43 protein-coding genes and 3 pseudogenes are annotated in these 44,971 nt (G+C 68.0%); 24 read left to right on the forward strand and 22 right to left on the reverse strand.

All coding sequences use genetic code 11. The features are described 5' to 3' along the window. From ACFVH5_RS27520 to ACFVH5_RS27535, 4 genes and pseudogenes are all read left to right on the forward strand, one after another. Window positions 1-246 (forward strand): annotated as a pseudogene (locus tag ACFVH5_RS27520) (AI-2E family transporter); the annotation flags it as partial. Window positions 247-485: 239 nt separating this feature from the next. After that, window positions 486-1,826 carry a hemolysin family protein gene (locus tag ACFVH5_RS27525; protein WP_385836418.1) on the forward strand — a complete coding sequence of 447 codons (1,341 nt, stop codon included), beginning with the start codon at window positions 486-488 and terminating at the stop codon, window positions 1,824-1,826. Beyond that, window positions 1,823-2,842 (forward strand): hemolysin family protein, encoded by a 1,020-nt coding sequence (locus ACFVH5_RS27530; protein ID WP_385836419.1) that lies wholly within the window; start codon window positions 1,823-1,825, stop codon window positions 2,840-2,842. Before ACFVH5_RS27525 ends, ACFVH5_RS27530 begins: the two co-directional genes overlap by 4 nt. 279 nt (window positions 2,843-3,121) lie before the next feature. Continuing rightward, window positions 3,122-4,585, forward strand: a complete 1,464-nt coding sequence (locus ACFVH5_RS27535; RefSeq protein ID WP_385836420.1) for a hypothetical protein — start codon at window positions 3,122-3,124, stop codon at window positions 4,583-4,585. A gap of 48 nt (window positions 4,586-4,633) precedes the next feature. Here ACFVH5_RS27535 and ACFVH5_RS27540 read toward each other — a convergent pair whose 3' ends face one another. From ACFVH5_RS27540 to ACFVH5_RS27560, 5 genes and pseudogenes are all read right to left on the reverse strand, one after another. Next, window positions 4,634-6,004 (reverse strand): sensor histidine kinase, encoded by a 1,371-nt coding sequence (locus tag ACFVH5_RS27540; RefSeq protein ID WP_385836421.1) that lies wholly within the window; start codon window positions 6,002-6,004, stop codon window positions 4,634-4,636. Beyond that, entirely contained in the window at window positions 6,001-6,669 is a 669-nt protein-coding gene (locus ACFVH5_RS27545; RefSeq protein WP_385836422.1) for a response regulator transcription factor, read from the reverse strand. Before ACFVH5_RS27545 ends, ACFVH5_RS27540 begins: the two co-directional genes overlap by 4 nt. A gap of 228 nt (window positions 6,670-6,897) precedes the next feature. Beyond that, a pseudogene (locus ACFVH5_RS27550) lies at window positions 6,898-7,519 on the reverse strand (phosphatase PAP2 family protein); the annotation flags it as partial. Window positions 7,520-7,542: 23 nt separating this feature from the next. Next, complete coding sequence (locus ACFVH5_RS27555; RefSeq protein WP_385836423.1) at window positions 7,543-8,148, reverse strand: phosphatase PAP2 family protein; 606 nt, start codon at window positions 8,146-8,148, stop codon at window positions 7,543-7,545. Continuing rightward, window positions 8,145-8,816 (reverse strand): DedA family protein, encoded by a 672-nt coding sequence (locus tag ACFVH5_RS27560; RefSeq protein WP_384811804.1) that lies wholly within the window; start codon window positions 8,814-8,816, stop codon window positions 8,145-8,147. Before ACFVH5_RS27560 ends, ACFVH5_RS27555 begins: the two co-directional genes overlap by 4 nt. Window positions 8,817-8,937: 121 nt before the next feature. Between ACFVH5_RS27560 and ACFVH5_RS27565 the strand changes: the two genes are divergently transcribed. Both ACFVH5_RS27565 and ACFVH5_RS27570 read left to right on the forward strand, forming a co-directional pair. Continuing rightward, on the forward strand, window positions 8,938-9,309 hold the full coding sequence (locus ACFVH5_RS27565) for a BlaI/MecI/CopY family transcriptional regulator (RefSeq protein ID WP_385836424.1): 372 nt from the start codon (window positions 8,938-8,940) through the stop codon (window positions 9,307-9,309). Then, the gene (locus ACFVH5_RS27570) at window positions 9,306-10,235 is read left to right on the forward strand and encodes a M56 family metallopeptidase (RefSeq protein WP_384811800.1); all 930 of its coding nucleotides are present in this window, start codon (window positions 9,306-9,308) and stop codon (window positions 10,233-10,235) included. Before ACFVH5_RS27565 ends, ACFVH5_RS27570 begins: the two co-directional genes overlap by 4 nt. Window positions 10,236-10,334: 99 nt before the next feature. On the opposite strand, the gene ACFVH5_RS27575 is transcribed toward ACFVH5_RS27570, so the two are convergent. After that, a complete protein-coding gene (locus tag ACFVH5_RS27575; protein ID WP_385836425.1) occupies window positions 10,335-11,372 on the reverse strand; it encodes a sodium-dependent transporter in 1,038 nt (345 codons plus the stop codon). Between the two features lie 91 nt (window positions 11,373-11,463). On the opposite strand from ACFVH5_RS27575, the gene ACFVH5_RS27580 reads away from it, so the two are divergent. Further along, window positions 11,464-12,303: a hypothetical protein gene (locus ACFVH5_RS27580; protein WP_385836426.1), complete on the forward strand. Its 840-nt coding sequence runs from the start codon at window positions 11,464-11,466 to the stop codon at window positions 12,301-12,303. 29 nt (window positions 12,304-12,332) lie between these two features. On the opposite strand, the gene ACFVH5_RS27585 is transcribed toward ACFVH5_RS27580, so the two are convergent. Beyond that, window positions 12,333-13,580 (reverse strand): pyridoxal phosphate-dependent aminotransferase, encoded by a 1,248-nt coding sequence (locus tag ACFVH5_RS27585; protein ID WP_385836427.1) that lies wholly within the window; start codon window positions 13,578-13,580, stop codon window positions 12,333-12,335. 123 nt (window positions 13,581-13,703) lie between these two features. On the opposite strand from ACFVH5_RS27585, the gene ACFVH5_RS27590 reads away from it, so the two are divergent. Together ACFVH5_RS27590 and ACFVH5_RS27595 are read left to right on the forward strand one after the other, a co-directional pair. Continuing rightward, the gene (locus tag ACFVH5_RS27590) at window positions 13,704-14,612 is read left to right on the forward strand and encodes a LysR family transcriptional regulator (protein ID WP_385836428.1); all 909 of its coding nucleotides are present in this window, start codon (window positions 13,704-13,706) and stop codon (window positions 14,610-14,612) included. Window positions 14,613-15,281: 669 nt separating this feature from the next. Beyond that, window positions 15,282-15,587, forward strand: coding sequence for a VOC family protein (locus tag ACFVH5_RS27595; RefSeq protein ID WP_385836429.1), 306 nt, complete (start codon window positions 15,282-15,284; stop codon window positions 15,585-15,587). Here the strand turns inward: ACFVH5_RS27595 and ACFVH5_RS27600 are convergent. Next, complete coding sequence (locus tag ACFVH5_RS27600; protein ID WP_385836430.1) at window positions 15,509-16,045, reverse strand: winged helix-turn-helix transcriptional regulator; 537 nt, start codon at window positions 16,043-16,045, stop codon at window positions 15,509-15,511. The genes ACFVH5_RS27595 and ACFVH5_RS27600 overlap by 79 nt on opposite strands. A 114-nt stretch (window positions 16,046-16,159) precedes the next feature. Between ACFVH5_RS27600 and ACFVH5_RS27605 the strand changes: the two genes are divergently transcribed. Together ACFVH5_RS27605 and ACFVH5_RS27610 are read left to right on the forward strand one after the other, a co-directional pair. Further along, the gene (locus tag ACFVH5_RS27605) at window positions 16,160-16,465 is read left to right on the forward strand and encodes a putative quinol monooxygenase (protein WP_385836431.1); all 306 of its coding nucleotides are present in this window, start codon (window positions 16,160-16,162) and stop codon (window positions 16,463-16,465) included. A gap of 103 nt (window positions 16,466-16,568) precedes the next feature. Continuing rightward, window positions 16,569-17,336, forward strand: a complete 768-nt coding sequence (locus ACFVH5_RS27610) for an SDR family oxidoreductase (protein WP_385836432.1) — start codon at window positions 16,569-16,571, stop codon at window positions 17,334-17,336. Window positions 17,337-17,470: 134 nt separating this feature from the next. On the opposite strand, the gene ACFVH5_RS27615 is transcribed toward ACFVH5_RS27610, so the two are convergent. Next, window positions 17,471-18,715 carry an MFS transporter gene (locus ACFVH5_RS27615; protein WP_385836433.1) on the reverse strand — a complete coding sequence of 415 codons (1,245 nt, stop codon included), beginning with the start codon at window positions 18,713-18,715 and terminating at the stop codon, window positions 17,471-17,473. 94 nt (window positions 18,716-18,809) lie between these two features. Between ACFVH5_RS27615 and ACFVH5_RS27620 the strand changes: the two genes are divergently transcribed. Then, a complete protein-coding gene (locus ACFVH5_RS27620; RefSeq protein ID WP_385836434.1) occupies window positions 18,810-19,262 on the forward strand; it encodes a winged helix-turn-helix transcriptional regulator in 453 nt (150 codons plus the stop codon). A 195-nt stretch (window positions 19,263-19,457) separates the two neighbouring features. Here ACFVH5_RS27620 and ACFVH5_RS27625 read toward each other — a convergent pair whose 3' ends face one another. Beyond that, a complete protein-coding gene (locus tag ACFVH5_RS27625) occupies window positions 19,458-19,685 on the reverse strand; it encodes a hypothetical protein (RefSeq protein ID WP_385836435.1) in 228 nt (75 codons plus the stop codon). A gap of 965 nt (window positions 19,686-20,650) precedes the next feature. After that, window positions 20,651-20,854 (reverse strand): DUF2630 family protein, encoded by a 204-nt coding sequence (locus tag ACFVH5_RS27630; protein WP_385836436.1) that lies wholly within the window; start codon window positions 20,852-20,854, stop codon window positions 20,651-20,653. Window positions 20,855-21,006: 152 nt separating this feature from the next. On the opposite strand from ACFVH5_RS27630, the gene ACFVH5_RS27635 reads away from it, so the two are divergent. The 3 genes from ACFVH5_RS27635 (at window position 21,007) to ACFVH5_RS27645 (ending at window position 23,166) form a co-directional block, all read left to right on the forward strand. Further along, complete coding sequence (locus tag ACFVH5_RS27635; RefSeq protein WP_385836437.1) at window positions 21,007-21,855, forward strand: alpha/beta fold hydrolase; 849 nt, start codon at window positions 21,007-21,009, stop codon at window positions 21,853-21,855. 256 nt (window positions 21,856-22,111) lie between these two features. Continuing rightward, window positions 22,112-22,309, forward strand: a complete 198-nt coding sequence (locus tag ACFVH5_RS27640; RefSeq protein WP_385836438.1) for a hypothetical protein — start codon at window positions 22,112-22,114, stop codon at window positions 22,307-22,309. Window positions 22,310-22,566: 257 nt separating this feature from the next. Further along, a complete protein-coding gene (locus ACFVH5_RS27645; RefSeq protein WP_385836439.1) occupies window positions 22,567-23,166 on the forward strand; it encodes a TetR/AcrR family transcriptional regulator in 600 nt (199 codons plus the stop codon). A gap of 20 nt (window positions 23,167-23,186) precedes the next feature. Here ACFVH5_RS27645 and ACFVH5_RS27650 read toward each other — a convergent pair whose 3' ends face one another. From ACFVH5_RS27650 to ACFVH5_RS27665, 4 genes are all read right to left on the reverse strand, one after another. Next, window positions 23,187-23,894 carry an alpha/beta fold hydrolase gene (locus ACFVH5_RS27650; protein ID WP_385836440.1) on the reverse strand — a complete coding sequence of 236 codons (708 nt, stop codon included), beginning with the start codon at window positions 23,892-23,894 and terminating at the stop codon, window positions 23,187-23,189. 14 nt (window positions 23,895-23,908) lie between these two features. Then, window positions 23,909-24,610: a hypothetical protein gene (locus ACFVH5_RS27655; RefSeq protein ID WP_385836441.1), complete on the reverse strand. Its 702-nt coding sequence runs from the start codon at window positions 24,608-24,610 to the stop codon at window positions 23,909-23,911. A gap of 51 nt (window positions 24,611-24,661) precedes the next feature. Next, entirely contained in the window at window positions 24,662-25,462 is an 801-nt protein-coding gene (locus tag ACFVH5_RS27660; protein ID WP_385836442.1) for an alpha/beta hydrolase, read from the reverse strand. A gap of 102 nt (window positions 25,463-25,564) precedes the next feature. Next, on the reverse strand, window positions 25,565-27,229 hold the full coding sequence (locus ACFVH5_RS27665; RefSeq protein ID WP_385836443.1) for an FAD-dependent oxidoreductase: 1,665 nt from the start codon (window positions 27,227-27,229) through the stop codon (window positions 25,565-25,567). A 1,325-nt stretch (window positions 27,230-28,554) separates the two neighbouring features. On the opposite strand from ACFVH5_RS27665, the gene ACFVH5_RS27670 reads away from it, so the two are divergent. Continuing rightward, entirely contained in the window at window positions 28,555-29,049 is a 495-nt protein-coding gene (locus tag ACFVH5_RS27670; RefSeq protein ID WP_385836444.1) for a winged helix-turn-helix transcriptional regulator, read from the forward strand. An 81-nt stretch (window positions 29,050-29,130) separates the two neighbouring features. Here the strand turns inward: ACFVH5_RS27670 and ACFVH5_RS27675 are convergent, their stop codons facing one another. Together ACFVH5_RS27675 and ACFVH5_RS27680 are read right to left on the reverse strand one after the other, a co-directional pair. Beyond that, a complete protein-coding gene (locus ACFVH5_RS27675; protein WP_385836445.1) occupies window positions 29,131-29,424 on the reverse strand; it encodes an ATP-binding protein in 294 nt (97 codons plus the stop codon). Window positions 29,425-29,436: 12 nt separating this feature from the next. Further along, window positions 29,437-30,306 (reverse strand): annotated as a pseudogene (locus ACFVH5_RS27680) (PP2C family protein-serine/threonine phosphatase). Between the two features lie 304 nt (window positions 30,307-30,610). On the opposite strand from ACFVH5_RS27680, the gene ACFVH5_RS27685 reads away from it, so the two are divergent. From ACFVH5_RS27685 to ACFVH5_RS27695, 3 genes are all read left to right on the forward strand, one after another. Further along, window positions 30,611-31,033 (forward strand): OsmC family peroxiredoxin, encoded by a 423-nt coding sequence (locus ACFVH5_RS27685; protein ID WP_385836447.1) that lies wholly within the window; start codon window positions 30,611-30,613, stop codon window positions 31,031-31,033. A 40-nt stretch (window positions 31,034-31,073) separates the two neighbouring features. Continuing rightward, window positions 31,074-31,934 carry an enoyl-CoA hydratase/isomerase family protein gene (locus tag ACFVH5_RS27690; RefSeq protein WP_385836448.1) on the forward strand — a complete coding sequence of 287 codons (861 nt, stop codon included), beginning with the start codon at window positions 31,074-31,076 and terminating at the stop codon, window positions 31,932-31,934. Between the two features lie 140 nt (window positions 31,935-32,074). Next, window positions 32,075-32,422 (forward strand): UBP-type zinc finger domain-containing protein, encoded by a 348-nt coding sequence (locus tag ACFVH5_RS27695; protein ID WP_385836449.1) that lies wholly within the window; start codon window positions 32,075-32,077, stop codon window positions 32,420-32,422. A gap of 447 nt (window positions 32,423-32,869) precedes the next feature. Here ACFVH5_RS27695 and ACFVH5_RS27700 read toward each other — a convergent pair whose 3' ends face one another. The 5 genes from ACFVH5_RS27700 to ACFVH5_RS27720 all read right to left on the reverse strand — a co-directional run bounded on the left by ACFVH5_RS27700 (window position 32,870) and on the right by ACFVH5_RS27720 (window position 35,756). Next, window positions 32,870-33,463: an MBL fold metallo-hydrolase gene (locus ACFVH5_RS27700; RefSeq protein WP_385836459.1), complete on the reverse strand. Its 594-nt coding sequence runs from the start codon at window positions 33,461-33,463 to the stop codon at window positions 32,870-32,872. Further along, window positions 33,451-33,651 carry a hypothetical protein gene (locus ACFVH5_RS27705; protein ID WP_385836450.1) on the reverse strand — a complete coding sequence of 67 codons (201 nt, stop codon included), beginning with the start codon at window positions 33,649-33,651 and terminating at the stop codon, window positions 33,451-33,453. The genes ACFVH5_RS27700 and ACFVH5_RS27705 overlap by 13 nt, the downstream gene beginning before the upstream one ends. A gap of 47 nt (window positions 33,652-33,698) precedes the next feature. Further along, window positions 33,699-34,541, reverse strand: a complete 843-nt coding sequence (locus ACFVH5_RS27710; RefSeq protein ID WP_385836451.1) for an aldo/keto reductase — start codon at window positions 34,539-34,541, stop codon at window positions 33,699-33,701. A gap of 140 nt (window positions 34,542-34,681) precedes the next feature. After that, window positions 34,682-34,954 (reverse strand): type B 50S ribosomal protein L31, encoded by a 273-nt coding sequence (locus tag ACFVH5_RS27715; RefSeq protein WP_385836452.1) that lies wholly within the window; start codon window positions 34,952-34,954, stop codon window positions 34,682-34,684. Between the two features lie 106 nt (window positions 34,955-35,060). Next, complete coding sequence (locus ACFVH5_RS27720; RefSeq protein WP_385836453.1) at window positions 35,061-35,756, reverse strand: SDR family oxidoreductase; 696 nt, start codon at window positions 35,754-35,756, stop codon at window positions 35,061-35,063. Between the two features lie 542 nt (window positions 35,757-36,298). On the opposite strand from ACFVH5_RS27720, the gene ACFVH5_RS27725 reads away from it, so the two are divergent. The 5 genes from ACFVH5_RS27725 (at window position 36,299) to ACFVH5_RS27745 (ending at window position 44,811) form a co-directional block, all read left to right on the forward strand. Then, on the forward strand, window positions 36,299-37,045 hold the full coding sequence (locus tag ACFVH5_RS27725) for an SDR family NAD(P)-dependent oxidoreductase (RefSeq protein WP_385836454.1): 747 nt from the start codon (window positions 36,299-36,301) through the stop codon (window positions 37,043-37,045). Between the two features lie 674 nt (window positions 37,046-37,719). Beyond that, window positions 37,720-38,079 (forward strand): winged helix-turn-helix transcriptional regulator, encoded by a 360-nt coding sequence (locus ACFVH5_RS27730; RefSeq protein WP_385836460.1) that lies wholly within the window; start codon window positions 37,720-37,722, stop codon window positions 38,077-38,079. Window positions 38,080-38,438: 359 nt separating this feature from the next. Further along, entirely contained in the window at window positions 38,439-41,600 is a 3,162-nt protein-coding gene (locus tag ACFVH5_RS27735) for a discoidin domain-containing protein (RefSeq protein ID WP_385836455.1), read from the forward strand. 421 nt (window positions 41,601-42,021) lie between these two features. Continuing rightward, window positions 42,022-43,977, forward strand: coding sequence for a DUF6461 domain-containing protein (locus ACFVH5_RS27740; protein ID WP_385836456.1), 1,956 nt, complete (start codon window positions 42,022-42,024; stop codon window positions 43,975-43,977). Between the two features lie 390 nt (window positions 43,978-44,367). After that, window positions 44,368-44,811: a spore-associated protein A gene (locus ACFVH5_RS27745; RefSeq protein ID WP_385836458.1), complete on the forward strand. Its 444-nt coding sequence runs from the start codon at window positions 44,368-44,370 to the stop codon at window positions 44,809-44,811. Window positions 44,812-44,971 lie beyond the last annotated feature (160 nt).

The raw sequence follows: 44,971 nt of genomic DNA on the forward strand, positions 1-44,971 counted from the left end.
GTCGCCTTCGGATCCGTCATCGCGGGCACCGCCCTGCTCGGAGCCGTCGGCGCACTGATCGCCATCCCCGCCGTCGCCACCCTGCAGGCCTTCCTCGGGGCGTACGTGAAGCGGTACGACGTCACGGACGACCCGCGCGTCCAGGGCCACCCGAACAGGCGCTCCGCCATGGGTCTCGTCCCACGCGTCCGGAGGGTGGCGGAGGAGCGCATCGGGGCGTGGGGGCAGCGGCGGCGAGGCAGGTAGAGCCCCCTCGAACGTGGCCTCCGCAGTCGGTGCACGGAACCGCGGACCGAGTCCGGGCCCAAGAGGCGCGGGGAACCGAAGTGTGGCCAGAATCGTTTCCCGGGTTCCACCGCGATCAGAGGAGTGCCGACCTTGTCCGCCAGATCGACGGACCTCGCCGGGTGCAGTTCCCGGCTGCCGCGCCACGACGAGCGTACGAGCGGCGCACGGCGGGGCGCCTTCTCCTCTTCGATGCTTCGATGAGTACCGCGAGCGCCGTACTGGGCCTGCTCGCCGTGTTCGTGCTGACTGCCGGGACCGGCTACTTCGTCGCCCAGGAGTTCGCCTACGTCACCGCCGACCGGCTCGCCCTCTCCCGCGAGGCCGAGGCCGGGAACAAGCAGGCCGCGCGCGCCCTGCGGGTGCTTGAGCAGTTGTCCTTCATGCTGTCCGGCGCGCAGCTGGGCATCACCGTGACCGGACTGGTCGTCGGCTTCATCGCCGAGCCCTCCGTCTCGGCGCTGCTCGAACCGGCCCTGACCGGCATCGGGATTCCCGAGGGCGCCGTCGGTGGCATCTCCGTCGTGCTCGCCTTCGTGGGTGCCACGGTGGTCCAGATGGTGCTGGGCGAGCTGGCCCCGAAGAACCTCGCGATCGCCGTGCCGGAGCGGCTGGCGAAGGCCCTGGCCCCGTCCACGCTCGCGTACCTCAAGGTCGTCGGTCCTCTCGTGCACGTCTTCGACGGGGCGGCCAACCGCCTGCTGCGCAGGGTCGGCATCGAACCGGTCGAGGAGCTCCACCACGGCGCCACCCTGGAGGAGCTCGGTCATCTGATCGGCGAGTCCCACGGGCAGGGCGAGCTGCCCAAGGGCACCGCCGTGCTGCTGGACCACGCCCTGCAGTTCTCCGAGCGCACCCTGGACGAGGTGATGGTGCCGCGCGCCGATGCCGTCTTCGTCCGTACGGATGCCAGTACCAGCGAAGTCGTCGAACTGATCGGCAGGTACGGCCACTCCAACTATCCCGTCCTCGGCGACCGCCCCGATGACGTCACCGGCGTCCTGGGCGTACGCGAGCTGATGCGGTTGCCCACCGAGAGGTTCGGCTCCACCGCCGGCGCTCTCGCCCGGCGTCCGCTGCTCCTCCCGGACACTCTGCCCCTGCCGAAGGCTGTCGAGGCGATGCGGCAGCGGGACGACGAGTTCGCCGTCGTCCTGGACGAGCACGGCGGCGTGGCAGGTGTGGTCACCTACGAGGACATCGCCGAGGAACTGGTCGGGGACATCGCCGACGAGTCCGACGCCGTCACCGAACTCGCCGTCACCGACGCCGGCGGCTGGCGGGTGGACGCCGGACGGCGTCTGGACGAGGTCGCCGAGGCCACCGGCATCGCACTGCCCGCGGAGGACGGCTACGACACCGTGGCCGGCCTGATCGTGAACCGCCTGGGCCGCTTCCCCACCGTCGGCGACCGTCTCACCGTCGAGCTGCCCGGCGGGGGCGGCGTGACGATCGACGTTCTCACCCTGGACCGGCACGTGCCCGAACAGATCCGCATGGAACAGCTGCCCGCGGAGTCCCGTGAGGAGGGGCAGGCATGAGTTTCCCGATGGCGCTCTTCGTCACCGTGCTGCTGCTGATCGGCAGCGGCTTCTTCGTCGCGGCCGAATTCGCCCTGGTCGCGGCCAAACGCCACCGCGTGGAGAAGGCAGTGGCTCAGGGGCAGCGCGGAGCGAAGGCCGCGCTCGCCGGTATGCGTGAACTGTCGCTGATGCTGGCCGGTGCCCAGCTCGGCATCACCATCTGCACGCTGGGCCTCGGCTCGGTGTCCAAGCCGGCGATCTCGCACGAACTCGACCCGCTGCTGCACGACCTGGGGCTGCCCAGCGCACTCAGTTACGGCGTCGCGTTCGCCGTGGCGATGATCGTGGTGGTGTTCCTGCACATGGTGGTCGGCGAGATGGCCCCGAAGTCGTGGGCGATCGCCCACCCCGAGCGCTCGGCGATGCTGCTCTCCCCTCCCTTCCGGGGCGTGGTGAAGGTGGTACGGCCGCTGATCGGGGTGCTGAACCGGATCAGCAACGCTCTGGTACGACTGTGCCGGGTCACCCCACGCGACGAGCTGACCTCGGTGCACAACCGGGATCAGCTCACCCACCTGGTCGCGGAGTCGGAACGGCTGGGCCTGATCAGCGGGGCCGACTCGCAGTTGCTCACCCGTTCACTGACCGAGCCGCAGACCCCGGTGGGCGATCTCCAGGTACCGACCGCGGCGATCACTTCGGTCGACGGCGCGGCGGACATCGAGGAGATCCTGCGCGTCGCGTCCGACAGCGACCGCACCCGTCTGCTGGTCCGAGACGGCGACACCGTCCTCGGCTCCGTCCACGCCCGCGACGCCTTGGTGGCCCGCGCCCAGGGCCGCGCCGCCGCCGCCCGCGATCTGGCACGGCCGATTCCCGAACTGGGTGCGGATGCCACGATCGCAGACGCGATCGATCTCCTGCGGCGGCGCCGTGCCTCTTTGACGGTCGTCGTCGACGAGGACGGCCGTATGACGGGCATGGTGAGTCTGGACGACCTGCTGGCCCGTTTCTTGCAGCCGCACGCGACCTGACCGGCCGTCGCCGACTGAGCCGTGGGTGACGGGTGACGGGCAACGGGCAGCGTGCTCATTCGGCAGTACGGCCTGCTGAGGCTCTGACGACTTCAACGGCGCTGCCCGTCAACGCAGTTGGCGAATGTGAAGGAAATCCTCACTTTCCCCTCACCCGGTACTGAATCGTCCCTTACTCCGATACGCCATCATCTTCGCCAGCAGTGCCGGACCGTCGGCACTGCTGAGGGAGAGGACCCGGACAACGGAAGCGCGTGACCTCACCAGCAGGGAGGATTCATGACAGCAGGCTTTGCTGTGGAGCGGCACGTCGCTGTGCACACAGGTGACAGCCGTCGTCGGCGGCGGACACCCTGGCTCGCCCTCGTGGCCTGCGCCTACGCCGTCGTCCAGCTCGTGCTGGTCGTACCACGTACCGGCCACGCGCTCGGCTGGGACGAATCCGTCTACGTCTCCCAGTTCGATCCGCGCACCCCGGCCGCCTACTTCAGTGCCCCACGCTCGCGGGGCCTCAGCTACCTGACCGCACCGGTCGTGGCTCTCACCGATTCGGTCCTCGCCCTTCGCCTGACCCTGGTCGTGTTGTCCACCGCGGCCCTCTACTGCGCCTACCGCACCTGGCGGCCCCTGCTGGGAGACGCCACCGCCGCCCTGGCCGCGCTGCTCTTCGCCGGACTGTGGAGTGCCCAACTCGCAGGCTCCCAGGCCATGCCCAACCTGTGGGTCGCCCTCGGGGCCGTAGCGGTCGTCGGCTGGTTCCTGCGCTCCCCCGGCGAACCCCGCGCCCGCTGGTGGCTCGCGGCGATCCTTCTCGGCGTCACCCTGGTCCGTCTGCCCGACGCCGGCTGGCTGGCTCTGCCTCTGCTGGTCACCGCCGTGTGCTTCCGGCCGCGTCGGCATACCGTGCCGTACCTGCTCGGTGGCCTGGTACTCGGTGCCACCCCATGGGTCGCCGAGGCCTATCTGCGCTTCGGAGGTGTCACCGAGCGACTGCACCGGTCAAGTGCCACCGAGGGCGGCATGTCCTGGCACATCAACACCGCCAACGCATGGCACAGTCTCAACGGCCCCCAGCTGTGCCGCCCCTGCCACATCCCGCTGTCCCACCCCGAACTCACCGTGTGGTGGCTCGCGTCACCCCTCCTCGCAGCCGTCGCGCTCCTGGTCGCCGCGCACGACCGGAGGACCCGCCCCCTCACGCTCACCACCCTGCCCCTGCTCTGCGCCGTCGCGCTCTCCTTCCCGTACCTCTTCCTGCTCACCTACTCGGCCCCGCGGTTCCTGCTGCCCGTCTATGCCCTGTTGAGCCTGCCTCTTGCCGCGCTCGCCGCCCGCGTCCTCGCCACCGGTCGCCGTACGAGGCCCGTCATGGCCGTGGTCGTCCTGGTCGTCGGTCTGCAACTCGCCGGGCAGGCAGTGCTGTTGCCCGGAATCAGTGCGCGGGTGGCCTTGGTCTCCGAGCGCTATCGGACGGCTGCACACACCCTGAACTCCCTCGGACTGCGGCCGCCGTGCCTGATCACCGGCCCGAGCGCACTTCCCGTGGCCTACGCCGCGGGCTGTGCATCCGCCGAACTGCACGGGAACAACCGCTCGCTCACGCGTGCGGCACTGCTCGACCGCGCCGACCAAATGCCCTTCGCCGTACTCGTGCCCCGAGAACACCACCGGCCCCGGTACGCACACCACTGGATCCGGCACCGACTGCCGGGCACGCACTGGACCGCGTACACCCCGCGGTGAAGGGTCTTCGGGCCGCACCGCCGTGAGTCACGGGCGAGCGTGCCGCCCTCACCCCGGAGGCAGGCTGATGTCGAACCGCGCGCCGGTTCTGTGCCCGGGGTCGTGGGTCACGTCGCCGCCGGCGGAGCGGGCGAGGCGTCGGGCCAGAGCCAGCCCCAGGCCCGCCCCGTCGTGTCCGTCGCCGGGGTCGGCACGACGGCCGGGTTCGAAGAGCCACCCGGCGAACAGTGGGGGTACGCCGGGTCCGTCGTCGGTGACCTGGACCCGTACCCCGTCGGGTGTGCGGTGGGCGCGGACCTCGACCTGTGACTTCGCGTAACGGCAGGCGTTGGTGAGGAGCGGGCTGACGATGCGTTCGAGGAGGGCCGGTGGGATTCCGGCCACCAGAGGCGGTCCGTCGGCGGTGACCGTCAGGTGGAGCGGCGCGACCAAGCTTTCGGTGAGGCGTTTCAGTGTGGGTACGACCTCGGCTGTGCCCGGAGCGGTGAGCGTGCCACCGCGGGCGTCGTCCAGGAGGGTGTCGCAGATGGCACGCATGGAGTCGGCGGCATCGGCGATGATCCGGTGGGTGGTCCGAGTCTGGTCTGCGGTACGGGGGCGGGTGTGCCACCAGTCGAGTTCGGCGATGATCCGGCTCAGGGGCGTACGCAGCTCGTGCGAGAGTTCCCCGGTGAGCCGGCGCTCGTGGCGCAGGAGTGTGCGGATGCGGTCGAGCATGGCGTCCAGGGACGTACCGAGGGCGGTGAGTTCGGCCGGGTGGTGGCGGCTGCCGAAGCGTTCTTCGGAGGCGACGGCGCTCCACTGGGTGGCCTGGTCGGTCATCGTGCGGACGGGGCGCAGCGCACGGCCCACCGCCAGCCGTGTCAGGGCGTACGTGCAGACGAGCATCACGGCGTCCAGGGCGAGGGATCCCAGGAGCAGGGTGTCGGCCGAACTGCGGTAGGGGGCAAGACTGAGCGCGGTGACGACCGTCGCTCTGCTGCTGTTCTTGGACGTGGACGTGGACTTGGGCGTGGGTACGGGCTGGGAACACAGTCGCAGGGGGCCGTGGAACTCTGTCGTGACGCACCGCCGGCCGCCGCGATCGACGAGTGCGCCGGCGATACGGGTCAACCGTCCGGCGGCCGGTGGCTTTTCCAGCAGGTGCCGGTCGGCGTAGATCCACACGTTCGTGTCGAGGACGTCGTCGTGAGGGGTCTCCAGGACGCGTACCGTCGCCCCGCCGGTGTCGACGGTCGTCGCGACGGCGGCGGCGCGGGTGCGCAGTTCGTCGTCCGCCTGCTGCTGGAGGTGGTGCCGGGCCACGGCGTTGAAGGCGACGGTGAGGACCAGCATCAGCAGGGCGGCCGTGGTGAGGGCCACGAGCGCGAGCCGGCCGCGCAGCGTGCGGGGTGTCAGCCGGTGGCGGATGCCGCTCATGACAGGCGGTGGCCGACACCGCGGGCCGTACGGATCGTGTGGGCACTGCCCGCTTCTCGCAGCTTGCGGCGCAGTCGGGTCAGGTACTGGTCGAGGGTGTTGTCGTGGACCTGGGCGCCCTCGGGCCAGCCGGCCCGGACCAGCTCACGGCGGCGTACGATTCCGCCGGTGGCCGCCATGAGAGCGGCCAGGAGTCGGAACTCGGTCGGTGTCAGATCGACCGGCGTGTCCCGGATGCTGACGACGTGTCGGACGGCGTCCAGTACCAGGTCTCCGGCACTGACTGGGGACAGCGGCGCGGTCCGTTTGAGGGCGGCCCGCAGCCGGGCGGCGAGTTCGGCCAGATGGAACGGCTTGGGCAGGTAGTCGTCGCCTCCGGCCGAGAACCCGGACAGCCGGTCGGTGAGCCGGTGATGGGCGGTCAGAAAGATGACCGGGGCGGAGAAGCCGTTCGCGCGCATGGCCTGGCACACATCGCGCCCGTCGGCGTCGGGCAGCCCGATGTCGAGCACGGCGGCGGACAGGCCCGTGCCTGTGACGGCCAGCCGCAGGGCGGTGGCGCCGTCCGGCGCGGGCACGGGGTCGAAGTCCTCGTCGCGCAGCCCGCGCATCAGCACGTCACGCAGACCGTGATCGTCCTCCACGACCAGGATCGTCCGGCGCACGGTGCTCCTTCCGCTCGTGTTCTGGGCCCTTCCGCTCGTGTTCTGGGCCCGTCCGTTCTCGTGCCGTGTGCGTCTCTTCTCGTGCCGTGTGCGTCCGTTCTCGTGCCGTGTGCGTCCGTTCTCGTGCCGTGTGTGGACGGGTTGGCGCCGGACCTGTCTCCGCTGTCGTCCCACGCTGCGGGTTCAGGCATGGCGTGCCGGGAGCAGGCTGGCGGAGTCGCACGCGAGATGCGACGCACAGGCACACCCCCAGCCAGCCGAGGGCGAACAGCCATCCCCCGACGACATCGGTGAACCAGTGCACGCCGAGGTAGACACGGGTCAGCCCGACCAACGCGCCCCATACACCGACGACCAGGACGAGCGGTGTGCCACCGCGTGGGCCGCGCATCCGGACAGCGATGATCAGCAGTCCCGCGGTGAGGGCCGCGGTGGTGGTGTGCCCGGACGGGAACGACCATCCCGAGGCATGCGTCTGCCAGTCGGTCAGGGGCGGTCGTGGCCGGGCGACGAGTGACATCACCATGTACCGCAGCGACTGGCCGACCCCCAGACAGGCCAGACAGAGCGCGACGGCGAGGGTGCGCTGCCGGAGTGTGCGTCCCGCGATGATGCCGGCCAGTACGGCCAGTGCGTACGCGATGACACCCGTCCCGGTGGCGGTCAGCCCGCGGGCGAACGCCACCGCCATGTCCGGCCGGTGGCCCACGGACCAGGCGAGAAGGCCCCTGTCCGGGGACAGCGGCACGCCGTCGTGGCCCACCACGACCATGGACAGCACGCCGAACGCCGTCCACGCCCCGAGGGCACAACTGCCGGCGACTCCGGCAGCGGTCGGTCCGGCGCCGATCGGTCCGGCGACCGCGCCGGGCTTCACGGCGCCACCAGCAGCGGACGCAGACGCGTAGCCGTGAGCCGCAGGGCCAGGGCCCCCAGATGCCCGCGCAGTACGGACATGACGACCAGCCCGGTCAGGGCGCCCACCACGACCCCGGCCGCCACGTCGTGCGGATAGTGCGCGCCGACCCAGACCCGTGAGACCGCCATCGCAGCGGCGGCCACAGCGGCGACCGCGCCGAGCCGACGGGAGACGAACATCAGGGCGACGGCCGCCGCGGCGGCGACGGCCGCGTGATTGCTGGGGAAGGACCAGTCGCCGGGCGCCGGACACGCCTCCAGCGTGGTCACCCGCAGGCTCCGGCAGGGCCGGTCCTCGCGCACCACCAGCTTCAGCACCGTATCGACTCCGAAGGCGACGGCCACGACGACCGGCACGGCGAGTGCCGTCACCGACGCGGCGGCGTCCGCCCGCCGGGCGAGCCACCAGCCGATGGTCATGAGCACCACGAACAGGGCGAGCCCGTACGTCGACCACGCCGATACCGTGTCGTTCAGCCATGCGGGAGCGTGCCGGGCGAGACCCACCACGTCGAGGTAGGCCCGGCCGTCGACCGGCGACCCGTCGAAGGCGAGGATCATCCGCGGGCCTCCTTCGTCTTCGAGGCCCGCCGTGAGCGGTACACCTCGGAGGCCAGCGGGATCAGCGACAGAGCCACGAGCAGCGCGACCATGGGCAGCAGATACCGGTCCACGTTCGGTACGGAGGAGCCCAGGGCGTATCCCGCCAGCGTGAGACCCAGGCTCCACACCAGGCCGCCGGCCACCTGCCAGACGGTGAAGGTCCGCACCGGCACACGCAGGGCGCCCGCCATCGGGTTCAGGACCGTGCGCACCACGGGCACGAAGCGGGCCAGGACGATCGCCTTCGCGTACCCGTAGCGCTCCAGCAGTTCCTCCGCTCGCTCCGCGCCCTGGCGCAGGCGGGCCGAGCGGCTGCGGGCGAGCAGGGCGCCACCCGCTCTGCGGCCCAGGAGATAGCCGCACTGCGAGCCCGCCAGCGCCCCCACCGCCGCGGCGACCAGGAGCGGGGCGAGGGACAGCTTCAGACCGCGGTCGGCGCCGCCGGTGCACAGCAGACCTGCCGTGAACAGCAGTGAGTCGCCCGGAAGGAAGAAGCCGATCAGCAGTCCGGTCTCGGCGAACAGCACCACACCCACCCCGAGCACGCCGAACGCGGAGAGCAGGGAACGGGCATCCAGCACATTGACGGCAAGCTGCGACGATGGATACATGGCTGTGGTCAGCATCGAGAGCGCCCTTCCTTTTCCCGGCCGGCGGACATGGCGGGGCAGCGACAACCGGCGATCGACTACAATCCAGTAGACGGTCTATTGCACTGTAGACGATCGCGAAGTGAGGAACGTTCCCATGACCGACGCGAGGGACGAGAGGCGACCTGCCGGCGAGCTCGAAGCCGCCGTCATGGGCGTGCTGTGGGCTGCGGGGATCCCGCTCACACCCGGCGGCGTACAGAGCGGACTCGGTTCCGAACTGGCCCGTACGACGGTGACGACGACGTTGACGCGGTTGCACGAGAAGGGTGTCGTCAGCCGTGCACGACAGGGCCGCGGCTATGCCTACAGCCCCGTACAGGACGCACCCGGCCTGACCGCGCGGCGCATGCACTCCGAACTCGACCGGGACACCGACCGGGAGACGGTCCTCGCCCGCTTCGTCGCCCAGCTCGCTCCCGGCGACGAGGAGCACCTGCGCCGGCTACTGGAGGGCGACGCGCGATGACCGCCCTGCTGCTCGTGCCGCTGGTCCTTCCCTTCCTCGCACCGATGGCGGCCCGCAGAACCCTCGACCGTCTCGTACCCGCCACCGCGCTGTGGGTGCTCACCGCCTCGGCCCTCGCGCTGGCCGGAGTCTGCGTCGCCGCTCTCGGTTCCCTGGTCCTGATCGGCCTGCTCAAGTTCCCTGTCTTCGCGGCCCTCGGGGAACTCGTCCATCCCCTGCGAAGCCCCTCGGACCTCCTCGTCCTGCCCGCTGCCGCGGCGGCCACCGGAGTGCTGGCCCTCAGTGCCTGGACCGTCGTGTGCTCCGCCCTGCGGCAGACCCGTGACTTCCGTACCGCCCGGCGGCAGGCGGACAGCCGCCCCGCCGCCGGTGACCTGTGCGTCGTCGACTCGCCCCACCCGGACGCGTACGCCCTTCCCGGACGGCCCCACCGCATCGTCGTCACGACCGCGATGCTGCGCAGCCTGGGACCTGCCGAGCGTGAAGCCCTGTTCGCCCACGAGCGGGCTCACAACCGGGCCGGCCACCACTACCATCTGGCCGTCGCCGAACTCGCCGCCCACTGTCATCCGGCCCTGCGCGCGGTCCGCGACGCCATCCGGCTTGCCGCCGAGCGGGCCGCCGACGAGAGCGCCGCCGGCGTCGTCGGTGACCGTCATCTGATGGCGACGGCCATCGCGCGCGCCGCCCTCGCGGGCCACGACTCGCAGTCCGCCCGCCCGGATTTCGCGCCCGCGGCGACGACCGGGCCGGTTCCGCGACGCGTCACCGCCCTGCTCCAACCCGTCGCCGTGCGCTCACGGGCCGCGCGCTGGACCGCGTTCCTTCTGGTCGCCTGTACGGTCCTGTCCGTCGCCGCCGGGGCGGTCGGTGTCGTCGACTTTCACCACGAGGTCGAGGTCGCGCAGGGCGAGGAAAGCCCGTAACCGGCTCGGGTGACCCCGGCAGCCCTGGTCCGGGCGCGGCACCGGCGTCGGCGTCGGCGTCTGTAGGAAGCGGCCGACCCACGGGACGGCCGATGGGGGTCAGGGTCGCACTGTGGGCGCGGAGTCGTGCTTGCCGCGGGTGACGATGCGGTTCGCGGCGGTTTTCTGCAGCAGCCCGTACGCGAGGACCGGTAGCAGCAGGTGTGGTTTGTCGGGCAGGGACGTGGTGATCAGGACGGCGCTCGCGCTGCTGTTGTTCATGCCGCAGGCGAGCGTCAGTGACGAGGCGGCACTCGCTTCGAGCCGCAGGACACGTGCTGCGGTACGGCCGAGGGCGAAGGAGAGCAGACAGACCAGCGCCGCCACCGCCGCAGCGGCGACGAACAGCAGAGGGCGCGGCCGGGCCAGCGCGGAGCCGAGAGCCCCGCTGGCGTTCACGTAGGTCAGCAGCAGCGAGCCGGTCATGGCCACGGGCGCCACCGTCGACTGGAGGCGGGAAAGCCACCGCGCGGGCAGGGCCAGCGCCCCCAGAAGACCTCCCGAGCAGGGCAGGACCACGGAGGTCAGACCGAAGCCGCCCTCGATCAGGCGGCCGGTGCCGGCGAGGGTGTGTGCGTAGCCGCCGCTGAGCAGAGGTGCCAGGGCCTGCAGGAGGAAGGGGGTGGTGAGCGGGCTGAGGAGGGTGGAGGCCAGCACGAGGCCGACCATCGTCGGCTGGTCGCCGTCGCCCTTGTCCGTCCACACGGTGGCCCCCGCGGCGACGGGCATCGCCACGATGAGGATCATCGCCGTGAGCAGTCCGCTGCCGCCGTCGGTATCGGGCGTTCGCCTCAGCAGGAAAGCGACGAACGGCACGACCGCCAGCGGGATCGCGAGGTGCAGCACGAGCCCGGCGAGCAGGGCTGTCGGACGCCGCAGCAGACGGCCGAGCGCGCGGACGGGGACCTGCAGCCCGGCCGAGAACAACACCAGGGACAGCAGGAACGGCGGGACGATCAGTGTCAGGTGCGTCGGCGGTAAGGCGCGGGGGCCACGCAGCCATAGGCCAGGACCGGGCAGGAACAGAGCGAGGGCGTAGGCGAGGACGACGGCGCGTCCGAGCCGGTGGCGCAGCCAGGACGCCGCTTGGGTGTGCATGCGTCCATCGTCATCAGGCCGGATCCGGCAGGTCGCGGAAGCCGCGCGGCAGTCAGGATGTGTTCAGGTAACCGCTGGCAGCGTCTCGCCCATGACGTACGAACTGTCCAACACACCCGAAGCCGAACCGGGCGGGAGTCCTCTCTCCAGCCCCTCCCATCGACTGCGCTGGAACAAGGTCCCCGAGGTCACCGCCTACTTCTGGATCATCAAAGTCCTGTGCACCACCGTCGGCGAGACCGCGGCCGACCTCCTCAACGAGAAGGCCGGTCTGGGCCTGACCGGTGTGTCCCTGCTCATGAGCGCGCTGCTCGCGGCCGTCCTGGTCATCCAGTTCCGCACGACCGGGTACCGAGCGGGCGTGTACTGGCTCGCCGTCGCCTTGATCAGCGTGGTCGGCACCCTGATCAGCGACAACCTCACCGACAACATGGGCGTACCGCTGGAGACGAGCACCGCGGTGTTCGCGATCCTCCTCGCGGTCGTCTTCGCCGTCTGGTACCGGCGCGAGCGGACCCTGTCGATCCACAGCATCGACACCCCGAGCCGTGAGTCGTTCTACTGGCTGGCGGTCCTGTTCACCTTCGCCCTGGGCACGGCGGCCGGCGACCTCGTCTCCGAGCGGATGAACCTCGGCTACTGGCTCGCGGCTGTCCTGTTCGCCCTGGCCATCGGCGCCGTGGCGGTCGCGCACTTCACGCTGGGACTGAACGCGGTGTGGAGCTTCTGGATCGCCTACATCCTCACCCGCCCCCTCGGGGCCTCGATCGGCGACTACCTCTCCCAGCCGACCGGAGACGGCGGAGTCGGCCTGGGCACGGTCGTCACCAGCGCGCTGTTCCTCACGGTCATCCTCGGCCTGGTGGTCTACCTGGCGGTGACACGCAAGGACGTCACGGAACGGCCGGGGGCCGCGCGGCGGGCGATCTGAGCGGCGCTCCGCTGTACAGCTACTCGCTTCTACGGGCGCGTGAGTGTGGTGAGTGCCTCGCTCAGCCGGTCGAGCGCGGCACTCACCCATGGCAGGTCCTCGGGCGAGTCGGCCTCCAAGGTCGCCAGACGCTCGCCGGGCGTGGTCCCGTACAGGAGGCTGGTGGCCAGTCGGAGGGTCAAGGCGGTTTCGGAGTCGCCGAACGCGCTGCCGGGCAAGGTGGCGATGCCATGGTGGTCGAGGAGTGCGGTGGCGAGGCCGGTGCTGGTGGTGATGCCTTGCCGGCCGAGTTCGGCGCGAGCGGGCGCGAAGTCGGGGTAGAGGTAGAAGCCGGCCTGGGGCGGGCGGCAACCGGCGCCGACGGCCGTGACGCGCTGATACACCGCAGCCGCGACGCGGGCATGCACATGTCGTGAGGCGGCGATATGGGCGGTGACCTCCGGAAGGTCGGCCAGGGCGTGGGCGGCCACCCTCTGCATCGGGGTGGCCAGGCTGGACCAGACCTCGCTGGCGATGCCGGTCAGTTCGCCGTGCAGCCTGCGCCCCCAAGGGCTGTCGGGGGTACGCGCGAAGCCGATCCGCCACCCGCCCAGGGCGAGGGACTTGCTCAGGCCGGTGGTCACGACGGTGCGGTCGGGCAGGCGCCGGACAGGGCTGGGCGCGGTGCCCTGATGGCAGAGCTCGGCGTAGATCTCGTCGCTGACGACGGCCAGGCCGTGGCGTTCGGCAATGGCGCAGACCTCGTCCACCTGCTCCGCCGACGCCACGGTGCCCGTGGGGTTGTCCGGCACGGTGAGCACCAGCACACCTGGCTCGGCACCGTCGGCGACGGCCTGCTTGAGGGCTTCTTCGAGCAGTGCAGGGTCTGGGATGCCACCGGCTTCCGCGGGGACGGCCACGGGGATGACCCGACGGCCGAGGAGCGCGGCCTGGGCGGCGTAGGAGACCCAGGACGGGCAGGGCAGCACCACGTCTCCGCCGATGGCGGCAAGCAAGGCGAAGATCAGGGGCTTGCTGCCGGGGGCGAAGAGAATCTGCTCCGGCCGCGTGGGCAGGCTGCGGCGTTCGAACCAGCCTGCCGCGGCCTCGCGGGCCTCGGCCGTCCCGGCGACCGGGCTGTAGTGGTTGTGGTGTGCCGAGCCGGCGAGCACCTCGGCCAGGCCGGGGGGAATCGGCAGCCCGGCTTCGCCGAAGCCCAGGTGCAGGACCTCGTGCCCGGCTTGTCGGCGGGCATGGACGGCCTCATCGATGGCGAGTGTGGCGGAGTGGGTGGTCACAGTGATGCTCCTGGAGGGGGCGGGGCCCGAGACGTCGACGGGATGCCGGGATCACTTCCACACTGCCGCAGCGATAGCGTTGGATAAAGCGCGAGTATGTGGCCCTCACTTTAAGGAGTCCTGATGCTGGATCTGCGTCGGCTGGAGATCCTTCACCGCTTCGCCGCGCGGGGCACCATCACCGCGACGGCCGCCGAACTGGGTTACTCGCCTTCCGCCATCTCCCAGCAACTGGCCGCACTGGAACGCGAAGCGGGGGTGGCACTGCTGGAACGCACCGCACAGCGCGCCAACCTGACCGACGCGGGACGCGAACTCGCCGAGCACGCCGGACGGATCCTCGCCGCCACGGAAGCCGCCGCGAGCCGAATGCGGGTCCGGGCCGGGACCGTGGCGGGCCGGGTGGCGCTCAGTTGCATTCCCGGGCTGGCCCCCGTCCTGGCTCCCCACCTCGCCACGCTGCAACGCGACCATCCCGAGTTGAGCATCGTGGCCCACGAGACGGGCGCTCCCACGGCGGCCGCCGCGGTTCTGGATCGTAGCTACGACCTCGCCGTGATCGACCACTGGGCAGCCGAACCCCCGGCCCAGGTCTCCGGTCTGGTGGCGCACCACCTGCACAGGGAGGAGATCGTGGTGGCCGTCCCCGTCGGCCACGACCTCGCGGAACGGCCCGGCCCTGTCACCGCCGCCCGTCTGCGCGATGCCGTACGTGAAGAGACGTGGCTGTGCGCACCACCCGGTCGTCTGTCCCGGCTGGCAGGGGACGAACGGCTGGCCGCGGCCGACGCCTCGCCCCTGCGCCGTTGGGAGTTCGAGGGCCTCCACGTGCAGGCCGCCGTGGTGGCCACCGGTACCGGCCTCGCCCTCCTGCCCGCCGAACTGGCCGCCGAGCACGCCACCATCACGGCCCTGCCGCTTTCCCCACGCATGCACCGCACCATCCAGGCCCTCACCCGCCGCACCGCGAGCGAGGACCCCGCCATCAACGCCTGCCTGCGTGCTGCCCGGGTTGCCCTTGACGGCCGCTGACTGGGCAGGCGGAGGCATCAGGCGCCGCAGCAGCGCCCTGCACGACCCGGTGCTCGCTGCTCGACATCTGTTCGCCCAGAGGTCTCGGCCCGACAGCCGTTCACGGCGGGGGCTGGTCAGTTCACCGTACGCAGCACCAGCCGCACAACCGCCATGATCCCTCGCCAGACCCAACCGAGCAGTCCTCCCGCCACAGCGAGATCGACTGCGTCCGCAGCAGCGTCCATCCGGTCCGACCTGGATCGGCACTGCGAGCAGTCACGGGGCCAACTGCGCTTTCGGGCACCGCACTTCTTGCACGTCGCCATAACCTCGTTCTCTCCTACCGCCGCATCCGATCCGCGTCGCTAGCCTCCCTGACCGGGGCGGGAACCCACATCACCCCGGAGAAGGACCTGCTCATGCACCCAGGGGTATATCTGGAGCGTGCTGGATCACCGGGTGCGCGTGCCACGAGAACGAGCGCGTCCGGCTGCATCCTTCAAGCTGAGTACACATATCGGCGGCGTAGGACTCAGATTGAGGAGCCAACCGCCGGCGCCGCGACAGCCAAGGCGGCCGACACACGCGGTTCGACGCGACGATCTACCGTCGCGTCGACGAAGTCGAGCAGACCATCGACCGGCTGACCGGGGCCCGTTCCGTCGATCACGGACCATACTGGCCGACGTGCCCTTATCCCTGCACCACATAGTCATCGACGCCCATGACCTGCCCGCCCTGGCCCGGTTCTGGTCTGCGGTACTGGGCTGGCGGATCCTGTCCGAACGGGAGCGGGAGGTCGTGATCGGGCCGGACGAGAACGCGCCGGTGGGTATCTGCTTCATGCCGGTGACTGACCGCAAGGTCGCCAAGAACCGGCTGCACCTTGATCTGACATCTGCCGCAGAAACCCCTCAGCGCGATGCGCGCGGCGCCGAAATCGGTTCGAGCAGGCGGCGCGGGGTGTTGATCGCGGTGGACACCGGATCCTGAACGGAGTCCGACGGCTGGAATCCGGGGCCGGTCTCCAGCCGGATCTCCGGAACCGGCACGACCGAACCGCACTCCTGGCAGCGCCCCTCGGGATCGATGAGGCCCCCGTCCTGGTCGTGGCGGAGGACACGCTTCGGTCCGTCGGGGGAGTAAAAGGCCTCGCCCCAGTTCATCAGAGAGTGCACCACCGGCCACAGGGCGATGCCCTTGGCGGTCAGCCGGTACTCGACGCCGCCCGCGCTGCCGTCGTCACGTGTCAGTACGCCCTCCTGCACCAGGGACTTGAGTCGCGAGGTCAGGACGGCGCGCGGGATCCCGAGCTGCGTGGCGAAGTCCCCGAACCGGCGCACCCCGTAGAACGCGTCTCGGACGATCAACAGTGTCCAGCGCTCTCCGACGACCTCCAGTGTTCGCGCCAGCGGGCAGTTCCGGTCCGCGTAGGTGTTGGGGAGCGTCATGCGCCGATTCTAACAGAGCTAGTTCACTCACTGAACCGGTGCGTGCTACGGTGACGAGGAGAGCAGTTCAGTCAGTGAACTGCCTACATCGTCCAGCTTGAGGAGAGCGGCCCCATGTACCAATTCCTGGTTTCCTTCACCGTCCAGCCGGAGCACCGCGACGACTTCGTCGAAGCGGCGGCGCGGACCGCGCGCGACTCCCTCGCGAACGAGCCCGGCTCACACCGGTTCGAAGTCATCGCCGACGAGGAGAACCCCGACGTCTTCTATCTGAACGAGGTCTACGCGGACGTAGATGCTTTCAACGCCCACGCCGGTGGTCCCTACTTCGCGGCGTTCTTCACGGAGGCCAGTACGTACGCCGAAGGCCCGACGTGGCTCATGAAGGGCAACCTCGTCGGCGACAAGGCTGCCGCCTGAGCAGATCGCCTGGCCAGGTCGACTCCCAGCCCGATCGACTCCCGGCCCGATCGACTCCCGACCGGGTCCGTCCGCCCACCCCCTTCGAACCAGGAGGTTCACCATGTCGTCCGTACTCGTCACCGGCGCGTCCAGAGGTATCGGCCGGGCTGTCGCCGTCGAACTCGCCGACCGCGGCCACCGAGTGGTCGCCACCGCACGCCGTCCGGAACAACTGGCAGACCTCCCCGTAGATCGACGGCTGCACCTCGACGTCACGGATCAGGAAAGCGTCGACCAGGCCATGAGGGACGCCGGCGACATCGACGTACTGATCAGCAACGCAGGGGACACCGTGCGCGCACCCCTGGAGAGCGTGCCGCTCGCAGAGGTCGAGCGGCTCTTCCAGCTCAACACCCTGGGGGCGTTGCGGGTGGTGCAGGGCGTCCTTCCTGCGATGCGAGAAAAGGGAGCGGGCCGTCTCGTCTTCATCTCCAGCATCCAGGGGCGCCTGGTGCTGCCGATGATCGGCCCGTACGGAGCCAGTAAATGGGCGCTGGAGGCGCTCGCCGAGACGCTCGCCATCGAGACGGGTCACTTCGGTGTCAAGGTGAGTGTCATCCAGCCCGGGGCGGTCTCCTCCGGTGGCGCTGAACGCGCCAAGGTGTTCGTGAAGGAGAAGGACCCGTACGCTCCGCTGCTCGACATGCTCGGTGCCCTGCGCGGCGAGTCGGTCACTCCGGAAGACGTGGCCTCCGCAGTGGCCGACACCGTCGAACAGGACGAACCTCCCCTGCGCGTACCGGTCGGCGCAGCGGCCGAGCGCGTACTGGCGGCCCGCAAGCAGGCCCCGGAGAACAAGCCTTTCCTGGCGACTGAAATCAACTGGTAGCAGACGTCGGCGGCGAGTTCGGACAGTTCACCCACCGGCTGCGGCGGAAGAGCGCGAGGTACGGAGCCGGCGTGCCGGTGATTCCCCTGAGGAACTGGCCGCTCTTCTTGATGGCGATATGGAAACAGTCAGGGTTACTCCTCGCCCACCCGGCCGGCCAGAGCCCACAGCGCGAACCCGAAACAGCTGAACGCGGCCCCCAACGCACATACGGCACCCCAGCCGATCAGCGTGTAGAGGAAGGTCGCGGCGAGGGCCCCGGTGGCGCTGCCGATCGAGTAGAAGACCATGTATCCGCCGATCAATCGGGTGCCCGCGTCCGGGTGTTGCGCGTAGATCAGGGTCTGGTTGGTGACGTGGACCGCCTGCACGGCGAGGTCGAGCAGGATCACCCCGACGACCAGGGCCCAGAGCGAGTTCCGGGTGAAGGACAAAGGCACCCACGAGACGACGAGCAGCGCCAGGGCGATGCCGGTGGTCCGCCGGGAGAGTCCACGGTCGTTCAGGCGGCCCGCCGTCGTGGCAGCCAGCGCGCCGACGACACCGATCAGTCCCAGCGCGCCGATCGCGCTGTGGGACAGGACAAACGGGGCCTCGCTGAGGGGTAGCGCGATGCTGCTCCACAGAGTGCTGAACGCGGCGAAGATCAGCAGACCCAACAGAGCCCGGAGCCGCAGCAGTGGTTCCCGTGCGAACAGGGTGATCGTGGAGCGGAGCAGCTGCCCGTAGGGCAGGGGTGGCCGCCCAGCGTCAGTGTGGCGCGGCAGCGCTCGGTGCAGGACCAGCGCGAGCAGCGCGGTGAGCAATGCCGAGGCGAGGTAGACGGAGCGCCAGCCCGCGAGATCGGCCAGGAGACCGGATGCGGTGCGGGCGAGCAGGATCCCGATGACGACGCCGCCGGTGACCAGACCGACGACCCGTCCGCGCTCGGCGGGAGGGGCCAGCGATGCGGCGAAGGCCACCAAGGTCTGCGTGACGACCGCGAGAATTCCCACGGCGGCCATGCCCGCGAGCAGAACCGCTGACGCGTGGGCGGTGGCTACCACGGCCAGGGCCACCACGAGGAGCAGCAGTTGGGCTGCGATGAGCCGTCTGCGGTCGGCAACGTCACCCAGCGGCACGAGGAAGAAGAGTCCTAGCCCGTATCCGACCTGTGTGAGTGTGACCACGCTGCCGACGAGCCCCGGGCTCATGGCGAGGTCGTGGCCCATGGTCACCAGGAGCGGCTGGGAGAAGTAGACGTTGGCCACGGCGGCCCCGCTGGCGACGGCGAACAGTACGACGACACCACGGGACAGGACGAACGAGGATGGTTCCCCACTTCGGTCCGCGCTCCAGCCCCTGGTTCGTCGCGTCACAGCCTCGCCATTGCCGGGCATCAGCAACCCTCCACACATCTGGTTTCATATTGCTACCACTGGCGAAGGTAACTATTTTGGTAGCATGTTGCAACCGTCACGAGAGAGGAACGCCATGGTGACCAGAACACGCTTCGACGACAGCGACTGTCCCGTCGCCCGGTCGGTGGACGCGATCGGCGACTGGTGGTCCCTACTGATCGTGCGGGACGCCTTCGACGGAAGCCGGCGCTTCGGGGAGTTCCAGCGCAGCCTCGGCGTCGCGAAGAACATCCTTGCCACGCGACTGCGCACGCTGGCCGCCGGCGGTGTCCTCGAATCCGTCCCCGCCTCGGACGGGAGCGCCTACCGCGAGTACGTACTCACCCCGAAGGGCAAGGCCCTCTTCCCCGTCATCGTGGCACTGCGGCAGTGGGGCGAACAGAACTTCTTCGCACCCGGCGAACCTCACTCACAACTGGTCGACCGCCAGCAGGGGCAACGCCTGCGCCCACTGGAAGTACTGTCCGCGGACGGGCAGCGGCTGAATCCCGATGACACCACTGTTCATAAGGTCTCCGCCGAGTGATCTGAACGGAAGAGCAGGAGCTGGTGCGCTGCTGGAGGGGCAAGCCCCCCGAGTTTCACCATCGCCATCGCGCCATCGCCATCCGGCAGATTCCGCTTCGTCGGCCGTGCGGGCACGCGGGTGGTCGTCCAGCTTTCCTGGGCGAACCGGGCCCATCCACGAACGCTGGAAGCGCTGACGCCGAAGAGATCGCCCTTACCGCCGCCCGCCGCGCTTGCGGTAGAACTGCACGACCTCCAACATGGCCGTCCACACGACGAGCAGCGAAATGGCCAACCACAGGACATCGCTCCATGAGTCTCCCAGCCAGTAGTGGGAGAAGACAGCGGCGCCGCCGAAGCCGAGCACCGCCAGACCGAACCTCGCCCGACGGCGTGGCCACGGGGCACGCGACCGCCCGGTCGTCAAACGTTCATCCGACATGCCCAACTTCGTAACACGAAGGGACAGTTCGCGTACGAGACCCGTGTCGTCCAAGCGTGCGCCGACACCAAACCAGGTCCTGGCCACCCTGGACCGCAATCGGAACCGCCTCCGTACTCGCCGGGAACCGGTTCACCGTCCCCGGCGGCTCCCCGACGACCCAAGTCAGTCGGGCATGCACGGGAAATGGCGCCGCTTCCTCACCGAACCGGACGGCGCCGACGGGTCCGCCGCGCCGGGCGATGCCGTACGCGGGCAGTACGCCCACCGAGCACAGCACCTCCGGCCGCACCAAGGCCGACCCTCCTTTGCACGAGGGAACCAGGTCGCCGCTGTCCATCCCCTCCCCCGTCAAAGAAGGGGAGAAATCCGGCATGGCAGACCCCGTCCGCGTCCGGCGAGTGCCGGACACGTTCTACACCGCCCGGGTCCCGGACATCTGTCCAGCGAACGTCACCGCGCCCCTCGACGACGTCGACAACCAGTGTGACCGCGGCCTGGCTGCAGTGATGGCGTGCGGCCGGGTAGACCAGGTTCCCCATGACCTCACGCCAGTCATGCCAGTCACGGACGACGCGGCCGCAATCAGGGCCAGGCCCACGTCCCGACCCAAGCCCTGCCCTGCCCTGCCCTGCTACATGACAGACAGCAAGCCGCAGCCGCCAGAAGTGTGCGAGTTCTTCGTTCGGATGATTCAGGACTTCAGTCAGCACGTGGCCAGATCGTCGACACCAGTTCCTTCAGGCGCCGACGACAACGGTGCCCCTTCGCCCGTCCCCATCAGCACTCCCCCACCATGCCGTCCAGGAGCTCCTCGAATTCAGGGTGCCGATCGATGAAAACGATGCCGTGCGGCATGTGCCGGTAGGCGATGAAGCCGACCAGTACCGGTCCGATGCGCGCTTAATAACGGGCCCTGCCCTTGGCATCCTCGAAGCTGGGTACGGACATGTCGTTGACGGTGTTCAAGAGAGGTAGCCCTCGACTGTGCCCTCCGTGCGCACCTGCGCTTCCTCGGGGTCAGCACCGGACCCCTTCAGCGCGCGCCGCTGACGCAGCAGGTCCCAGCACTGGTCGAGTTCACGCTCCAGCGCCGTGAGTCGTTCGTCCTCCTCGTGGGCTCCCCCCGTGATGAAGGACAACCTAGCTCGCTGGATTGTTTCTGGCAACTCAGGATAGTATGGCTGGACCTCAGGCACACATCGGCACCTGGGAAGCGCACGGGTCCCACGTCTGCGGACCCACGGTGCTCCACGAAATACACGAACGCGGCGGCACTGGCACACAAGTGACCGCGGCATCACACCCCTGGAGTTGCATCATGTTGCGACGTACTTCCATACGTGTCGCGGTCGGCGGTGCCAGCATCGCCCTCGCGGCTGCCCTGGCCCCACTGGCGGCCGCCGAACCCGCCCAGCATCACACCCCTGCTGCCCCGAAACCGACCGTCGTCCTCGTCCACGGAGCTTGGAGCGACTCCTCCAGCTGGAACGGCGTCATCAAGCGACTTCACGCGGACGGGTACCCGGTGAACGCGGCCGCCCTGCCCCTTCGTGGCCTGTCGAGTGACTCCGCCTACGTCGCCGACTACCTCAAGTCGATACCCGGGCCCATCGTTCTCGTGGGTCATTCGTACGGCGGCTCGGTCATCACCAACGCCGCCCGCGGCAACACCAACGTCAAGGCCCTCGTCTACGTGGCCGCGTTCGCCCCGGACAAGGGGGAAACGTCCAACGATCTGGTGGCGAAGTTCCCCGGCTCGCACATCACTGACGACCCCAGCGCACCGGTACCGACCGCGCTCAACGCCGTGCCCTACACCCAGGCGGACGGCACCCAGGGCATCGACTTGTACATCAAGCCGGACCATTACCGGGACATGTTCCTGAACAAGTCGGTCAGTGATTCGGAGATAGCCGCACTGAGCGCAGAACAGCGGCCCGTGACCGGTCAGGCCATCGGCGAGCCGTCGGGCGAGCCTGCGTGGAAGACCATTCCGTCGTGGTACCTCGTGGCCAAGAACGACCACGCAATCCCGCCGGCCGCCGAGCGTTTCATGGCGAAGCGCGCGAACGCCCACACCATCGAAGTGGACGCTCCGCACGTGGTGGCGCTCACGAATCCGGGTGTGGTGACCGGGCTGGTCGAGCGAGCGGCCCAGTCGCGCTGATCCCACCTGAGGCGGCGGGCTTGGATTCTCCTCCCCCAGCAGGTTCTGACCTGAGGAATCTGCACCCCCAAGCCCGTCGCGGCCGTGGGTGTCCATTGCGGATGCCGGTACGCGGGGACGGACGGACCGTCAAGAGCACTCGCGGCCCGCTCGCGGGAAGGCTCAGCGCTCACGCCGCAGAAATGGAGCTTTGACCTCCCACAGAACCGTAGCCCGCCCGACGCATGCCTCGAAGGGACAACGTAGCGCCGCCAACATGCATCCGGCCGGACACGTCGAGATGTTCTTCTCATCCGGTGTCTTTATTCTGGACGGCGGAACCAGCCGGCAGGCGAATCGTCTTCTGCACTTGTTGCAAGGTGCCAAGATTCCCGTTGTTCCTGCCGCGTTGCACAATGACGCGGGCGTCGCCGGAGCGGCCATGGTCGCCCGGGCTTCTTGCGCATCTTCCTGAGCGCCGGCTCGTCACACGAAGCTCCTCGGAACGCGACCGCCGCGGCGTCGACGTCGAGTTGAGCAGTTACAGCGCTGACCCAGAGGGCAACGGGATAAGCGTGCCACCGCTTGGAATCGCTGCGCTGCTACGCGTACATCTGCACCTCAGAAGCAGGCGGATGCCCCGTTACATGTCAGTCGTCATAGAACGTGAGAAAGATGACATGTAACATCTATGCGGTCAGGGAGTAGGCAGCGCTCGCCTAGGAGGTCGGGATGCGCGTCTCACGGCAGCAAGCCGCAGCCAATCGTGAGCGGGTCCTGGACGTTGCCGCCGCCCTCTTCCGCGTGCATGGCTTCAACGGTGTGTCCATCGCCGACGTCATGAGGACATCCGGGCTGACGCATGGCGGTTTTTACGGCCAGTTCGACTCGAAGGAAGCTCTCATCGAGGAGTGCTGCTCTCGCGGTGTGCAGGACAGCGTCGCCGAGGTCCGTCGAGAACGGACCTCTCCCATCGGCCCGGCCGCTCCCGGAGTTCTTGGCGAGGTGCTTGACGACTATGTGTCCGCCTCGCACCGTGACAACCCGCAGAGTCGGTGCACGGTCGCAGCACTTGCCAACGATGCGGGCCGTGCACCGACAGAGTTGCAGAGCGTCTTCGCCTCGGGCGTCACCGGCATGGCGCAGGCATTGGGCGCGAGCAGCAGCCGGGCCTCAAGCCAGGACGACCATCCCACCCCGGACTACTTCCTCCTGGCTGGGATGGTCGGCGCCATCGTTCTCTCCCGCGCTGTGCGTGATGCGGATCCTGCCCTTTCGGATCGCATCCTTAAGGACACCAGGGATGGACTGGTAGCGGCCGACAGCCGCTGATCCTCCGGTATCCGTGAAGATCAGGCGACAGCGCGAACCGCGGCGATGATCACGTCCGCCACTTCACCGGAGCGTGAGACGGCGATCGAGTGCGAGCCGCCCTCGACCTCGGTGACCGTCGCCCCGATGTTCTTCGCGGTGGCCCGCTGATAGTCCGGGTTGATGGCGTGATCGGCGCCGGCCACGAGCCACCAGCTCGGTACACGCTTCCAGGCCGGCTCCACCGACAGCGGCTCCCCCAGCGCAAGGCCCGAAGCCGGACGCTGGTTGGTGGCACCGGCCGCGGCCTCCTCGTCGGTGACGTCGGCTGCGAAAACGGAACGGTACTTCTGCACGTCGATGGTCAGCTCGGGCACCTCGCTGCCCGGATAGGACCACGGCTGCAGGGCGCTGATCAGCTCAGGCTCCGGGTAGCCTTCGGTGGCCGTCTGGGCGCTCTGGCCCTTGTCGAGCCCGAAGGCGGCGACGAAGACGAGCCCCTTGACGTTGTCGGCCTTGCTGCCGGCGTAGGTGATGACCGGGCCGCCGTAGCTGTGCCCGACGAGTACGACATCGCCCTCGGTCTGAGCGACGACGCTCGCTACGTACTCGCCGTCGGCAGTGAGTCCCCGCAGTTGGTTGGGGACCGTTCGAGCGGTGATACCGGCTTCTCGGAGGTGGGCGATGACCTTGTTCCAGCTGGAGCCATCGGCGAAGGCGCCGTGGACAAGAAGGACGGTGGCAGACATGACGGGGTTTCCTTTCAGGAGGACTGCGAATCGGTAGGACCCGCAGAGTTCGGGGGCATGATGCGCGCTGCCCGGCTCGACGTTCGCAGCGTGGCCACCAGCGCTGTCACGGCAAGCACCGCGAGGACGACGCAGAAGCCGATGGCCGTGTGCTCAAGGCCTTCGCGCGTCGCCACCGCACCGGCGACAACGACCGGGACCGAGAAGGCCGTATAGGCGACCAGGTAGATCGCGGAGACCAGGGCCCCGCGGTGTTCCGGATCGGCGAGGTTCACGAGGCTGCGCAGGGCGCCGAGGTAGCCCACGCCGAATCCCACCCCCGCGATCACCGTGCTCGTGTAGAAGAGCGCGGAGTTTCCGATGCCGAGCGCCACAGCCGTCAGCCCCGGGCCCACGGCGAGGGTGACGCAGCCGACGACGATGCAACTGCGGGCGGAGGACGCACGCATGACCGCTGTCGCCAGCGCCCCTGTGCCGCACAGCATCGCCGGCACCGCTCCGCCCAGAAGGTGGTTGGGATGAGGGAAGAAGAAGTCGTCGTCCGCGCTGTCGAACACCACCACCCGCGGTGCGTCCGGACGGGAGAGCTCCTCGATCAACCCCACCAGATCACGCACGAGTTCGGGACCGATGAGGTTGATCGGCGGTGCGTGGAAGGTTGCGTGCAGGACACGGCCGTCCAGGTGTGTATCGATGGTTTCATACGAGGCGGTCATGGTGTTCTCCCTGTCGGCACTCCGGGCGGACGGGTCGACGTCCGATGGCTGTCACAGCTGCTGCTCCTTGAGCCACAGCAGGACGAACTCCGCGATCTCCTTCCAGCCGCTGTCCACGGTCAGGGCGTGGCCGCGGTTGTCGAACTGCTTGAGTTCGGTGACAGCGCTGGAGCGCCGGTACTGCTTGTACGTCGCCCGCGTGGTCACGTCCGGCACAGTGTGGTCCTCGGTGCCGGAGATCAGTAGGAGGGGACCGCGACCCGAGTTGGCCGTGTCGACCTTCGCCTGTGACCGGGGGTTGAAGTTGGCCGTTGCGGCCTGGAAGACGGGCTTGGCCGGACCGGGGACGGCCCACTTGTCGTAGAGGTCGTCGGACTCCTGCTGGGGCAGGGCGTTTCCGAAGCCGTAGCGGAACGCCTCCCGGCTCAGGGACACCGGCTTGTTCAGGTTCGCGGGGTTGCCCATGGCCGGCAGTGCTGAGCGGATCTGAGCCAGGGGCAGCGGCAGTACGCCCTTCATCTGCGCGGGGTCGATTGCTACGGCCGCCCTGCCCAAGGACTCCCCCAGAAGCTTCTGTGCGATCAGGCCGCCGAAGGAGTGCCCGATGATGATGGGGTCCTCCTGGAGGCCACTGATCACTTCCCGGAAGTGATCAGTGGCGGCCGTGATGCTCGTACCGGCCACGAGGTCAGGGTTGCGCCGTGCCTCGGCCACGCTGTCGGGCTCGTTGGGCCAGCCGGGCGCCAGAGGTTCGTAGCCTGCGGTGCGGAACAGGTTGAGCCATGGCGTCCAGCTGGAGGCATGCAGCCACAGTCCGTGGATGAAGACGACAGGAATAGGAGACGCAGTCATGTTGTGTCCTTCTTACGGGTAACGAGGGGCCGCGGCTGCCACCGGTGGCGGCGCTGACGCCAGCCCGTTGGAACGAACGGCTGAGGGTGAGGGGAGCCGGACCTAGACGCCAACCGTGTTCAGCGACATGTGGACGGAGCGGACGGCGCTGGCGCCTTCGCCGACGGCTGCGGCGACGCGCTTCATGGAGCCGGAACGTACGTCGCCGGTTGCGAACACGCGCGGCAGGCTGGTTTCGAAAGGCAGCGGACGACGGCCCAGTCGGGCCCACCGCCTGCCGAGCGCATCGTCGTGGAGGGAGACATCCGTGAGCAGGAATCCGTCTTCGTCCATGGCTGCTCCCTTGAGCCAGTCCGTCGCGGGGCTGGCTCCGATGAAGCAGAACAGGCCCAGACACTCAAGTTCCGTGCCTGGATCGTCCTGGATCGCATTGGTGCGTACGGTGATTGCTTTCAGTCGGTCGCCGCCGTGCAGCTGCGTCACCTCCGTGGAGGTGCGCACGGTGATCGCGGGATGAGCGGTGATGCGGTCGGCCAGGTATGACGACATGCCCGCGGACAGGTCCCCACCTCGGACCATCAGGTTCACGGTGCTTCCGCGACCCGCCAGGTACAGGGCCGCCTGCCCCGCGGAGTTGGCCCCGCCCACCACCGCGACGGGGTTGTCCCCGCAGGCGCGTGCCTCCAGCTCCGTGGCGGCGTAGAAGATGCCCGCGCCTTCGAAATCGTTCCACCGTGCCAGCGGCAGCGAGCGGTAACGGGCGCCTGTGGCGATGACCACCGCGCGGCTGTCGATCTCTCTGCCGTCTTTCAGCGTCACCCGGAGGGTGTCTCCGTCGCCCTTCAGCTCGGCGACTTCGCAGGGGCTGGCGATCCGGGCCCCGAACTTCTGGGCCTGTACCGCTGCACGGCCGGTGAGGTCCGCGCCGCTGATACCGGATGTGAAGCCGAGGTAGTTCTCGATCCTCGAACTTGCCGCAGCCTGACCGCCGGCAGCGACCGCGTCCAGTACCACTGTCCGCAGTCCTTCCGAGGCACCGTACACAGCGGCGGCCAGCCCCGCGGGCCCTGCACCGATGACGACAAGGTCCAGGGTCCTGCCCTCCACGTGCTGGTAGGACAGGCCCAGGTGCTCGGCCAAAAGAGCTGGGGTCGCCTGGCGCAGTACCGTCGTTGCGGTGATCACCAGCGGCAGCTCGTCGGTAGACGCGTCCACTGCGTGCATCAGGCTTTCCCCTGCCGGGGTACCGGCGACGACCCAGGTGTGCGGCTGCCGCTGACGTGCCGCGTAGGTGCGCAAGGCCATCGCCGTCGCCGACGGGTCGTGGCCGACGATGACGATGCTGCGAGCGGCGGCGTTGGAACGCAGGTTCTCCCGCCTCGCCAGGAGCGCCTTCAGTACCACGTCAGAGAGGTTCGGATCCTCGTCCATGAGCCGTCGAAAGGACGTCGGTCCGACGCGGTAGACCACACCTGGCGCAGAGACACGAGCATTGAGATACGTCGTCTGACCTGTCAGAAGATTGAGCTCACCGCTGAACTGGCCCGCTCCGTAGCTGGCGACGACCACCTCCTCCTCATCGGAACCTGGCGGTCGCAAGATCTCGATCCCGCCGGACTCCACGAGGATCATGTCCCCGACGGCCTCACCGGCTTGGAAAAGGGTGTCACCGGCCTCGGTGAGCTGCTGGATTCCGTAGATCTTCAGCGCGGACCAGTCAGCCTCGCTGAAGATCGGCGCCGCGTCGCTCGGCTGTGGAGTCGACATTGTTCGCGTCCTCTGTTCACGCCGCGCACACCGCGGCTTCCGGTCGGGTTGGACGGGCTTGCGGCTTCTGTGATGGCGGGAGCGCCGCCCTCGTCCGTGACGGCCACTCCTCACACCGGGTAGGCGATCATGAGCCTTGGAGACCCTGGCTTCTCCCCGCCGGGTCGGTTTTGCGATGCCGCTGAACGGCACCTCGGTGCGAGCAACCGACACCAAAGACGAATACGCGGCGAACAGCGGGCCGAGCTCCACCTCATAGCCGAGTGCGAAAATCAGGCTTTCGCGGAAACGTCCGTCTTCCCTTCGCATGGAACTGCTTCCTAACGAACGGACCGACCGTGGTTACTGACCCCTCGTACTGCCAGCAGCATGCGTACGGTCGGAAAACCCCGGGCCGCACCAGAACCCCAGAGCGGTCCGGCCTCTGGGTACCTCGCCGTTATCCATACGGATGGCAATCGGCGCCCCGGCATCACGCAACGCTGCTACTCGGAGTGCGCGCCGTTGCGCCGACCAAGAAGAAGCCTGCATCGACCTCGTCTCGACCCACGATCTTGGTCTGTGCCGACGGTCGACTCCCATGACCTGCTGACTCCTAGACCACAACTTAACAGGCTGAGTCTGGAACGGCAATCCAGCATGCCCCTTCGTGGCACGCGAGCGGGCGGAGCCGCGTCAGCCTGGCACCAGAACGGCGTCAGGCCAATCGGGAGCCTCCACCATTCGAATAACCGAACTTCCTCGCCGGACTCCATTGCCCACGACAGGCTCCGCCCGCAAAATGCAACCACCTTCATAAATGACCCTCGTGGATTTTCTCTACGATCCCCTACCGGCCGGCGGAATTCTCCACAGCAGTTCATTCAGCGGTCCAGGGGTAGTCTCTTCCGCCCAACGACCCCTGGAGGAGACGAGTCCGGGTTGCCCAATTCCAGGCGTGCGGACCGTGCATTACGGAAAAGGGTTCGAGCCTTGCGGAAAACGCAGGCCCGAGGTCGTCGAGGCGCCAGGAGCCAGGCCGCCAGGGGGCAGGCTCCGCCAGCACTGTTGGGCGTGACCAGCAGCTCCGCTCGACGCCCGGATACCCGAGCACCCTCAAGAAGCCTGGCCGGTCAAACACCTTCGACGCCGACAACCTGCTCCCCTGCGGACCGTTCGGGCGTATGCGTGAGCCACGCCACTAAGGGCACGTGATAGGCGCCCGGCACTCCGTTCCTCCACTTCTCGATAAGCCTACGGATGACTTATTCATGTCGTTCATCATTTAACCTGCCCCGGAATGGCGCTTCTGGATCCGTACTCACGACTCAGGTACGATTACCGGTATGGCACTTTCATGGATGCATGACTCCAGCTGCTCCGTCACCAGGAGCTTGGGAGTTCTGGGCGAGAATTGGACATTGCTCATCCTTCGGGAGGCCCTGACCGGCACGACGCGCTTTGCGGACTTCCGGTCGGCCCTGGGTGTGGCAGCGGATGTTCTCAGCCGTCGGCTCACGACACTCGTGGAGTACGGGGTCATGTACCGCGAGCCTTATCAGGAACCCGGCAGCCGCACCCGCTACGCGTACCACCTGACCGACGCCGGCCGGGAGCTGGAAGTAGTGCTAGGGGCACTGCAGCAGTGGGGCGACCGGCACCTTCCCTGGTCGGACGGACCCACCATCGAGCGCAGGGCACAACGCACCCAACGGCCTGTCCACGTCGCGTTCGTAGACGATCATGGCTACGAGGTGCCGTGGGTGGACGTCGCGACCGTCCGCACAGCCGCCTACCCCTCGGAAGAGTCGACTGAGGAACCTGGCGAAGTGGCAACCTGAACCACGAACGGCCCGTCAAAAGGGTCACGGCGTCACCGCAGCAACCGGTCAGGCACGTCGGTATCGCAGGCGAGTACTGAATCAGAGCGGGGCGCCGGGGACGGACAGCTCGAACCACACCGTCTTGCCGCGGCCACTGGGTGAATTTCCCCATGCCGATGCGAGAGCGGAGACGATGACCAGCCCCCGGCCACCCTCGGCCTGGTCTTCTTCTCGCGGGACGGTGACGGTTCGAGCCGGCTGGGGATCACTGTCCCGCACTTCCACCCGCACATGCTCGGGATGCCTGCGCACGTAGACGTAGACATCGCTGTCGCCGTGGACAAGACCGTTGGTGACGATCTCTGACACCAAAAGCTCTTCCTCGTCGGCCATGTCAGGCAGCCCCTACTCCTCCAGCCATCCACGGATCAGGGGACGCGTGTGCTGGGCGCCATGGAGATCACGTTTCTGGATCTTCAACTGCCGCACGTTCTCCCGCGCTTCAGCAGAGGGCCCCTCGTAGTAGGCCAGCATGAGGGCCGCATCGTCGGTGTGACTGGTGTGCAGGGCTTCGAAGTCGCCCATCAGGCCGTCGCCCAGTGCTTCGAGATGGCCGCCGCCTCGGAAGGCATTCTGCAGGGCTTGTGGGTCGAGGACACCGCCGAAGTCGACCAGGCCGTCGGTGTAGAAGGCGAGCAGGGTCCCCGGGTCGAGCCGCAGCTGCGTCGTCTCGAAGAGCGTCTCGGTCTCGATCCCGAGCGGAAGCCCGACTTCGAGGTCAGACGGCATGGGTGTGCCGGTGACGGTACAGACCGCCGGAGCCGGATGGCCGACGGTGGCCATCTACAGAGCTCCGGTGTCAGGGTCCAGTAGCGCGCAGCAACAGGTCGCGTAGAGAGCGGCGTCCAGGTCGACCAGCACCTGGTTGGCCCGTTCCAAGACCTTGCCTGGCTCGTGTTCCTCGGCCGCGTAGGCTCGTACGGCGCTGCGCAGTTGTCCCATGACAACTGCGGCCGATGTGTTGTGGCCCTCCACATCACCGAAGCGCAGCATGCCCTGGCGGAAGGGCTGCAGCAAGCTCTGCTCCCGCGAATGCTGGCCCAGCCGGCCGGGGTGGTTGCCACGAGCAGATACGCGTCGGCTACCAGTGGAATGGAGCTGGGCAGGGACTGGTACGACCTGATCGCCCTCCACAACGGCAAGATCGCCCTCATCACCCGCCACCTTCGACGAGGCGATGCTGTGATGCGTCGGCCCCCTCGTGGTAGCAGCCATGATCTCCTACACCCAGTTGCGGCAGGGTGATGTCGGTGCGCCCGCGGCTCCCGCACCCGACTGGCGCGTGCACTGCGCGCCTGCGCCTTCGAGTCGCCCTGAGAGCGCGGGGTGTAACCCACACCCTGACTCTCCACTCACACGTCAGATGACGAGCCAATGTGACCACTCAGCCCGCAAGTCACTGCCTGGTGGCCTGAGGCAGCCCTGCGCTGGGTTGCCATTGCAATTCCAGTGAGCTAAGTTGCCTACACAGACTCAGGGTGTCTGATCGGATCCTGGGCAATGCAGAGAGAGGGTCAACATGATCGTCGTCGGCAATTCGGACTGGCGCGGGGCTTTCAGGGACGGCGCGGGAAGCATCTCGACGACCACCGACACCCTGCAGTCGCCCTACACGTTCGCGAGCCGCTTCGAGGGCGCACCTGGGGCGATCCCTGAGGAACTCCTTGCGGCCGGTCACGCAGGTTGCTTCAACCACGCTCTGGCCAACATCTCGAATCAGAACGGCCTCACCGTCGAGTCCGTTCACACGTCTGTCGAGGTCACCATGGGCACTGACGACCACGGGCCGGCCATCACCGGCATCCACGTGCTCACGGAAGCCAAGATTCCCGGGGCCACCGAGGAGAAGTTCCAGGAGATGGCCGAAGGGGCCCGTGCGTGGTGCTCCTTCTCCAAGGCCATCGCAGCTCCCATCACCATGACGGCCACGTTCTCGAAGTGAGCCACGGCTCGCGGAACAGACTCAACAAGAAGGACTTCACATGTCATTCGTCACCGACTTCAAGCCGACTCAACTGATCGTCGCGCAGACGTCGCCCGCCCTCTGGCGCGTCACCTTCGACAACCCGCCCGTCAACGTCATCGGTCCGGGACTCATGAAGGACCTCAAGGACCTGCTCACGGAGCTTGAGACGAACGACGAGGCCAAGGTGGTCGTCTTCGACAGCGCCAATCCGGACTTCTACCTCGCTCACTACGACCTTGAGGCGGACCCGCAGATCGCAGAGGCTCTTCCCGGTACCACCGGATATGCCGCCTGGGTTGACATCCTCGTGCGTCTCAGCAGGCTGAAGGCTGTCACCATCAGCGCCATCCGCGGCATCGCGCGCGGCGCAGGCAGCGAGTTCGTCCTGGCCACGGACATCCGTTTCGCCAGCGCAGAAAAGGCGATCCTCGGACAGATGGAAGTGGGGTTCACTGCGGTAGCCGGCGGCGGAGCCACTGCCAGGCTGGCGGGCCTCGTCGGCCGCGCCCGTACCTTCGAGATCATGCTCGGGGGCGAAGACTTCGATGGCACGCTGGCTGCTCAGTACGGCTATGTGAACCGCGCGATCCCCGACGCGCGGTTCGAGAGTTTCGTGGACGCGTACGCGACCCGCGTGTCCAAGTGGGACCGCCGAGTCCTCGTTGGCATCAAGGAGTTCGTCAACGAGTTCACGCTCCCCGCGGACGAGGTGTTCCCTCGGCAGTCCGACGCCTTCTGGGAGGCTGTCTCCCGCCCGGAGTTCCAGTCCATCAACGCCCAGCTGTTCAACCGGGGCCTGCAGAAGAACACTCACATCGAACGCAACCTGGGCGCGGAAATGGGCCGGACCTTCCCCGAGACGTCGCCCACGGGCTGACATCTGAGGCGACCTTCACACACACGCGGGGCCGTCCGGGCGATCGGCAGAGCACCATCGAGCGCACTGCTTTCGCAGCAACAGAGCGCCGGACGGTCCCGCGTCAGCTCCCGTTGCCACGTGCCCAAGGAGACATGACCATGAAGCAACAGCACATCAACCCACAGGCACGGCCTTCCGGAACTGGCTGTCTGGAGTGCGACGCGACCGGCGGCTGGTGGTTTCATCTGCGGCGATGTGCCGAGTGTGGTCACATCGGTTGCTGCGACGACTCTCCCTCACAGCACGCGCAGGAACACTGGCGGCACACGGGCCACGAGGTCATACGGAGCTTTGAGCCCGGAGAGTCCTGGTTCTGGAACTACCGCACTCAGTCCGGTCTCCAGGGACCAGTCCTTGCCCCGCCCCACGCACACCCCGTTGACCAGCCGGTGCCTGGTCCTGCAGGACGTGTTCCCTCCGACTGGCAGTCTCGTCTGCACCCGTGACGATGGCAGTGCCCGCGGTCGATGAGAAGGCCCCAACGGGGCACCCTGCTCCGCCAAGGGCACGGTAGCCGCGGGCAGAGGCGTGTTGCGCCCTGATCCCGTGGCAGTTCGCACTGGACGTCTCCCCGCAAACGGACTGGCCGTTGACGCACGGCCATCTCTGGTCCTGGCAGTCGCCGCCAGGTCCTGGAGCGCAATGCCCCCTTCTCACGAGCCCACGCTCGGCGTCGGCACGATCAGACGCCGTTGGTTCGGGTGCACGGCCAGTCCCCACGCCGCTACTGCCATCGACGTTTGGTGCTCCCGCCGGCCCGGCGAGCCCCCTCCCGGCTGACCACCGGCCATGCCTGCGCCAGAAGCACCGACCGGGGCACGAGACGCAACAGCTTTCCCTCGACCGAGGCGTGTGCTCCCTATCGCGGCGCGGCCCGCCGGGGAGGGGTGATGTCAGTCCTTGGGCCCGAACATGAACGCATTGGCGATGTCGATGAGTGACGCGCCTTGGTGGTCCGGAAAGCGTTCGGTGATTTCCTTCTTGTAGGCATCGCCATCCTCTCCGAGCGCTTCGCGGCCGGCGTTGAGGTAGTCGGTGAGATCGGCCCAGATGGAAGGGCTGGTCGGCGCCCCGTGACCGGGGATGATGATGTTGTACCCGCGCTCAGCGACGAAGCGGTCGATGTTGGCCTTCCAGCCGTCGAAGTCCCGGTCTCGCAGCCACAGACGGACGTGGTTGTAGGCGAGATCCGCGGCGAGAAGGACACCTTGCCCGGGGAGTTTCACCACGAGGGATGTGTGTATTTCACCGCCCGTGACCTGTACGAACTCCAAGGGGATGCCGTCGACGATTTCGGTCCCCGGGGTGATCGCTACGGTCGGGGTCACATCCTCGCAGGGTATGGGAGTGCCGGTGGGCAGATCGATCTTGTCACCAGCGCCAACGATCTCTTCGATGGTTTCCTGGAGAGCGTGCACGGGCGCACCGAACCTGGCGGCTCCGTGGTAGTGGTCCGGGTGCGCGTGACTGATGATCAGGCGGTCGATGGGTTGCCCAGGGTCTTGGCGTAGGCGACAGCTTCGTCGGCATACGCAAGGACGAACTGAGCGTCGACGGCGATGATCCTTGACGGCGTCTCGATCAACTGTGTGTTGACCAGAAGTCCGTCGCCGGGTGAGGCGTAGTTGTGTATGCGGACCTGACCCGCATCGGTGATCGTGACTTTGCCGTGCATGGGTTCTGCTCCTGACGGGGGCGGCAGTTGGAGGTGCTTCGGATCTGCTAGAACTCCTCGAAGGTGTCCGGTGTCAGTTCGGTGGGCTTCCCGCTGTCGAGTGCGGTGACCGCGGCGATGTCGTCCGGTTCCAATGAGAAGTGGAAGACGTCGGCGTTACGACGCTGGCGTTCGGGGTTGCCTGAGTGCGGCACCGTGGTGAGGCCCCGCTCGATGAGCCATCGGATGACGACCTGGGACGGGGAGACGTCCAGGCGTTCGGCGATGCTGACGATCGCGGGGTCTTCGAGGACGCCGGAGTTGCGCTCCAGCGGGCTCCATGCCTGGATGACGGTCGAGTCCTCCGACACGGCGTTCACGAATGCGGTCTGCGCATGGGACGGCGAGACCTGGCGCTGGTTGACAGCCGGGAGTACACCGGTGGCGTCCACCACCCTTCGCAGATGCTCTTCGGTGAAGTTGGACACGCCCACGGATCGGATGAACCCTTCGTGAGCAAGCTCCAAGAGCGCTGCGTAGGTTTCGACGTACAGACCACGGTTGGGGTTCGGCCAGTGGATGAGATACAAGTCCACGTAGTCGAGCCCCAGGGTCTCGAGCGACTCGGCAAGGCCCTGACGGACGGTCGCTGCGCCGCCTTGATGACGTCCGCGCAGCTTGGTGGTGATGAACAGCTCTTCGCGTAGAAGGCCGCTTTCGCGTACGGCTGTCCCGACAGAGTCTTCGTTGCCGTACGCGGCAGCGGTGTCGATCAGACGGTAGCCGGTGCTGATAGCGGCCAGGATGGCGTCCGTTGACTGGCGGCCAGCGAGAGGCCAGGTGCCAAGGCCGACCTGGGGCATGTCATGCCCGGTGTTCAGGGTGACGGTAGGTATGTCGAGGTTCTTCATGGTCTTCACCTCCAGGCTCTTGTTGCAACAAGATGAGTTGCGGGAGGGGCATGAGGAGACCAGATCCGTCCGGTGGTGACTGAGTACAGGCGGTGCGTCACATGCATCCGGCGTTCTGGTCCATGAGGTCGAGCGGCCCCTCAGGATCGATCGTCGTCGCCTTGCGTTCCGTGACGGCGGTAACGGCGCTCGAAGCGTTCGACGCGCCCAGCGGTGTCGAGCACGCGCGCCGTTCCCGTGTAAAAGGGGTGACTGGCTGAGGATGTCTCGACGTCGATGACGGGGTACGTCTCGCCGTCCTCCCACTCGATCGTCTTGTCGGAATCAAGCGTCGACCTCGTCAAGAACGCAGTTCTCGCGGCCGTGTCGCGGAAGACGACATGACGGAGGACGGGATGGATTCCGGGCTTCATGTGTTTTCTCCACTTCGTGATGTGTTTCTGTCACGGACATCGCCCCGCTCTCGATCTCGCAGTCGAGACGAAGCCGTGCAGATCGATTTGTCGGTGCGCCGAAGGGTCACCCGACGGATGAGTACAACGCAGCCACCCCGCCGGCGAGGTTGCCCTGCGTCAGACGGGACTGTTCGTCCATGACTTCGGCCGCGCCGTCTTCGATGGCGTCGATACCCAACTTGGCGATGTCGCCGGGCTCGTGCTTGGACGCCTCGATGTGCCCCACCATGTCGGTGTCCATGAAGCCGACATGGAGCGCGGTGACCTGCGTGCCCTGTGCGGAGTACTCGTTGCGGAGGGCACTGGTCAGGGACCAGGCCGCAGACTTCGCGGCGGAGTACGCGCTGAACCCGGGGTACGTCAGCCACGACAACACCGACAGGACGTTCAGGATGGCGCCGCCACCGTTCTCGGCAAGCTGCGGAGCGAAGGCTCGGGCCACTTCGAGGGGGCCGAAGTAGTGCGTCTCCATTTCCAGCCGCACGTCGTCCATGGAGCCGTCGGTTACGGAGGCTCCAGTGAACGAACCTGCATTGTTGATGACAATCGAAATGCCGGTCGCCGCTTTGGCTGCAGCAGCGATGGACTCCGGGTCCGTCACGTCCAGCCGCACCGGAATCGCACCGGGGACGGCGACCGTCTCCGGGCGTCTCGCACCTGCGTAAACCGTGGCTCCACGTGCAACAAGCTGCTCGGCAAGGTGCATACCGAGGCCTCGGTTGGCACCGGTCAACAGAACCGTGCTGCCGCTGATCTTCATCGGCCCCTCCAGGACTCCACAGCGATCCAACCACAATGTTGGATTGCCTTTGACAACTCAGACTACACTCAAGAACGGTGCTACTGCATCGAGGACCCGCGCCATCCACCGCGGCAGCGCAGTACGCGCGACCACGGGACCGCGTGGTCGATACGCCGGCATCGGGCGAGGAATGCACCGGATCCGATCGACCCACGGACAGATCTGGCCGCGCAGACACTCGGAACCCTCCCTCCGGGAGTTGAGCTGCCGCGCCGTCGACAGACGCGACACGAACGAGGCAGGAGCCGGGAAACGTCGCCTCTTCGCGAGGGTCCGCCGGCACCATCGACTCGGCCACCCACCCCGCTCGCGCACCTGCCGGATCACAGCCCGGGCACACAACGCCACCCGCCGCGACGGACGAAATGCCAACAGCCACAGCAACTGCCGCGCCAGGCGCGAGCCTCACCGGAGAGAGCTAAGGCCGACTCTTTGACTTCCCCCGGGGTCGGAAGCATAGTTGGATTGTTCATAACAACTTAGATGCTGGAAGGCTTCCCATGCCACGACTTACCGGCAGCACCGCGCTCGTCACCGGATCCACCAGCGGCATCGGCCAGGCCATCGCCGACAAACTCGCCGAACTCGGCGCCCACGTCATCGTCTCCGGCCGCGACAGCACCCGCGGCGACAGCGTCGTCAGACAGCTCCGCACCGCCGGCCACAAGGCCGACTTCATCCGCGCCGACCTCAGCACCACGAACGGGGCCCACGCCCTCGCCGAACAGGCCACCGCCGTCACCGGTCAGATCGACATCCTCGTCAACAACGCAGGCATCTACACCTTCGGAACCACCACCGACACCACCGAAGCCGACTTCGACCACATGTACAACATCAACGTCAAAGCCCCCTACTTCCTCGTCGGCGACATCGCCCCCGCCATGGCTTCCCGCCACACCGGCGTCGTCATCAACATCACCACCGGCGTTACGGCCAAGGGCATTGCCAGCGCCGGCCTCTACGGCTCAAGCAAGGCCTCCATCAATCTGCTGACGAAATCATGGGCGGCCGAATTCGGCCCGTCCGGAGTCCGCGTCAACGCCGTCAGTCCCGGCCCCACCTACACTCCCGGAACCGCGGCAATGGGAGAAGGCGCCATCGACTCCTTCGTCACGGCCACCCCTGCGGGCCGCGTTGGTGAACCCCACGAGGTCGCCTCGGCAGTCGCATATCTAGCCTCCGATGAGGCTTCTTTCGTCCACGGCGCCATCTTCACCGTGGACGGCGGATTCACCGCCGTGTGACGCTGGGGTCGACCAGCCCGCCGCCCCTTTCCGCCCATCTGCGCGATCCTCGTCCCCACCATGACGTCTTGAACCAGTCGGCCGCCCATATGACCATCGCGTCGGCGTTTTGGTGTGCCCCTCCTGGTGGCCGTCCCACAGAAATCTGCGAGACGGCCACCATCACCGTCCTATGCATAATCGAGTTTCGGATCGGGCAGTCCCACCACGACGCCACCCCAGGCGCCGCTCACGAGAACTCCTCCCCGGCGATCCGGTCAGGATGTGCAGACTCAAGCCGTACGCACTCCACATCGGACACCACTCGCCGACCGCGAGCTGCGTAGGCGTACGAACCAGGTCACAGGTGCATGAGCTGGCAGAAGACCGCCATGGATCCTGACGAGAAATAGCCGTCCAGCGTAAGTCAGGACAATCCGAGGTCGGCCGGCAGAAGGTCACATCGAAAGCCTCCAGGGAGTGCATTTCAATAGTCCAGCAACCCCACCCTCGGCAGGCATTTCAATGACCTCATGTGCCACGATGAAAGCAGCCGACACCTCTGGATCGGAATGCGCAACTCAGGGTATGCTAAAGCCATGGGACCTTCAAAGACGCGCAACTCGGCTTTTGCCGTATCGCGAAGTCTGGGCATGCTCGGAAACGACTGGACACTTCTCATTCTCCGCGAGGCGATGTCCGAGACAACCCGGTTCTCTGAGTTCAAGTCCTCACTGGGGATCGCGGCCGACGTATTGAGTCGCCGCCTAAACAAACTCGTTGAATACGGGGTCCTTTCCCGCATCCCTTACCGAGAGCCGGGACGCCGCACCCGACATGAGTACACCCTCACAGACGCCGGGCGAGAACTGGAAGTCGTCCTCTGCGCTCTTGAGCAGTGGGGCGACAAGTTCCTGCCATGGACTGGCGGCCCCAGCATCGAACGTCGAGCCCGGGAGTCCAACCGCCTCGTTCACGTCGCTTTCATCGATGACCTTGGCCGCGAAGTACCGTGGCAAGAAGTAGCCACCGTCCGATCCGGCGCCCATAACTAAGGAATCGCCGAGGTTCCTGGACGGCAGGAACCAAAAGCAGAGCTCCTGCACGGCCGGACCTCGATGCCCCGGACGCACCCATAGGTAGCCAACGTTTCCGTCACCCCCGAGCCCTCCGCGCAGCACCGCATACGAAGCGGTCGGCCAGTTCATCGCTTCCACCTGACGGAGACAGCACGAAAATGCCAACTTTATTGGGATAAGCCTCATTTGTACCCTGTCGAATGAGTGACTCGTCCAGGATTACTGAGCCACAAACCCCCGCACACGTCACACCCCTTGACGCACCCCGCCGAAACGACGAAAGATGCCGCTGCCACTTGACAACGTTGTCTAGCTCGCTGAGAAAGGCGCCGATCGTGTCGCACATACCCCCTCCCCCGGTCGCCCGACGCCGGTTCGTCCAACTTCTCGGCGTCTCCGCGGGCTTGGCCGCAAGCCCTCTGGCGCTCGGACGCCCCGTCGCCGCCCACGCCGAGGACCGTTCCGGCGGGGCCGCGGGGCAATCCGGCGAGACACCGGACGAGGTGGCGGCCGTCTATCATCGCGTCCTGCTGAATCACACCCGCTGGTCCGAGCAGCAGTGGGACCAGGCACGCGGGTACTACACGGACAAGGACTTCGGGTTCGCCGTGGTGCTGGGCAATGCGGTCCTCCTCACGCACGGCACGTACGACAGCGAGCGGGCCGGTGTCGACGAGCAGACGCTGCGGACCCGGACCCTCGCGACCATCAAGCACTTCGCCGCCTCCAACCGGCTGACCGGCGGCACGCAGTGGGGCCGGAAGCTGTTCTTCGACACGACCTTCCAGTCGTACTTCGTCCTCGCCGCACGACTCCTGTGGGACGAGCTCGACGCAGTGACCCAAAAGCACGTCGACACCATCGCGCGCGAACAGGCGGCCTACACAACCGCGCTGGGCACGGGGGACGACCCGGACTCCGGCGACTGGACCCCGCACGGCCTCTCCGGCGGCTACCAGAAGGACACCAAGCTGGAGGAGATGGGCGTGTACGCCCAGTCCCTCGCCCCCGGTGCGGCCTGGGCCGCGGACGACCCCCGGCACGCCGACTGGCTGGCCGCGTACGGCACCTGGTCGCGCAACGAGGCGGGGCTGCCCCCGGCGGACCTCGCCAACCCGGTACGCGTCGACGGCGTTCCCGTCTCCGCGAACACGGCCCGGAACCTGTACGACACGTTCATCGTCGAGAACCACGGGTCCTTCGGCCCGCACTACCAGCAAGAACTGTGGCGCACGTCGGGACGTAACGCCGCGCACTTCATCGTTGCCGGGCGCCCGATGCCGCAGGTACTCACCCGGCAGCCGAACGCCGACCTGTTGTGGCGGACCCTCCTCGGTGTGATGAGTGACGCAGGAGAGCCGCTGATGCCCATGGTGGCGGACCGCGAGCACCTCTACGGGCGAGACGTCATCCCGCTCGCCTTCCTCGCCCAGGTCGGTGGCGACCGGGCCGCGGCCCGTGCGGAGCGCTCGCTGGCCTCGCGGCTGGAGGCGTACCAGGCCTACCCTCCGGAGTACCGGCTGGCGAAGTTCTCGGGCGAACCGAAGTACGAGCCGGAGGCCAGGGCCGAGTTGGCCATCAGCTACCTCCTGCATGTGTGGGCGGCCGAGCAGGGGCGCACGGTCCGTCCGCTGTCCGAGGCCGAGTTGTTCGCGCAGGCCCGCGGAGTCACCGACTTCGGAGCCGAGCCGGGTCTGGTCTCTCACCAGTCCCCAGGAGCCTGGGCCGGTGCCGTCTCCAAGCCTGGCTTCGTGAAGTTCGCCTGGCAACCGGCCCACGACGACTGGCTGTTCAAAATCAGCGGAGCCACCCCGATGTTCCTCCCGGCCGTGTCGGGCAAGGTCGAAAGCCGCCAGGTGCAGACGTACAGCCGCGTCCGCGACGGGTTCGACGGCAGCGCGACCGTGCTGCGGCTGGGCGCGGAGTACGCCGGTTGGACTACTCTGCCCTCGGGCGCCGTCGTCTACGCGACCACGGGCGTCGCCGCCGGCGAAGGACATCTGGAGGTGCACAACCTGACCATGCCCGGAGTGGCCGGCCTGTCGGGCTCCCGTACCTACCGTTTCGCCGAGGGCAGCACCACGGTCGCGGCGCAGGACGCCCGCCCGCAAGCAGCTTCCCCGCGCGTGGACGACCTCACGTTCACGCGGACCGAGGTACGTCATCTGCGCATGACCGGGGTCCGGCCCGATCCGGCGTACGGGTACTCCCTGTTCGCGTTCGAGGCACGCGACGGGGCAGCGGGCACCGACCTCGCCCGCGGTACGACGGCCACCGCGTCGTCCTTCGATCCCGGCAAGGAGCCGGCCCTGGCAGTGGACGGGAACCTTGCCAGCAGATGGGCCGTCTCGCGGGCAGAGCGCCCCCGCACGGACAGTTGGCTCGCCGTCGACCTCGGCGGATCACACTCCGTGGACCGGGTCAGTCTGCGCTGGGAGGCCGCTGCGGGGCGCGCCCACCTTCTGCAAGGTTCCATGGACGGCCAGGAGTGGACCGACCTGGTGTCCTGGCCGACGCCCGACGTGTCGAGCCGCGGTGGCTGGCTCGACGTCGACGGCCGCGCGGGACTGGTGGTGCGGGGCTCTGAACACCAACTGGCCGTGTACGGCGACACCGTGGTCCTGGCGGACGGACCGGCCGCACCGCTGCTGGTCGAGGGACTGCCCGACGCCTCCCCCGCCACCCTTCGCGAACTCGCCGGCCGCCCCGCCCCTCACGCCATGGACAGTGCCGTACGAGCCGCTCTCACGGACGGCCACCTCAGCCTCTTCAACCTCTCCGACCAGGCGATCACCACAGAGGTCGCGATTCCGCAGTCCCGATCGCGCCTGACGCTGTTCGAAGGCCGGCAGACGGTGAGTACGGCGGGCAGTTCCTACGAGGCCGCACTCGACGCAGCCACAGCCCAGGTCCTCGCGCCACGCCTCTCGCTGCGCCCACTGTTGTCCGGCGAGCGGCTGCCCGTGGGCCTGCGCGCGGAGGTCGTCGATGCCTCCACGGTCCGGCTCAGCGGTCCGTCATGCCGCCTGCAGGTCGTCGGCCCGAAGGCCGACGCGGTGGTCGTGGTGCGCTCGGGACGGGTCACCACCTGCACGCTGCGGGACGCTCCCGCCTATCCGCACAACGATCTCGCCCTGGGCCGCACCGTCTTCCCCACATCGCCTCTGCCTCAGGGCATGTCGGACCCCTCTGCGGCCGTGGACGGCGATCCGACGACGGCTTGGACCCCTGGCCCCGGCGGCCGGATGGTCGTCGACCTCGGCGCGACGCAACGGATCCGCAGCGTTCGCACGCAGTGGACGAGCGGGCGGGTTCCCGGGGTCCAGGTCGAGGTCAGCGCCGATGGGCTGACGTACACGCAGATCGGGCGCCTCACGGGCTCGGGACGAGGCCGGAATCTGAGCACGGACACCGACGCGCGCTACGTCGCCGTCGTGGTCGCCACCGAATCCGGAGCCAGGGCGAGCGCGCGGCTCGTGCAACTCTCGCTGCGGTGAAGGATTGGCCCGCCGTGCGTCGACACCGGCTCAGGTATGAGCTGTCGGCGCACGGGGCCGACGGCTCTTCACCGCGCGGCAGTGGTTCCGGATACGAGGTCCACCAGCGCGGGGTCCACAACTCCCGGTCCGCCGCCGGGGCGTGTCCGAGCTCACCCCCGTAAGCACGGTAGACGGCAACCTCGGCTTTCCTTCACCTTTTTCTGCCAGGTCGAGATCACCCGCCGCGAGACCGTCTCGCCAGAATCAGCCGCCAGGTGACGATGAACGGGACCGGGTGCCTCTCCAACAACGCCCCAGAGTAGGGCCGATATGGGACACCAGGACCGTGGCCACGGCACCCGGCCGATTGTCAGTGGCACCCGACACAATGCGATCAAGCACGACGCACCCGGGGCGCCCAGCACGAGAAAAGGTCACCATGCGCGAAATCCTCCAGTTCAACCGCCTCCACGCAGACGAACAACTGCGCGCGCCCAACGGACGGTTCGTCCTGCACTACGACGCGGCGGGCAACGCCGTGATCACGGACACCGAGCGGGACGAGGTCACCTGGCGGGCGGGAGCCGCCGGACGACTGCTGCTCGGCGACAGGGGCGAGGTTCAGGTCGAGGCCGGGGACAACCACGAGACAGTCTGGCGCTCGGGTTTCGCAGCACGCGGCGCCCAGTACCTGATCCTCACCGACGAGGGCGACCTGGAACTGCTCGACGGCGAGCATGTGCGGCTGGCCAACGTGCGCACCGGCCCGGCCGAAGCACAGCCGCTGCGGGACGCCGCCCCCGCCGCCGACATCACCGTCGGCAGATACCTGCTCAGCGAAGGCAAGAAGCGCCGAACCGTCGTACGGGAACAGGACGGACAGCTCCGGGTCGGCGAGCACTGGCCCAACGGCGTCGGCGGGAGCTACGCGCTGTCCGGGCCGCTGGTCGACTGGCTGGAGCAGGAAGGCACCGTGCTCAGCTGGCGCATGCTGCCCGTCCACGGCTCCAAGGCGAAGGCCCGGACGCTGTGCCTGACGGATGCCGCCGGCACCGTCCTGTGGCACGAGGGCACCCCGAACCCGGCCACGCCGGTGTCCGCGGGAGCCCCCTACGCCTACGGCGGGCCGGAGCTCGGCACCGGCGGACGCCTGCGCCACCAGTCGCTCACCTCCCCCTCCGGCTCGCACACCCTGACCCACCAGGGGAACGGCGACCTGGTGCTGCGCTGCAACGCCGAGCACCGTGACGTGTGGTCGGCCGGCACGCACTGGGCCGACGGCGGTTGGGCCGAACTGACTGCCGACGGCGACTTCGTGCTGCACAATCCGCACGGCGCACCCGTCTGGCGCTCCGGTACGGCCGGTTCGGGTGCACGACGGCTCGCCGTCCGGGACGACGGCCGGGTGGAACTGCTCGACACGCAGGGCCGCGCGGTGTGGTCGGTGGACGCACACACCTCCTGCGACGCCCCGGCTGTGGACACGCCACGCGGCGCGGTCCTGCGCCGGGGACAGACGCTCCGCCAGCACTCCCTCACCTCCGCCGACGGCAGCACCGTACTCGGCCACCATGACGACCGGCGTCTGGTGCTGTTCGGAGCGGACGGCACTTGGCTCTGGTACGAGTACCTGGGAGAGGCTCAGCGGCTGGGGCTGTTCCTGGACGAGGGCGGCATGCTGCGGATCCTCGACGACGACCGCGAGCGGCCGGCGCTGGCCGGTCCGGCCGATGAACTGCTCGTGGAGAGCGGGGAAGTCCTACTGCGCCGCGCGGACGGCACGGTCGTGTGGCGCAACGGCGAGGAGGTGGTGGAAACGGACGCCGCCGGACCAGAGCCGGACGAGGACTTCGAGACGTGGCTGGCGGAGCTGAACGGGCTGGAGTACTTCTCCACCGCCGTCGTGCACGACACGACGCCCGACGAGGCCCTGCGGCGCCTGGGCGTCGACCCGGACCAGATCCGAACGGGCACCTGGGACGACCTGCTGACACAAAGTCAGATCGAGGATGCCGCCTTCGACGACGTGTGCGTGGCCGCGTTCGCCCTCGGCCCGCACACACTGATCGTCGAGAACATGGGCCACCCGGGGACCGACGCTTCGGCACTCTCCGTCGGCACCTTCGCCGTGGCCTGCTCCAGGAGCATCAACGCGGACACCACGTTCGTGGTGTATCGCGACGGCGAGGTGGTGGCCGACCATTCCGAAGAGGGGTCCGAGGAGCCGACCACCCCGGAGGTCCGAGCGGCCATGGCGGCGATGGACAGGGACGATCCCCAGGAGGCCGCGTTCGACGGGACTCTCGAACTCTTCTGCCGTACCGCCGGAATCCGGCCCACAGCGGCGGACGTGACCGGCATCGGAAGATGGGTGATCATCCCGGCTCTCGGGTGACCCAGCTGCGGTCCCTTCGCCGGACCGCGCTTGATCACCACTGACGGAGGGCTCGAACTGGCCTGGGTCCCGGGCGGCATCCTCGAATCGTTCGGCACCATCGCCGACGCCCTCACCGAGGCCATAGTTCGGCGGGAGGGCGGCACGCGGTGGGCGCGGGACTTCGGTGCTCGACACGACATCTCTTACGGAGGCTGGCATACGAGCAGGCAGGCGACTCGTTGGCGGCGTAACGGTCCTTGTGACACCGGTGACACAACAGGGACACAACCCCCCACAACCCTGCCGGGGGCTCCCCGGTCTCATATGCGTGGGACGGCAACGACCAGCCAGCCCACGGGCATTCACCGATACGGCACTTCGCCGAACACACCATCAGGGGGAAACACCATGAAGCTGTCCCGTCGCGCCACCACTGCCGCCGCCCTGAGCGGGCTGGCCCTCGCAGGCACTCTCGCCGCAACAGCCCCGGCCACGGCAGCCACGGGCAAGACCGCCGCCAAGTCGGCCGCGGCAACGTACAACGGAGCCTGCGGCACCGGGTACACCGTCATCGACTCCACACCCGTCGGCAACTCCGGCACCGTGTTCCTCACCTGGAACGCAGCGACCGGCAAGAACTGCGCCGTCACCATCCGCAACACCACGGGCGCGAAGATCTACATGTCCGTCGAACTCAACGCCCAGGTCGGCCACGAGAGCACGCCGGTCCGGGACGACGGCCAGTACACGTCCTACGCCGGCCCCGTCTACGTCGACGGCCGCGGCTACTGCATCGAGTGGTACGGCGTCATCGGCAACGCCTCCGGCGGCGACTCCGGCCACTGCGGCTGACCCACACGCATGTATCGCAACGCGTGCCGCTAGGTCCTGTCGTCAAATTCCCGACGTCCGCCCGTAGGGCGGGCCGGGCGGCGTCTGGTGCGTGCTCTCGGTGTGCCGGGCGGAAGCCCTCGTACTGGACGTACTTGGGCTTTCGCCCGGTGCGGCGAGA

The organism is Streptomyces sp. NPDC127119 (genome assembly GCF_042677425.1).
In the GTDB taxonomy this organism is placed as follows: Bacteria; Actinomycetota; Actinomycetes; order Streptomycetales; family Streptomycetaceae; genus Streptomyces.

What these genes read in the sequence shown, in the direction of transcription:
- ACFVH5_RS27720 (WP_385836453.1), bottom strand. Translation starts at nt 35,756, where the DNA reads ATGAAGATCAGCGGCAGCACGGTTCTGTTGACCGGTGCCAACCGAGGC.
- ACFVH5_RS27555 (WP_385836423.1), bottom strand. Translation starts at nt 8,148, where the DNA reads ATGATCCTCGCCTTCGACGGGTCGCCGGTCGACGGCCGGGCCTACCTC.
- ACFVH5_RS27540 (WP_385836421.1), bottom strand. Translation starts at nt 6,004, where the DNA reads ATGAGCGGCATCCGCCACCGGCTGACACCCCGCACGCTGCGCGGCCGG.
- ACFVH5_RS27685 (WP_385836447.1), top strand. Translation starts at nt 30,611, where the DNA reads ATGATCGTCGTCGGCAATTCGGACTGGCGCGGGGCTTTCAGGGACGGC.
- ACFVH5_RS27590 (WP_385836428.1), top strand. Translation starts at nt 13,704, where the DNA reads ATGCTGGATCTGCGTCGGCTGGAGATCCTTCACCGCTTCGCCGCGCGG.
- ACFVH5_RS27710 (WP_385836451.1), bottom strand. Translation starts at nt 34,541, where the DNA reads ATGAAGAACCTCGACATACCTACCGTCACCCTGAACACCGGGCATGAC.
- ACFVH5_RS27695 (WP_385836449.1), top strand. Translation starts at nt 32,075, where the DNA reads ATGAAGCAACAGCACATCAACCCACAGGCACGGCCTTCCGGAACTGGC.
- ACFVH5_RS27530 (WP_385836419.1), top strand. Translation starts at nt 1,823, where the DNA reads ATGAGTTTCCCGATGGCGCTCTTCGTCACCGTGCTGCTGCTGATCGGC.
- ACFVH5_RS27635 (WP_385836437.1), top strand. Translation starts at nt 21,007, where the DNA reads ATGTTGCGACGTACTTCCATACGTGTCGCGGTCGGCGGTGCCAGCATC.
- ACFVH5_RS27580 (WP_385836426.1), top strand. Translation starts at nt 11,464, where the DNA reads ATGACGTACGAACTGTCCAACACACCCGAAGCCGAACCGGGCGGGAGT.
- ACFVH5_RS27730 (WP_385836460.1), top strand. Translation starts at nt 37,720, where the DNA reads ATGTCCGAGACAACCCGGTTCTCTGAGTTCAAGTCCTCACTGGGGATC.
- ACFVH5_RS27575 (WP_385836425.1), bottom strand. Translation starts at nt 11,372, where the DNA reads ATGCACACCCAAGCGGCGTCCTGGCTGCGCCACCGGCTCGGACGCGCC.
- ACFVH5_RS27690 (WP_385836448.1), top strand. Translation starts at nt 31,074, where the DNA reads ATGTCATTCGTCACCGACTTCAAGCCGACTCAACTGATCGTCGCGCAG.
- ACFVH5_RS27600 (WP_385836430.1), bottom strand. Translation starts at nt 16,045, where the DNA reads ATGACGCTCCCCAACACCTACGCGGACCGGAACTGCCCGCTGGCGCGA.
- ACFVH5_RS27745 (WP_385836458.1), top strand. Translation starts at nt 44,368, where the DNA reads ATGAAGCTGTCCCGTCGCGCCACCACTGCCGCCGCCCTGAGCGGGCTG.
- ACFVH5_RS27725 (WP_385836454.1), top strand. Translation starts at nt 36,299, where the DNA reads ATGCCACGACTTACCGGCAGCACCGCGCTCGTCACCGGATCCACCAGC.
- ACFVH5_RS27625 (WP_385836435.1), bottom strand. Translation starts at nt 19,685, where the DNA reads ATGTCGGATGAACGTTTGACGACCGGGCGGTCGCGTGCCCCGTGGCCA.
- ACFVH5_RS27610 (WP_385836432.1), top strand. Translation starts at nt 16,569, where the DNA reads ATGTCGTCCGTACTCGTCACCGGCGCGTCCAGAGGTATCGGCCGGGCT.
- ACFVH5_RS27675 (WP_385836445.1), bottom strand. Translation starts at nt 29,424, where the DNA reads ATGGCCGACGAGGAAGAGCTTTTGGTGTCAGAGATCGTCACCAACGGT.
- ACFVH5_RS27560 (WP_384811804.1), bottom strand. Translation starts at nt 8,816, where the DNA reads ATGCTGACCACAGCCATGTATCCATCGTCGCAGCTTGCCGTCAATGTG.
- ACFVH5_RS27650 (WP_385836440.1), bottom strand. Translation starts at nt 23,894, where the DNA reads ATGTCTGCCACCGTCCTTCTTGTCCACGGCGCCTTCGCCGATGGCTCC.
- ACFVH5_RS27615 (WP_385836433.1), bottom strand. Translation starts at nt 18,715, where the DNA reads ATGCCCGGCAATGGCGAGGCTGTGACGCGACGAACCAGGGGCTGGAGC.
- ACFVH5_RS27655 (WP_385836441.1), bottom strand. Translation starts at nt 24,610, where the DNA reads ATGACCGCCTCGTATGAAACCATCGATACACACCTGGACGGCCGTGTC.
- ACFVH5_RS27740 (WP_385836456.1), top strand. Translation starts at nt 42,022, where the DNA reads ATGCGCGAAATCCTCCAGTTCAACCGCCTCCACGCAGACGAACAACTG.
- ACFVH5_RS27660 (WP_385836442.1), bottom strand. Translation starts at nt 25,462, where the DNA reads ATGACTGCGTCTCCTATTCCTGTCGTCTTCATCCACGGACTGTGGCTG.
- ACFVH5_RS27715 (WP_385836452.1), bottom strand. Translation starts at nt 34,954, where the DNA reads ATGAAGCCCGGAATCCATCCCGTCCTCCGTCATGTCGTCTTCCGCGAC.
- ACFVH5_RS27605 (WP_385836431.1), top strand. Translation starts at nt 16,160, where the DNA reads ATGTACCAATTCCTGGTTTCCTTCACCGTCCAGCCGGAGCACCGCGAC.
- ACFVH5_RS27665 (WP_385836443.1), bottom strand. Translation starts at nt 27,229, where the DNA reads ATGTCGACTCCACAGCCGAGCGACGCGGCGCCGATCTTCAGCGAGGCT.
- ACFVH5_RS27620 (WP_385836434.1), top strand. Translation starts at nt 18,810, where the DNA reads ATGGTGACCAGAACACGCTTCGACGACAGCGACTGTCCCGTCGCCCGG.
- ACFVH5_RS27535 (WP_385836420.1), top strand. Translation starts at nt 3,122, where the DNA reads ATGACAGCAGGCTTTGCTGTGGAGCGGCACGTCGCTGTGCACACAGGT.
- ACFVH5_RS27565 (WP_385836424.1), top strand. Translation starts at nt 8,938, where the DNA reads ATGACCGACGCGAGGGACGAGAGGCGACCTGCCGGCGAGCTCGAAGCC.
- ACFVH5_RS27670 (WP_385836444.1), top strand. Translation starts at nt 28,555, where the DNA reads ATGGCACTTTCATGGATGCATGACTCCAGCTGCTCCGTCACCAGGAGC.
- ACFVH5_RS27570 (WP_384811800.1), top strand. Translation starts at nt 9,306, where the DNA reads ATGACCGCCCTGCTGCTCGTGCCGCTGGTCCTTCCCTTCCTCGCACCG.
- ACFVH5_RS27640 (WP_385836438.1), top strand. Translation starts at nt 22,112, where the DNA reads ATGCATCCGGCCGGACACGTCGAGATGTTCTTCTCATCCGGTGTCTTT.
- ACFVH5_RS27525 (WP_385836418.1), top strand. Translation starts at nt 486, where the DNA reads ATGAGTACCGCGAGCGCCGTACTGGGCCTGCTCGCCGTGTTCGTGCTG.
- ACFVH5_RS27645 (WP_385836439.1), top strand. Translation starts at nt 22,567, where the DNA reads ATGCGCGTCTCACGGCAGCAAGCCGCAGCCAATCGTGAGCGGGTCCTG.
- ACFVH5_RS27705 (WP_385836450.1), bottom strand. Translation starts at nt 33,651, where the DNA reads ATGCACGGCAAAGTCACGATCACCGATGCGGGTCAGGTCCGCATACAC.